Raw genomic sequence first — 56,667 nt, forward strand, 5'->3', positions numbered from 1 at the left:
CACGGGCGCCTACACGCTGGTGCTGGCCTGGCTGCCGCCGTTTTATACGGAACTGGGCTGGAGCGCGGCCGACAGCGGCTTGCTGCTCGGTGGCCTGACCCTGGTGGAAGTGCTGGCGGGACTGGCGATTTCCAGCGTCATTCACCGCTTCCCCGACCGCCGCATTCTGCTGCTGTCCGTCTTGTTGTCCGTGCTGGCCGGCCTGGCTTGCCTGATCGTGGCGCCCGCGCAACTGGCCATTCCCGCCGTGATATTGCTCGGCTGCGGCATCGGCGCCCTGTTTCCCCTGTCGCTGATCGTCAGCATGGACCACGTGCGTGACCCGGCCGGCGCCGGCGCCTTGCTCGGCTTCGTGCAGGGCGGCGGCTACATCATCGCCAGCAGCATGCCCTTCATTGCCGGGCTGATCCGCCAGCATTCGTCCAGCCTGGCCCAGGCGTGGATGGTGATGGCGGGCGGCGTGCTGCTGTTGCTGCTGATCGCCGTGCGCTTCGCGCCGGGCGCGCGGCTGGCCGCTGCGCGCTAGCGTGCGCCTGGCGGGTGCGGCCAGCTGATATATTTCGGCCATGAACATCGTCGACCATTATTTAGCCGGCTTGCGTCAGGCCATGCCGCCGGAGCCGCTGGCGGAGCTGGCGCTGGCCAGCGGTGCCAGCGCGGCGCAACTGGCCAGCCTGCGCCAAACCTATCCGCTGTGCCCGGACAGCCTGCTGTATTTGCTGGGCAAGTACAACGGCACCTATTACCAGGAGTATGCGGGCGGCATGGTGCTGGTGTACATGCTGGGCTCGGACGTGTTCGAGTATCCGTATTACCTGAGTTCCGTCGAACAAATCCTGGAGGACGCGCAAGCGAACCAGCGCAGCATCGCCGACATCTATGGCCATTACCTGGAAGACGACCCCGGCATTGTCGACGCGCGCATCGACGCGGCCATCCGGCAGGGCCGGCGCCTGTGCTTTTCGCATTGCATGAACAATGGCGGCTCGTCGCGGCTGTATGTCGATTTCACGCCCACGGCATCGGGCAAGGTGGGACAGATCGTGCGCTTCCTGCACGACCCCGACAACTACCAGGTCATCGCCGACAGTTTCGACGCCTACCTGCAAATGCTGATCGATGACGATTACGGCTTCCTGATCGAGGACAATTTTGAATAGTCCGGCCGCGCCGCCGTTCCTGCTGCCGGCCAACCGCCGCATCGTGCTGTCCGGCGAGGATGCGCTGCGCATCCTGCGCGAGATCGAATTCCTGATGCAGTCGCTGCACCGCATTGGCCGCCATTACTATCCCGACGGCGACGATGGCGGCGCCGACGTCCAGCGCCGTGCGCGGTATTGCGCGGAAACGACGCGCTTCATCGACGCAGAGCAAGCGACGACGCGCCTGGCGCTGATGCGCCGCATCCTGTCCGCCCCATTCGACACTACCTTGGGCGACGACGACATGGACGATCTCGAGCGCGCCGTCGCCGCGCTGCCGCTGTGGCGCGCCCCCGGCGAGTCATCATGAAAACCAATTGAAATATACAATTCGATAGTTTTTCCTGTTCAGGACGTTTGTGCCGCCGGACGGCCTTACAATGCTAGGTTATGCGTTTTCGTGATATCAGACTGTGGCTAGCGGAAAATACCTAGCTAATTGAAAGAATCGGTCTGATAAAATCCGGAACACCCGATCGACCAAACAGGAAGGCAGCACAGCATGGATTCGTCATCTGATAAAAAAGAAGAATTGCGTCAACAATTGCGCTTGGCCGCACTCGAGTATCACGAGTGCCCGCGCCCCGGCAAAATCAGCGTGACGCCGACCAAACAACTGACCAACCAGCGCGACCTGGCGCTGGCCTACTCGCCAGGCGTGGCCGCTCCCTGTGAAGAAATCGTCATCGATCCGGCCAATGCCTATAAATATACGGCGCGCGGCAATCTGGTGGCCGTCATCACCAACGGCACGGCCGTGCTGGGACTGGGCAATATCGGCCCGCTGGCCGCCAAGCCGGTGATGGAAGGCAAGGGCGTGCTGTTCAAGAAATTCGCCGGCATCGACGTCTTCGACATCGAAATCAACGAATCGGACCCCGATAAACTGGTCGACATCATCGCTTCGCTGGAACCGACCTTCGGCGGCGTGAACCTGGAAGACATCAAGGCGCCCGAGTGCTTCTACATCGAGCGCCAGCTGCGCGACCGCATGAAGATTCCCGTCTTCCATGACGACCAGCACGGCACCGCCATCATCGTCGGCGCGGCTATCCTGAACGGCCTGAAGGCCGTCGGCAAGGAAATCGCGGCCTGCAAGCTGGTCGTCTCGGGCGCGGGTGCGGCGGCGCTGGCCTGCCTGGACCTGATCGTCGACCTGGGCTTCCCCCTCAAAAACATCTACGTCACCGACCTGGCCGGCGTGGTCTACAAGGGCCGCGCGGAACTGATGGACCCGGACAAGGAACGCTTCGCGCAAGACACGCCGCTGCGCACCCTGGGCGAAGTCATCCCGGACGCCGACATCTTCCTCGGCGTTTCCGCCGCCGGCGTGCTGAAACAGGACATGGTGCGCAAGATGGCGCCGAACCCGCTGATCCTGGCGCTGGCCAACCCGAATCCGGAAATCCTGCCGGAAGAAGTCAAGGCCGTGCGCAGCGACGCTATCATCGCCACCGGCCGTTCGGACTATCCGAACCAGGTCAACAACGTGCTGTGCTTCCCCTACATCTTCCGCGGCGCCCTCGATTGCGGCGCCACCACCATCACGCGCGAGATGGAAATCGCCGTGGTGCACGCGATCGCCGACCTGGCGCATGCCGAGCAGTCCGATATCGTCGCCACCACCTACGGCATCAGCAACCTGTCGTTCGGTCCTGAATACCTGATCCCGATGCCGTTCGATCCGCGTTTGCTGATCAAGATCGCGCCAGCGGTCGCCAAGGCGGCCGAGGATTCGGGCGTCGCCACGCGTCCGATCAAGGACTTGCAGGCGTACGCGGACAACCTGCAGCAGTTCGTCTACCGCAGCGGCACCTTCATGAAGCCGCTGTTCCTGATGGCCAAGTCCACGCCGGCCGAACTCAAACGCATCGTCTACGCCGAAGGCGAAGAAGAGCGCGTGCTGCGCGCCGTGCAAGTGGTGGTCGATGAAAAACTGGCGCGTCCCATCCTGGTGGGCCGTCCGCCCGTGCTTGAAGCGCGCATCCAGAAGTTCGGCCTGCGCCTGAAGCAAGGCGTCGATTTCGACGTCATCAACCCGGACTTCGACGAGCGCTATCGCGATTACTGGAATACGTACTACGCGATGACCAGCCGCAAGGGCGTCACCGAGGAATACGCGAAACTGGAAATGCGCCGCCGCCACACCCTGATCGGTTCGATGATGATCCACAAGGGCGACGCCGACGGCATGATCTGCGGCACCTTCGGCACCACCCAGCTGCACCTGAAATACATCGACCAGGTGCTGGGCAAGCGCGCCGGCAGCAATGTGTATGCCGCCATGAACGTCTTGATCATGCCGGAGCGCCAGCTGGTGATGGTCGATACGCACGTCAACGAGAACCCGGACGCCGGGCAGCTGGCCGAGATCACCATCATGGCCGCCGAAGAGATGACCCGTTTCGGCCTGTCGCCGCGCGCGGCCCTGCTGTCGCACTCGAACTTCGGTTCCAGCGACAGCGCCTCGGCGCAAAAGATGCGCGCCGCCCTGGCCATCATCAAGGAACGCGCGCCGGAGCTGGAAATCGACGGCGAAATGCACGGCGATACGGCGCTCGACAGCAAGCTGCGCCACAAGCTGATGCCGAACTCGGACCTGAAGCATGATGCCAACCTGCTCGTCATGCCGAACATCGAATCGGCCAACATCGCCTACAACCTGGTGAAGACGGCGGCCGGCAACGGCATCGCCGTGGGTCCGATCCTGCTCGGCTGCGCCAAGCCCGTGCACATTCTGACGCCATCGGCCACCGTGCGCCGCATCGTCAACATGACGGCCCTGTGCGTGGTCGATGCAGTCGCCCAGCGGAAAGTCTAAGCGTTAGCTGCACATGAAAAGCCGCCCCGTCCGCAAGGAGGGGCGGTTTTTTTACGTCGGCGCCACGGGCAAAGCCGTGGCGGCCGCCTGGCGGCGCAGGTAATAGTGGCGGTACAGCATGATCTCGCCCCACACCAGCAGCAGCGCCGCCAGCACGAACAGGCCCAGCGTGATCTTGAGCGAATTGAAATAGGCGCCCGCCTGGCGCTTGATGGCGTCGATGAAAATCATCGGCACTGATTTGTCGAGTTTGCTGAAGTCGGCCTGGCGCGCCACATCGGTGGTCAGGCGCACGGCCAGATCGGTGCCCAGGCTGGCCAGTTCGCCCGTCGCCTGGCCACGGAAGTTGGCGCCCTTGAGCGCTTCGCCCAGCACCTCGACCCTGGCGATCAGCTGTTCCTGCAGCACTTGCGTCAGCAGCACGCTGCCGCGGCGCAGAATGAATTCATTGATCCAGCGCGCCTTGCTGCGTTCCCAGTAGCTGCTGGACGTGGGCTGGTAATACATGCCTTGCACGAACGGTTCGAGCAGGCTGCGCATGCTGATGGGCTGGCCCGGGGCGATCAGCTTGACCTGCTGTTCCAGGTAGACGCGCAGCGCCGGCATCTGTGCCTCGACCACCGGTTGCAGATCGCGCTCGAGGGCCTGGTTGACCACGCGGTGCGCGCTGTGCACGGCGCCAAACCCGGCACCGAGGAGGGGCAGCGCGAGCAGGATCAGCACATAGCTGAGCTTGGCGGCCACATGCCAGGCGCGTGGACGGCGCACCAGCAGGCATTTTCTGGCCAGCTGGTAGCAGATGCCGAGCGCCAGCACAAAGCCGAGCACGCCATACAGCAGCATCCACGGCAGGACGGTCCACAGCAGCTCGCTGCCGAACGGCGCCAGGGCGCTGCCCCAATTGATCAGTTGTTGTTTCATCTACATTGCCTTGATATGGAAAATCAGGCAAGTATAGCCATTGTGCAACAGAACGTGGCGCGCGGGACCTCAGTGCGCCATCAGCACGGGCAAGGTCATCTGGCGCAGCACGGTTTCCGTGACGCCGCCCAGCAGGATTTCGCGGAAGCGCGCGTGGCCGTAGCCGCCCATCACCAGCAGGTCCGCATGCACTTCGGCGGCCATGGCCAGCAGCGCCGCGCCGATGTCGCCCGTAGTGATGGCCGCACGCACTTCGACGGGCACGCCATGGCGGCTCAGGTAGGCGGCGATGTCGGCGCCCGGGTGGCGTGCCGGCTGCGCATGACCGGCCGGCGGGTGCAGCAGGGCCAGCACCACCAGGCGCGCCGCGCGCAACAGGGGCAGGGCGTGGCCGATGGCGCGCGTCGCTTCCATGCTGCCATCCCAGGCCACCACCACAGTGTTGTCCATGTGCGCGAACTGGCCGCTGTGCGGCACGATCAGCACGGGGCGGGCCGCGTTCAGCATCACGTACGGCACCAGGTCGCTCATGGCGCCGGGCAGCGCTTCGCTGGCGTCGTGCTGGCTCAGCACGGTCAGGTCGCTGTAGCGGGCGCTGACGGCCATGCCGCCATCTTCGTCGTCTTCGATCAGGCGCCGCTCCAGCGAGACGGCGCCGGCCTGGCGCGCCAGCGTTTCAAACTGGTCCAGCGCCTGTTCCGCCTGCCCGTGCAGGGCGTTGATCTGTGCCGCCACGGCGGCGCCGCGCATGCCGCGGTTGTTTTCCAGGGTAAAGCGCGACATGCCGGTCATGGCGGCGCCGATCAGGTGCGCCTGGTGCGCGTGCGCCAGCCGTGCCGCGATGGCGATGCGCTGCGGCGCATGGCGCGACAGGTCGGCGTGGACGAGGATGGATTTATAGGCCATGGTGTCATTCGCTAGTCAGGATGGCAACAAGGCTAGAACGGCAACACGGGCAAGTCCAGCATTGCCGTGCTGGCCTGGGCTTTTCTTTTGCTGAGCTTGATGTGGATCAAGAAAATACGGCCCATGGCCATCTGCAAGCCCGCAATCGGAAAATCGCGGGCTATTTGATGTGCATCAAAATGCCTGCCCCCGCGCCAGCCATAATGGCGGTGAACTCCTTGCCCTTCCAGTGGTCTGCATTGGCGCCGGCGCCATCTGTCCGGCACTTTCTTGTGTGACGCAACAACACTGGCCGTGGCGGGAGTTCACTTCCCCGCCTGCCGCCGGCTTCGCCTGGCTCGGTGTGGCCGTTCTGCCTTGTGCCATGCTACATTCGCATCCTGTTTTTTCTGAAAGGATGACGATGCCCGTAGCCAGCAACTTCTTGCAGCATAATCAGCATGCCTGGGATGCCCAGGCGGCCCGGAACAGCCCGTGGTCGCAGCCCGTCGACAGCGCCACCATCGCCGCAGCGCGCGCCGGGCAGTGGCAAATCCATCTGACGCCCGGTCCCTTGCCGGCCGGCTGGCTGGGTGAGGTACGCGGCAAGCGCATCCTGTGCCTGGCCGGTGCCGGCGGGCAGCAGGCGCCCGTGCTGGCCGCCGCCGGCGCGCACGTCACCGTCTTCGATCTGTCTGAACAGCAACTGGCGCAAGACCGCATGGTGGCCGAACGCGACGGCTTGCAACTGGCCACCGTCCAGGGCGATATGCGCGACCTGGCCTGCTTTGCCGACGCCAGCTTCGATGTCATCATCCACCCCGTGTCGAACCAGTACGTGCCCGAAATCGCCCCCGTGTGGCGCGAATGCGCGCGCGTGCTGGCCGATGGCGGCGTGCTGCTGAGCAGTTTCTTCAACCCGGCCGTGTTCATCGGCGACCGCGATCCGCAATGGGCACAGCAGGGCTTGATACGGCCCCGTTTCGTGCTGCCGTATTCGGATGTGGAGGATATGGAAGCGGACGCGCTGGCGGCGCGCATGGAGAAGGGCGAGGCGCTGATCTTCGGCCACGGCCTGGACAGCCAGATTGGCGGCCAGCTGACGGCGGGCTTCGTGCTGGCGGGTTACCACGAGGAAATGCATCCCCACCCGCGCTTTGAAATTGAAAAATTCCTGCCCAGCTTTATTGCCACGCGGGCCGTCAGGCTGGCGCGCGCGGTATAGCGATCATTAGTTGTACGGCTGCAAGTCCAGCCAGACGGCATACGCCAGGCGCTTGCCGTTCCACAGGCCGCCGCCGCGGATGACGGCGTCGCACGAGGTCAGCTGGCCTACCAGGTCCATGCGGCCCAGGTTGCGGCGCAGGCGCAGGGCGTCGTTGTGCGACAGGTAGCCCACCAGCTGGCCGTCGATGAAGACGGCGATGGCCTTGTCCTGGAACGGGTTGGCATCGTCGCAGACGAGCAGGGCCAGGCATTTTTCTTCCGCATTGCCGGGACCGTGTTCGCCTGCCAGCTTGGCGATGGCGGGTTGGTACATCGCTTCGTTTTCCACTTCCGACGCAAAGCGCCCCTCGTCGCTCCAATGGTGCGCCGGTGCGCCCGCAGGGATCGCCGGCACATACTGGCGCACGGAGACGAGCGGCTTGTGCAGCGGTTTGACGGGCGTGCGGCCGCTGAAGACGTAGTACAGCAGGGCGATGACGATCACGATGGCAAGCAGGTAAAGCATGGTATCTCTCTGATTTCGAAGGTGGGAGCCGGGATCGCGGGCGTGCCGCGCGGCGTTGCCGCTACTATAGCAAGTTCGCTGCCCGGTCCCGGGTAAATCTGGCCATCAGATGGCGTCGCCGGCGCAGTGCGCGCGGGTCGTTCAGCACGATGGGCGAGGCGCCCGTCAGTCCCGAATAATACTGGCCGTGCCGGCGCAGGACGAAGGCATAGTCGCGCAGCGCGTGGCCGTGCGCCAGCATGCGCGCATCGCAATCGACCTCGATGGCAAAGCGCAGCCGGTGCAGCTGCCACCACAGGGGCAGGTTCCACGGCATGATCACGATCAAGGCGTAGGCCAGGGCCAGCAACTGCGGATCGCGCGCGGCCAGCCGGCATTGTGCGTGCGCCAGCAGCAGCGCCTGTTGCGGGGGAGGAATCAGTCGCAGCCAGACGGGCATCACGATGCGCGGCCGCAGCAGCCCCGCCACACAGGGACCGATACCGCCGCTCAGGAAAACGCGCGTGCCCAGCAGCGATGCTTTCTGCCAGCGCCGCTGGTGCGACAGCAGCCAGAGGCTGCGCAGCGCCAACATCAACAGCATGCCGCTCGATAAGACAAACCAGCCCAGTTTCAGCTGCGCCTGCTCCGCCGGCATGGCCGCCAGCACGCCGGGCAGCGACGCCAGGGGCAAGATGACGGACGCGGCGATGACCGCCAGCCACAGCCAGCGTGTCGTGCGCCCGCGCCCTTGCCGCGCGCGCTCGGCGCGCCAGGCGGCAGCGCTCAACAGCAGCGCCAGCGCCATGCTGCACAGTAGCCAGACCGGCATCGGGCGCCTAGCGCTTCAGCGCCATGCCGACGGAAGCGGGCGCCGTGTGCCTGAAACCGAATTGCGCGTACAGATCTTGCGCCTGACCATCGGCGATCAGGCTGACATACGCGCTTTCCGGCACGTCGCTGTCGATGAACTGGCGGATTTCGCGCATGATCAGCTTGCCCAAGCCCTTGCCCTGGTGGGCCGGCAGCACGGCGATATCGACCATCTGGAAGAAGCAGCCGCCATCGCCGATGACCCTGCCCATGCCCACCACGGCGTCGCCATGCAGCACTTGCACGGCAAACAGGGAATGCGGCAAGCCCTTGGCCGCCGCCTCCGCGGTTTTCGCGCTCAACCCGGCGGCGACGCGCAGCTGCTGGTAGGTGGCGATGGAGGGGATGGCCAGACGGGTGGTATAAGGTGATGCGGCGGTCAAGACGGTCTCCTGTGCAATATGGATGGAATGGCCATTATAGGCGGCGAGCGCGGCCGGGGGCGGCACGCTTTATTCACCGCGCCCTATCTCGTGCGCGGCGCTTTTGCGCTATGGTGGCGTCATTCATTTATTTGTTGAAAGCATGCCATGTCCGCAGGATTTACCGCCACCGAGTTGTCCGTTATTCATGAAGACGACGCCCTGATCACCACCCTGGCCGCGCCAGCGGGCAAAGGCGAGCCCGTCTACCTGATGCTGCAGCGCGCCGATGAATACGACGAGCAGGACGTGGCCACGGGCATGGACGAACCGTATATTGAATATGGCGGCCAGGAATTTGCCTGGTATGGCCACATGCACGCCGTGATCCTGCATCCGAACCGCTTGTCCGTGCAGATGGATGCCGAGGCCGCCATGCAGATGGATGACGACGGCCAGATCGACGTGCGTTTCAACCTGACGCCCGAGCGCTACGCCCAGTTGCAGCAGGCGCTGCGCACCACGTTCGAGGGCTGCGACTACTATCGCGAAGAACGTTGATCTGTGCGGACGGCACGGGCCATGGTGTCGCGTATGCTCGATAGCGGGTATTGACTGGGGGAGAAGACGATGACGGTGCTGATACTCGGTTTGCTGCTGTTCCTGGGCTTGCATTCGGTGCGCATCGTCGCCGAAGGCTGGCGCAGCGCCCAGCTGGCGCGCCTCGGCGAAAAACGCTGGAAGGGCCTGTATTCGCTCGTGGCGTTTGCCGGCCTGGGCCTGATCATCTGGGGCTACGCCCTGGCGCGCCAGCAGCCGCAGGCACTGTGGACGCCGCCCATGGGCTTGCGCCATGCCAGCGGCCTGCTGATGCTGTTCTCGCTGATCTTACTGGCGGCGGCGAATGTGCCGCGCAACCGCATCAAGACCCTGGTGCACCATCCCATGCTGCTGGGCACGCAACTCTGGGCCGTCGCGCACCTGCTGGCCAACGGCAACGTGGCCGACGTGCTGCTGTTCGGCGGCTTCCTCGCCTGGTCATCGGTGGATCTGGTTTCCGCCGTGCAGCGCGACCGCGCGGCCGGCGTCGCCTGCCAGGGCGGCACCGTCCAAGGCACCCTGATCGCCATCGTCGCGGGCTGTGCGCTGTGGCTGCTGCTGGCGTTCTGGCTGCACGGCGTGCTGTTTGGCGTGCGGCCGTTTGGATAGCGGGATCGAGCAAGCGAGGCAGATCAGCTTGCGCGTGCCATGGCGTTGACATAAAAAAGCATAAAAAAACCCGCAGCATCTGGCGATGGGCGGGTTTGATCAGGTACGACGAAAGTGTTCTGTGGTGCCGGGAGCCGGAATCGAACCGGCACGCTGTTTCCAGCGCGGGATTTTGAGTCCCGTGCGTCTACCTATTCCGCCATCCCGGCAACGCGAGACGCATTATCACTGATTTGTCACAATCTGGCAAGTTTTATGCTTGGCGTGCGTTTGGCACAAGCCTGGAGAATCGTTGACGGTGCTGATTCCAGCGCAAGAAGCGGAGTGCCGCGCCAGGCTTGCCGGCCTATCTTTTCCCTTTTAACCACTGAAGGGGAAGCAAATGTTGCAACTGGAAAATAAGGTCGCCATCATCACGGGCGCCAGCTCGGGCATCGGCCATGCGGCGGCGCGGCTGTTTGCGCGCCATGGCGCGCGGCTGGTGCTGGTGGCGCGGCGGCGCAAGGAGCTCGATGCGCTGGTGGCGCAACTGTCAGACGGCGGCGCGCAAGCCGTGGCCTGCGTGGGCGACGTGGTCGACTCTGCGTGCGCGCAAGGGGCCGTGGCGCTGGCGTTGCAACGCTTTGGCGGCCTCGATATCGCCTTCAATAATGCGGGCGCCCTGGGTCCCATGGGCCCCACGCCGGAGGTTTCCATGGAAGACTGGCGGGCGGCGGTCGACACTAATCTCACCAGCGCCTTCCTGGCGGCCAAGTACCAGCTGCCTGCCATGGCGGCGCGCGGCGGCGGTTCGCTGATTTTTACCTCGACCTTTGTCGGTCATACGCTGGGCATGTCCGGCATGGCCGCGTATGCGGCCAGCAAGGCGGGCGTGATCGGTTTGACGAAGGCCCTGGCGGCCGAGTATGGCGCGGCGGGCATCCGCGTGAATGCCCTGCTGCCGGGCGGCACCGATACGCCGATGGGGCGCGCAGTGGCGAATACGCCCGAAGCGCTGGCCTTCGTGGCGGGCTTGCATGCGTTAAAACGTCTGGCTACGCCGGACGAGATCGCCCGCTCGGCGCTGTACCTGGCGTCCGATGCATCGAGCTTCACCACCGGCACGGCGTTGCTGGCCGATGGCGGCGTGTCGATCGTGCGCGCATAAAGCATGCGCAGAAACGCCGACGGCCCGGGGATGAGCCGGGCCGTCGGTGCTGTGCTGCTACATCAAGCTCAGTTGTGAACCGAGTTCAGCTGGCGCGCGATGATGTCGTGGTTGAGCCAGACGACGGGCGCTGGCGGTTCCGACATGGTGTGGAACATCAGCGGGCCCGTGCCTTCCAGCACCAGCGAGCTCAGGTGGTCGGTGATCAGTTCCTTGCGGTCCTTGTGCAGCTTGGTGATGTCGTCCGAGGTGCCGATCATGACGTCGGCCAGCTCAGGGGTGTTGTCCATCGGCCAGGCGGCGAAGTTACGGAACTGCACGCTGGTGGCGTCGCCATTGTAGGCGGCGATACGGTCGAGCAAGTCTTGCAGCGACACGCCGTCTTCCAGCAAGCCCTGGCAGATTTTCCATTGCTCTTCGGCCCAGGCAGCGCCGCCTTCTTTTTTCAGCGCGTCGAGCAGGGGGAACAGCGACAGTTCCACGCCGACGAAAATGTCGGACGAATTCGTGCGGATTTCCGGGCAGTTGAAGACGGTCGCCTTGATGCCTTTTTCCCACGCAGCCTTGGCCACGTTTTCCAGGCGCATCTTGGCCAGGCCCTGTGTGTAGTTGCTGTAGGTTTGCCACTGGTATTTGCCGTCGATCAAGATCTCGGTGCCGTGGTAGCCGTAGGCGCTGTAGCGCACCTGGCCGCCCGTTTGCTCGATGCGGGCGCGGATGGCGGCGCTGCCGTCGATCAGGTGCCGCAGGGTGTTGGCCGTGACTTCGTCGAAGTTCATCAGGATCAATTTACCCAGGTCGCTGTCGAGCAGGGCGCGCGAGGACATGAAGCGCTCGCCGCGGCCTTTGTAGATGCGGTTGGCGATGGCCAGGAAGACTTTGACTTTCGGAATGCCGCCCGCCATGGTGTGGGCGAAATACACATTGCTGCCATCAGGAATCAGGCTGTCCAGTTCGGCCATGGCTTTTGCCACGGAAGCGCTGAAGCGGGCGATGCCGGCTTCGCGGCAGCGTTCGATCTGCGCCCAGTCCAGCTTGTCTTCCTGCCAGCTTTTCAGGGTCATGTCGGCCAGCAGGGCCGTCGGCGTCGGTTCGCCGGCTGGCGCGTCGAGGTCGAAACCGGCCATCAGCGGCACATTGATGATGCGGCCGCCCAGATTGGCTTCGGCTTCGGCCAGCTCTTCCGCGTTCAGCGGGCGCAGCGCCATGTTTTCATCGCGGCGGCCGACCGTCATGCCGACGATATGCATGCCCGCCTTGCGCGCTTCGTCCAGCAAGCCATTCACATAGCCGCGGCCGAACAGCTCGCCGAACAGCACAAAGGTGTCGCCCTTGCGGAAGATATTTTTTTGCGGGATGTCTCTCAGGGACGTGATCTCGGTCATGGTGTCAATTCATTCAAAAATTAGCAGGGCAGACGGCTGGTGCTGCCGCCCGCTGGTTCAACATAGTGTGAAATTATGCGCCATTTCAGCGGGGAAAATCGTCTTGCGAACGATTCTCGTCTGGAATGGCATCTTCTTCTGCATGCAGCTCTTATTCTTTCGCCAAGGCGTATTTTACGCTGCCCCGGCGCACAGCGCCCGCGGACTGGCCCGGCAGGCGCCGATATTACCTCAGCTTGGCCGCACAGGTCAGTAAAATTGATCTAAAACAAATCCTGCTGCCCCGAGACCAGGCGCGAAAAATCGTCGCCCAGGAAGGGCAATATGGCGTCCGCCACCGGCTGCAGCTGGCGGGTCAGATAGTGCTGGTAGTCGATGGGCGAGCGCCGCGTTTCCAGCGGTTCCGGTCCCGCCACCGTGATGACATAGCTGATCCAGCCGCCGTTCTGGTATTGCAGCGGCCGTCCCTGCGCCAGGTTGTAGGCGTCGGCCGTGCGCGCCGCGCGCACGTGGGGCGGCACGTTGCGCTGGTAATCGTCGAGCGGGCGGCGCAAGCGCTTGCGGTAGACCAATAAGGCGTCGAATTCGCCGCGCACGGTGCGCGCCACGTAGTCGCGCACATAGTCCTGGTAGGCGGCGCGCTGGAAGATACGTCGGTACAAATCCTGCTGGAATTGCTGCGCCAGCGGCGTCCAGTCGCTGCGCACCGTTTCCAGTCCCTTGTAGACCATCTGTTCGCTGCCGTCGGGCTTGCCCACCAGGCCCGCGTAGCGCTTCTTGCTGCCTTCTTCCGAGCCGCGGATGGTGGGCATCAGGAAACGCCGGTAATGCGTCTCGAATTCCAGTTCCAGCGCGTTCTCCAGGCCGAATTCCTCGCGTAAATGGGTATCCCACCAGGCGTTCACGTGCGCCACCAGGGCGCGGCCGATCTTGCCCGCTTCTTCATCCGTATGCGCCGTTTTCAGCCACACAAACGTGGAGTCCGTGTCGCCATAGATCACTTGGTAACCTTGCTCCGTGATCAGTTCGCGCGTGCGGTGCATGATGTCGTGGCCGCGCAAGGTGATCGACGAGGCCAGGCGCGGATCAAAAAAGCGGCAGCCGCTCGAACCCAGCACACCATAAAACGCGTTCATGATGATTTTCAATGCCTGCGACAGCGGCGCGTTGCGTTCGCGCTTGGCCGTCTCGCGCCCTTGCCACACCTGCTTGACGATGGCGGGCAGGCAATGTTTTACGCGTGAAAACTGCGCGCCCCGGTAGCCGGGCACGGTATCGGCTTCCTCGCCACCCGTGCCCACCACCAGGCCCACGGGGTCGATCAGGAAAGTGCGGATGATGGACGGGTACAGGCTTTTATAGTCGAGCACCAGCACGGAGTCGTACAGGCCCGACTGGGAATCCATGACGAAGCCGCCGGGGCTGTTTTCGCCCGAGACATCGCCCAGGTTCGGCGCCACGTAACCCTGCCGGTGCATCAGCGGCAAATACAAATGTTCGAAAGCGGCCACGGAGCCGCCGCTGCGGTCGGCCGCCAGGCCCGTCACGCTGGCCCGTTCCAGCAGGAAGGTCAGCAACTCGGTCTTGGCGAAGATGCGCGTGACCAGTTCGCAATCCTTGAGGTTGTAGCGCGCCAGCGCGGGCTTGTCTTCGCGGAAACGCCGGTCGATCTCGGCCATGCGCTGGTAGGGATTGTCGATAGACTTGCCTTCGCCCAGCAGGGTCTGCGCCACGTTTTCCAGGCTGAACGAGGAAAAATTCCATGTCGCCGAGCGCAGGGCCTCGATGCCGTCGATGATCAGGCGGCCGGCCGCGGCGGCAAAATAGTGTTCCTGCTTGCCACCATGCTCGCGCCATTCCATCACGGCGCCGCCGCGTCCCAGTTTCAACGGTACCTGGTAGCGCTCGGCATGTTCGCGCAGCACGCGCAAGTCGAACTGCACCAGGTTCCAGCCGATGATGGCGTCCGGATCGTGCCGCTCCATCCAGCTGTTCAGGCGTTCGAGGATCTGTGCGCGGCTGTCGCAGTAGTCGAGGTCGAAATCGAGCGGCTCGCCGTCGCCGTTTGGCGGCCCCAGCATGTAGACCTGGCGCTGGCCGCAGCCTTCCAGGGCCAGCGAATACAATTCGCCGTGCGCCGTCGTCTCGATATCGAGCGAGGCCAGTTTCAGGCTTGGCCGGTAGCCGGGCGCCGGTTTGAAATGCACGTCCTGTCCTGTTTCCCCGCTGACGCTGACCGGCGCCGTGATGAAACGCTCCATCAGGTAACGTTCGGGCGGGCGGATGTCGGCTTCGTACACGTCGATGCCGTGCGTGCGCAGCTGCTTTTCCAGCTTCAGCAAATGCCGGTATTGCTTGCAGTACAGGCCCAGCACGGGACGGTGGTGAAAATCGCACAGCGACAGGGGACGCAGCTCGGCATGGCGCTCGCCGCGCAGCAGCTGTTGCGCTTGCTCCTGCTGCTCCATGGGAAGGAAGGCGACGGCCGTCTGCACGGGCAGGCGCACGTGGCGGGGCCCGGCATCCGTTGCCAGCCAGAAATCGACCTCCGTGCCGGCGGGCGTGTCGCGCCAGTGGCGGGTCAGAATAAAGCCCTGTTCGGGCGGGTGCTCGGTGTTGCCTGTCATGGTACCGTGAGTATCTGGTGTGCTGGCCTGCACATTACAGCAAGCTGACGCAGGGCGGGGGCGGTTGCGGCTATAATTTTCTGCATCGAAGACGATAACAAGAGCGCGCCGCGCCACCCACCCCGGAGACAGCATGCAAGCAATGAGTTATGTACACGGCGCCCACGAGACGCCGTTGATCGGCGAAACAATAGGCGCCTACCTGGACGGCATCGCCGAGCGCTACGGTCAGCACGACGCCCTGATCGTGGCGCACCAGAACGTGCGCTGGACGTATCTTGAGTTCCAGCAGCGCGTGCATCGGCTGGCCGCCGGCCTGTTGAAACTGGGCTTGCAGCCGGGCGACCGGGTCGGCATCTGGTCGCAGAATTGCGCCGAATGGGTGCTGACGCAGTTTGCCACGGCGAAAGCCGGTTTGATCATGGTCAACATCAACCCCGCCTACCGCCGCTCCGAACTCGAATACGTGCTCGACAAGGTGCAATGCAGCGCGCTGATCCTGTCGCCCAGCTTCAAGTCCAGCGACTACCTGGCCATCGTGCAAGACGTGGTGCCGGAAATCGCCCGCAGTCGCGCCGGCGCCCTGCAGTCGCCGCGCCTGCCGCAATTGCGCCACGTCATCCGCCTGGGCGCGGCCGCCACCCCGGGCATGCACAACTTCGACGCGGTGATGGACGGCATCACGGACGCCGACCTGGCGCGCCTGGAAGAAGTGAGCGCGACCTTGCAGTTTGACGACGCCGTCAACATTCAGTTCACGTCCGGCACCACGGGCGCGCCAAAGGGCGCCACCTTGACGCACCACAATATCCTGAACAATGGCTTTTTCATCGGCGAAGCCATGCGCCTGACCGAACGGGACCGTTTATGCATCCCCGTGCCCCTGTACCACTGCTTCGGCATGGTGCTGGGCAACCTGGCCTGCGTCACGCACGGCGCGGCCATGGTGTTTCCCGGCGAAGGCTTCGATCCGAAAGCCGTGCTGGACACCGTGCAGGCCGAGCGCTGCACGGGCTTGCATGGCGTGCCCACCATGTTCATCGCCATCCTCGACCATCCTGATTTTAAACAATACGATCTGTCGAACTTGCGCACCGGCATCATGGCCGGCTCGCCTTGCCCGATGGAAGTCATGACGCGGGTCATCGAATTGATGCACATGGCGGAAATCACGATTGCGTATGGCATGACGGAAACGTCGCCCGTCAGCTTCCAGACGGCGATCGAAGACCCGCGCGAGATGCGCGTGTCGTCGATTGGCAGGGTCCACCCGCACCTGGAAGTGAAAATCATCGATGCGGAAGGGCGCATCGTGCCGCGCGGCGACAAGGGCGAATTGCTCACGCGCGGCTATTCCGTGATGCAGGGCTACTGGGGCGACCCTGAAAAAACAGCCGAGGCCATCGACGCGGCGCGCTGGATGCACACGGGCGACCTGGCCGTCATCGACGCCAACGGCTTTTGCAGCATCGTCGGCCGTTCGAAGGATATGGTGATACGCGGCGGCGAAAACATCTACCCGCGCGAAGTCGAGGAATTCCTGTACCGCCACCCGAGCGTGCTCGACGTGCAATGCGTGGGCGTGCCGGACGCCAAGTATGGCGAGGAACTGTGCGCCTGCATCATCCTGCGGCCGGGCACGCAGGCCACCAGCGAGGACATCCGCGCCTTTTGCGATGGGCAGATCGCCTATTACAAGATTCCCCGCTATGTGCGCTTCGTCGAGGAATTTCCCATGACGGTGACGGGCAAGATCCAGAAATATCTGTTGCGCCAGCAGGTGGCGACGGACCTGGGCTTGAGTACCGAATAAGTTTTTCGCCAGCCCATAAAAAAAACACCGGGACGCTCGCGCGGCCCGGTGTTTTTTATTGATGCAGCGTAAAGCTTAGGCCACCGCGACTTGCGGTGCGCGCGCTGGCGTGCGGCGGCGCAGGAAGGCCAGCAAGCCCAGGCCGGCCAGCAGCATGGCGTAGGTGCCTGGTTCCGGTACGGCCGACACGTTGACCGTGTTGAAGCCGGAACCGTTCATCGCGACGTGGCCATAATTGATCGAGCTGACCGAATTGGCGATCAGGGTGCCGTTCATGTCGCCCGAACCCGAGAACGCGCTGTGCGGCGCCAGGATGCTGCCATTGATGCCGACGTTCTGCAGGCTGGTGGTGGTGGCGTTGGCGAAGTTGAACAGCGTGCGGTTGGCGAAACTGGCGAAATTGTCGAAGCCGCCGCTCATGGTGATGTTGGTGGCCGTGCCGTTGATGATGATGCTGGCCGTGCTTTTCAGCGAGGACAAGTCCAGGGTCAGGTTATGCAGGTTCGACGCATCGATGTTGAAAATATTCACGTCGGCGTTGACATTGCCGACCAGGGTCATGTTGCCGTACTGCGAGATCACGGTGCCGTTCGATTGCAGCTTGGCCACGTCGCCCGACAGGGTCGTCAGTTGCTGCTTGGCGCCCGCGAAGTCCAGGGTGGAGGCGTTGCCTTTGCTGATGTTGTCTTTTGGAAACCACTGTGGCGCCGTCAGGGTGGCGTTAGGGTTGCTGACGCCGTACACGGCCGAACCGCTGAGCGTGCCCCAGCCCGTGTTCAGGTTGCCGCCGGCAACGACCGAATTGACGGCGCTGCCTGGCTTTTTATTCGTGCCGACGTTGTAGTTGTCGAGGTAGATATTGCCGCCAGCGGCAATGCTGCCGCCGACGCTGGTAAAGCCGCTGGCGCCGCTGCTGCCGATGTTGCCGAAGATGAAGGCCGAGTAGCCATTGGCGACGCCGAGGTCGACCACGGTGGCTTGCGCCGAAGCGCTGAAGGAAAAGGCGAACAGAGCGGCGCTGATGAGCGGCAAGGTGCGGGTAGCAAATAATTTCATGGACAATCTCATAGTCAATTAGGGGACGATTCGGGCGGGAAAGCAACACACCGCCATCGCGCAGACGGCTATTATAATATAAAAAACAATGTTAGTTCAATTTAGGTAATTAACTATATTTTAAAGCAACACTTTTCCTATAGTTAGCAATTGTCTGGCGGATATAAAAAAACCGGGGCTGGCCCGGTTTTTTGCTGCTTATCTGACGCGCTGGTACAGGCGGAAGCGTTCCACGTCATCCGTGGGGCGACGTCCTTCCCACAGCTTGATCCAGTCCGCACCGTGGTGTTCCGGCAGCTTTTCCTTGTTATCCGGAACTTTAATGCTGTCTTGCAACAAGAACACATCGCAATGCTGCTGGCCCACATTGGCAAACGGCAGGTGGCCGTAGTAGGCAAACGAGGCGCGCTGGGCGGCGCCGACATTGCTGTTGATGCAAGTCGTGCCCGGCGGCAGGTGGACGGAAATCTGGTGCGCGACGCTGGCGTAGCTCTTGCTGTAGTTCAGCGGCGGCAGGAACAGGGTCATGATCAGCACCCAGATCAGGATCAGGCCGCCGGATGACAGCACCACGGCGCGCCACAGCACGGCTGGCTGGCGCGAAATGCGCCAGTGCACCAGCGCCACCCAGCCCGCGCTGGCGCAGGCGGCGACGAAGAAGGCCAGCAAGTCCAGCTCGGGCTTGAAGCCTGGCATGAGTTTCAGGGCGTTATGCGACAGTTTCGGCGGCCAGCCCGTCAGGATGGCGAACCAGAACAGCCACAGCGCGAGGGCGCAGATGGTCAGCACCATCACGGAGAACCAGTCGATGGCGTTGATGGCGCCCCGTTTCATGGTCAGCAAGCCGAACGCGGCCATCACGGCCAGCGGCGGCAGCAGCGGCAGCAGCTGGCTCGGGTCGGGATCGGGATGGCACAGGCCCAGGATGGCCAGCATGGCGACAAAGGTCAGCGGCACGACGATGTGCAGCACGTGGTGCTGGCGGCGCCAGGCATACACGGCCCAGGCGGCGAAAGGCCAGGCGGGCCAAAAGAACCAGATGCCGACACGCCAGAAGTATTGCAGGCTTTTCAGGCTGGGGGCACTGAACTGGCGGTAATTCCATTCCATCCACGCTTGCAGCGGTGAATGGCCGTATGGCTGCAGCCATTCGCCCGGCAACAGCCAGACCAGGGTCAGCGCGATGCCGATCAGGATGGCCAGCGCCAGGTGGCGCACGCTGCGCAGCAGCGGCAGGCGCAGGAAGACGGTGCACAGCAGCAAGGCGATGCTCAGCGCCGCCGGCGTGATCCAGCCGCGCGCCAGGGTCAGGCCGCCCAGCGCCAGGCCCAGCAGGGCCGCATTGCGCACGGACGGGCCTTCCACGTAGCGCACGGCGCGGTATAGCAAATAGGCCATCAGGGACACGTACAGCGCTTCGGCCGTGATGTCGTGGCTGTGCTGCAGCAGGCCCAGGCAGCCCAGGTAGATGAGCACGGCGGCATCGGCCAGGGTGCGGCCGAAATCGTCCGGCTCGGGCTGGCCGCCGAAGGCCAGGCGCAGCGGCTGGGCGTCGTTGCGCCGGCCCAGGTTGAAGGCGGTGTACCAGACGGACAGGGTGCTGACGACGAAGATGCCGATGGTCGACATGCGCGCGCCGAAGACGTCGCCGTCGATCCAGCCGAACAGCTTGATGAAGATGGCGCCCAGCCAGAAGGCCAGCGGGCCTTCATCGGGCAGCGACAGGCCGGCGATGTTGGGCGACAGCCAGTCGTTCAGGCCGCCATGCGCCATGGTCCACATGATGCCGAAACTGGCGGCATCATCGTTCTTCCACGGTTCGCGGCCGATCAGGCCAGGCAGGATGTACAGCAGGCCGAGCGCAAACAAGGCCCATCGTGGCAGCGCGAGTGTGGCGGCGGCGGGAAGGCGGACTGGCTTCATCGATAATCGGTATCAGAATAGTGGCAAGACGCGACGAATGGCGTCGGGTATGCGCGAGTATAAAGTAAAGCGGCCAAAGACAAAAAAGGCAGCCGTGGCTGCCTTTTCTCTGGCAGCCGAAGCTGCCCTGTTTTGCCGCAAAGCGGCAAAAATCAGCCTGCTGCGACTGCGGTTTTCGAACCAACCGAACCGAACTTCTGACGGAACTTCTCGACGCGACCGGCGGTATCGACGATTTTGTGCTTGCCCGTGAAGAATGGGTGCGATTCAGCCGAAACCTCGATCTTCACCAGTGGGTAGTCTTTACCTTCGTGGTTGATCGTTTCGCGGGTTTGGATGGTCGAGCGGGTAACGAATTTGAAATCGCACGACAGATCGTGGAAAACAACTTCGCGGTATTCTGGATGGGTATCGACTTTCATGGTCTTCTCTCTAGTTTGGTAGCCAAACAGCACTTCGTCGGTCGTCTTGCTTCTTGACCCGATTGCCGATCACTTGCCAGGGTTAAAATAATGCAACCGTCGATTATATAGCGCTTTCGGGCCACAGGCAATAAAAAGCAGCGTGAGGAGCGGCGGCGTCGGATTACGGCCTGCGGCCTAATCCGACCTACACCTGGCGGCAATAAAAAAGCCGCTCAATGAGCGGCTTATGCCTTGGCGCATGCAGATGACTCCACCGGGGGGAGGGAAACCGTCGCGAGCAGGCCCGATATACGGCCGAGTAGCGCAGCTGTACGAAGGTACAGCGAGCAACACAGGCCGTAGAGCGGGCCGCGCAGCAGGTTTACCCCCCCCGGCGCATCATGTCGAAGAATTCGGCGTTGTTTTTGGTCGCCTTCATCTTGTCCAGAATGAACTCCATCGCCTCGATCTCGTCCATCGAGTACAGCAACTTGCGCAGGATCCAGATTTTTTGCAGCTCGTTCGGCTTGATCAGCAGTTCTTCGCGGCGGGTACCCGATTTGTTCAGGTTGATGGCCGGGTAGACGCGTTTTTCGGCCAGACGGCGCTCCAGATGCACTTCCATGTTGCCGGTGCCCTTGAATTCTTCAAAGATCACGTCATCCATGCGCGAACCCGTTTCGATCAGCGCCGTGGCGATGATGGTCAGCGAGCCGCCTTCTTCGATATTGCGCGCGGCGCCGAAGAAGCGTTTCGGGCGTTGCAGCGCGTTCGCGTCGACACCGCCGGTCAGGACCTTGCCCGAGGCCGGGATGACGGTGTTGTAGGCGCGCGCCAGGCGGGTGATCGAGTCGAGCAGGATCACCACGTCTTTTTTCATTTCGACCAGGCGCTTGGCTTTTTCCAGCACCATCTCGGCCACTTGCACGTGGCGCGTGGCCGGCTCGTCGAAGGTCGAGGCGACGACTTCGCCGCGTACCGAACGTTGCATTTCGGTCACTTCTTCCGGACGTTCGTCGATCAGCAGCACGATCAGCGTGATGTCCGGGTGATTTGCCGTGATCGCATGCGCGATGTGCTGCAGGATCACGGATTTGCCGGATTTCGGCGACGCCACCAGCAAGCCGCGCTGGCCTTTGCCGATCGGCGCGATCAGGTCGATGATGCGGCCGGTGATGTTTTCCTGGCCATTCATTTCACGTTCCAGGCGCAGCGGCTCGTTCGGGTGCAGCGGCGTCAGGTTTTCAAACAGGATGCGGTGTTTCGACATCTCCGGCGATTCGCCGTTGACCTTGTCGACTTTGACCAGTGCGAAATAGCGTTCGCCATCTTTCGGGGTCCGTACCTCGCCTTCGATCGAATCGCCGGTGTGCAGGTTGAAGCGGCGGATTTGCGAAGGGGAGATGTAAATATCGTCGGTGGACGCCATGTAGCTGGCGTCAGGCGAGCGCAGGAAGCCGAAGCCGTCAGGCAGCACTTCCAGGGCGCCGTCGCCAAAAATCTGTTCGCCGGACTTGGCGCGTTTTTTCAGGATAGCGAACATCAGCTCCTGTTTGCGCAAGCGGGCTGCGTTGTCAATGTCAAGACCGATCGCCATCTCAAGCAGGGCGGATACGTGTAGGGCCTTTAGTTCGGATAAATGCATATGTGTTGAGTGTCCCGAGACGGGATGTAAAGGTAGGGGAGGGGACTGCGTGGCGTTGATTAATTATTGGGGAAGGCTGTGCACGAATGATGGCAAAGCCCCTTCCCGGTCGTTCCAGTCAGGCGGCGCTGCGGGCGCAGCGCTGCCCATCATACATTAAATGTTGCTGTCGACGAAAGCGGTCAACTGGCCCTTGGCCATGGCGCCCACTTTTTGAGCTGCTGCAACACCATCCTTGAACAGGATCAGGGTCGGGATGCCGCGGATGCCGAACTTGGCAGGCACTGCCTGGTTGGCGTCCACGTCCATCTTGGCGATCACGATGCGGCCGGCGTATTCCTTGGCCACTTCTTCCAGGATCGGGGCGATGGCCTTGCAGGGACCGCACCATTCTGCCCAGAAGTCGACCAGTACTGGCAACTCGGATTTCAGGACGTCTGCTTCAAAAGATGCATCGCTAATGTGTTTGATATTTTCGCTCATATTTTCCTCAAATGAGGGTGGGATCAATAATGCCTGGAATTCACCATACGCTGGTTCGCCATCCATGCTTCCTGGAATGCAGTGAGAAGATGGGGGCAATGGGCACAAATTCAATGTTCTTGGAAGGTGCGACCAGAGGTATGCAGGCGGGGATGGCTGAAATAATAACCCATTTTTTCAAAGCGTGGCGATTATTGCAGAAAAACTTGAGGCATATCGCCAGCATATCGCTCCCGCGCGTGCCGCCAGGGCGGCAAAGCCGCATGCCTGCTGGCTTGCGGCGCCGTGTGCCGCCTCCCGGCCTGGCTCCGCGCTCAGGCTTGCGTGCCGGCCTGACGCGCCGTGTGCTGCAATTGCAAGTTCACCATGAGCTGCAATTCCGCGCTTTCCATCGGCTTGCGGAAGGTGCCTAATATATGCAGGCCGTTGGCCATGGCCAGGCGTTCGGCCGCCAGGCGCACGGCCGAATGCAGGCCCGACAGCAGGACTACGCCGCCGCGAAAGCCGTTTTCAGCCGCCATGCGCAAAAATTCGATGCCGTCGATGTCGGGCATGGACAGGTCGCAGATCAGCAGATCGGGCTGGTGCTGCTTCAGGGTCGACAGCGCCTGTTCGCTATGCGACTCGCAGCGGATGTCGAACGGGCCCATCTGCTCGAGCATGTCGCTGAGCACGTCGAGCATGAACACGTCGTCGTCCAGCAGCAGCACGCGCAATGGCGCCAGGCCTGCTTCGCTGTGTTCCCGGCTTGCTTGGTTTGATACAGTAGTCATCGTCCTGTCTTTCAGTTGATATGCATCGCTGTCGATGCCGATACCTTGCCCGCAACGCACTGGCGGTGGCTAATCGTCATTGGCAAAGCTGGTGTTATTCATGATTTGTTCGGTAATCTGTTCCAGCAGCGGCCACAGGCGCGCGACGATCTGCTGGGCCCGCTCTGCCTCGTCGGCCGCTTCGCCCGGCGCCAGCGTTTCCAGGTTGTGGCACAGTTCGGCCAGCCCCAGGGCGCCCACGGTGCGCGCCGACGACTTGATGCGGTGCCCCAGTTCGCGCACCTGGTGCACGTCGCCGCGCGCCAGGGCCGCATCGATGTCGCCAAAGCCATCCTGCGTCGTCTGCAGGAACTTGAAGGCGAATTTGCGCACCTTTTCCGGGTTGTAACCGAGCAACTTGGCCAGGATCGACAGGTCGATTACCTGCGGGTCGCCCGCCAGCGTCGTCTTGAAGGCGGGCGCGGCGCGCGTGCGCGCCGGTGGCGGCGGCGTGTCGCGCGCCGGCAGCCAGCTGGCGATGGTCTGGTACATCATGGCCGGCTGGATGGGCTTGGAAATGAAATCGTCCATGCCCGCGTCCAGGCAGCGCACGCGGTCTTCGCTGGTGGCCGTGGCCGTCATGGCCAGCACGCGCAGGTGTGCCAACTGCGGGTCGGCGCGGATGTGGCGCGTCGCCTGCAAGCCATCCATCAGCGGCATCTGCACGTCCATCAGCACGCAGTCGAACTGGGTCTGGCGCAGCAGGTCGAGCGCCTCCTCGCCATTGTTGGCCAGGCAGACGGAGGCGCCCGCTTCTTCCAGCAATTCCAGCGCCACTTGCTGATTAAACGTGTTGTCCTCCACCAGCAGGATGCGCGCATGCTTGAGCGTGCGCATCACCAGGGCCGCGTCGGCGCTGGCGCGCATGGCCGCCGCCGTCTGCACCATGCTGTCGAGCATGGCGGGCGCCGCCTGGTCGGAAATGCCCAGGTTGGCCGTGAACCAGAAGGTGCTGCCGGCGCCGGGACGGCTGTCGACGCCCACGTCGCCGCCCATCAGCTGCGCCAGCTGCTTGCAGATGGCCAGGCCCAGGCCCGTGCCGCCATATTCGCGCGTGGTCGAGGTGTCGGCCTGCTGGAAGGACTGGAACAGCTTGCTCATCTCGTCCTGCGACAGGCCGATGCCGTGGTCGCACACTTCAAAGCGCACCAGGCAGTGCTTGGCGTCCGCCACGACCTTGCGCACTTTCACGGTAATGCTGCCCTGTTCGCTGAACTTGATGGCGTTATTGGCGTAGTTGATCAGCACCTGCCCCAGGCGCAACGGGTCGCCCACGAGCACGGCCGGCAATTGCGGGTCGATCTCGAACAGCAGTTCCAGGTTCTTGCCGGCGGCGCGCGGCGCCACCACCGTCATCAAGGTTTGCACCACGTGGTCGAAACTGAAGTTGACGCGCTCGATCTCCAGCTTGCCCGCCTCGATTTTCGAGATGTCGAGGATGTCGTCGATGATGCCCAGCAAGTGTTCGCCGGCAAAGCGGATTTTTTCCAGGTAATCGCGCTGGCGCGGTTCCAGGTCCGTTTTCAAGGCCAGATACGCCATGCCGATCACGCCATTCATCGGCGTGCGGATTTCATGGCTCATGTTGGCCAGGAATTGCCCCTTCGCCAGGCTCGCTTCCTCTGCCACCTGCTTGGCCTGGTCCAGCTGCTCGGTGCGCTGCGCCACGCGCTCTTCCAGATGTTCATTCAGTTCGCGCAAGGCGCTCTCGCTGCGCTTGTGATACGTGATGTCCGTCAGACTGGCCACCACCATGCCCACCTTGCCGTATTCATCGCGGATGGCCTCGGTATTTACGGACAGCCACGACAGGCTGCCGTCGGGCTGCTGCACGCCCATCAGCACGTCGCGCATGGCCTCGCCCGTCGACAGGGTGATGTGCACGGGATGGCTGCGCTGGTCGAAGGCGGAACCGTCTTCGCGGATGGCTTGCCACAGGCTGTTGCCGGCCGGACTGGCCGCCAGCATGCGCTCGGCGGCGGCGTTGCTTTCCAGGATGTGGCCATGGCTGTCCTGCACCACCAGGCCGTTCGTCACGGCGCCGAAGACGGACGCCATGCGCTGGCTCGAGTTCGACAGGGCGATCGACGCCTGGCGCCGTTCCGTGATGTCGGTGATCATCGCCAGGGTGCCGCCCGGTTCGCCATTGTCCGACTGGATGCTGGTGCTCGACAGCAAGCCCCACAGGCTGGACTGATCCTTGCGGAAGAAACGGAAATCGACCTGGTCCGGCTGGCTGGCGGCACTGCCGTGGCTGGCCAGGCGGCGCTGCATCAGCAGCTGGCTGTCGCGGTCCATGAAGTCGAGCAAGGGGCGGCCCAGCATTTCCTGCACCGTGTAGCCCAGCATGTGCGCCATCTTCGGGTTGACGAAGGTGGTCTTGCCGTCCGCATCCGTCATCCAGATGCCTTCGGCGGCCGTCTGCACGATCAGGCGGTAGCGTTCCGAACTGGCGTGCAGGGCTTCCTCGGCGCGTTGCCGCTGCGTCATGTCGCGCAGCGAGACGATGGAAAACACTTGCCCGGCCATGCGCAGCGGCGACAGGCTGACCTTGGCGGGGAAGTGCGTGCCGTCGCGGCGGCGCGCCATCATCACCCGGCCTGGCAGACTGTGCCGCGCTTGCGGGTCGCCGACGGAGTGGCTTGCCGTGCTTTCCGGCACCAGTTGTTCCAGCGACATGCCCGTCAATTCGGCCAGCGGATAGCCGAAGCAGCGCGCGCCGATCTGGTTGGCGTAGTGCACCTTGCCTTCGACGTCGGCCACCAGCATGGCTTCGGGCGCCGCTTCCAGCATCGAGCGCATGCGCGATTGCTCATCCTGTTTGCGCTCGCTGATATCGCAGACGATGCCGCTGGCCTGCGTGGCGGCGCCATCCGAGGCGCGTGTCAGCACGGCGCCGCGCGCCAGCAGCCAGCGCCAGTGGCCGTCGCTGTGGCGCAAGCGGAATTCGCAATTGAAGGTGCCGGGCGCCTGGCCATCCAGATGCTGGCGAAAGGCCAGGCTCAGGCGCGCGCGGTCGTCGCGGTGCACTTCGGCCAGCCACTCGTCCAGTGCATGGTCGAGCCTGGCGCTTTTGTCGCCCAGCACGTCCTGGTACTGGGGCGCGAACTGTAGCCGGTCGGCCTGTCGCCGCCAGGTCCAGCCAGCCATGGCCGCACCGCGCAAGGCTTGCCCGGCGTCCTGTTCGGCCAGGGCATGCGCGGGCAGTAGCAGGCGGCGCAACTGTTGCCGCAGCCGCCAGGCTTGCCAGCAAGCCACTCCCGCCAGGGCGGTGGCGCTGGCGGCAGCGTAAGGCCACAGCAGTGTTGGCGCCATGCCGTGTACCGCCGCCTGCGCCGGCAACGAAAGCGTCATGCCTGCCGCCAGCATCGTATGCGCGAGCCGAAGCAGCGCAGGGCGCCGTCGGCGTGATGCGCTGAAACTCGTGTGGCTGCAATACGACAAATGCATCCCTTTCTGGGGCATGATGGAACTGGGCTGACAGTGCATGATGCGCGCTTAAATAAACGCCTGCGGCGCTTTCTGGCGGCAACTATAGCATCGAATATTTGCTCGGGGTATTTAAGTTCTGAAACAGCCAAAATGGGGTTTTTTTCGTCCCGGAATGGCCATTTTTTTCGCGGTTTGGTGAGAATTTGTGAGAAAGTTTGCGTGAAATCGTGCTACGGAATCAGCGATCTGTAGAGCACCTGATCAAACCGTCGCGAGCCGGTGAGCATCACAGGCCGCAAAGCGCGACGCGCGGCAGGTTCTTCCAGGTGTTCTTAGGCGAAACTTCCGGCGAATTGATAGCGGTGCCCGGGATGCCACATGGTGGCGATCGAGGCGATCTTGCCGCCCGAGCGCGTCTGGCGGCGCAGCACCAGGCAGGCCTGTTTCGTGTCGATGGCCAGCATTTCGGCGATGTCGCGCGGCGCCGACAGCGCTTCGATGCTGTAGGTGGCCCCTTGCAGGGGCGCGGCCGCCATCAGGTATTCGTTCGGCGTGATGCTGGAAAAGTCCTGCGTCATATAGTCGGGCGCGCACTCGGGATTGACCCAGCGGTCTTCCACCTGGATCGGCACGCCGTTTTCAAAATGCACGATCAGCGAGTGGAACAGCGGGTGTTCCGGCGGCAGGCCGAATTGCTTGGCCAGCAAATCCGAGGCTTTCGTACGTTCCAGCAATTGCAGGCTGCTGCGGTGGATATGTCCGCGCGCCCGCACTTCATCGGCGATACTCTTGATTTCCAACAAGGTCGCCTGGTATTTTTGCTGCGCCACATACGTGCCGGAACCCTGGCGCCGCGTCAGCACCTGTTCGCTGGTCAGTTCGCGCACGGCGCGGTTGACCGTCATGCGCGAGACGCCGAATTGCTTCACCAGCGCTTGCTCGGATGGAATCACGTCGCCTTCCTTCCAGCGTCCGGCGGCGATGCCGGCCAGCAGAAAATCCTTGATGCGCTGGAAAATGGGCGTATTTTCTTGTGTATTGTGATCGTCCAATGCGGTTTCTCCGGGGCGCGGGCAGGGCGCGCCGCCGGCTGGAGGCGCGATGGCCGATTTTAGCACCGAGCACGCCGCCTGCCGCCAGCCTTTTTTCGAATTCAAAAGCAAGCGCCGGAGTGTGGCGTGCACCGGTGCCGGCTATGCTGGCTACTTGTTATTGACCTGCACGGAGTTCGCCATGGAACACGCTTACCTGACTGACGATGAACGCTGGGACGCCCTGCAGCGGCGCGCGCCCGACGCCGACGGCGCCTTTTATTACTCGGTGCGCACGACGGGCGTATATTGCCGTCCGTCCTGCGCCGCGCGTCCCGCCTTGCGCCGCAACGTGGCCTTCCACGCCACGTGCGAGCAGGCGGAGGCGGCCGGTTTCCGCCCTTGCCTGCGCTGCAAACCGAACTTGCCGCCCCTGGCCCAGCGCCAGGCGGCCATCGTGGCCGACATCTGCCGTTTGATCGACGCCAGCGACGAGCTGCCCGACCTGGATGCGCTGGCGCAGGCGGCCGGCATGAGCCGCTTTCACTTCCATCGCGTCTTCAAGGCGCACACGGGCATCACGCCGAAAGCCTATGCGGCGGCGCGGCGCGGCGAGCGCCTGAAGGCCGGCTTGCAGGGCGCGGCGAACGTCACGCAAACCTTGTATGCGGCCGGCTTCAATTCCAGCGGCCGCCTGTACGCCGCCACGCCTGGCTTGCTGGGCATGACGCCGGGCGCATTCCGTGCCGGCGGCAGTGGCGCCGTGATCCGCTTCGCCATCGCGCAGTGTTCGCTGGGCGCCCTCCTCGTAGCCAGTACGGAGAAGGGCATCTGCGCGATCTTGATCGACGACGACCCGGAAGTGCTGCTGCGCGACTTGCAGGACCGCTTTCCGCAAGCCGAGCTGCGCGGTGCCGAGCCCGACTATGAACAGACGGTGGCGCAGGTGGTGGGACTGGTCGAGGCGCCGGGCCTGGGCCTGGACTTGCCGCTCGACGTGCGCGGCACGGTGTTCCAGCAGCGCGTATGGCAAGCCTTGCGCGAGATTCCCGCCGGCAGCACCGTCAGCTATGCCGAGCTGGCCCGCCGCATCGGCGCGCCGAAAGGCGCGCGCGCCGTGGCGGGCGCCTGCGCCGCCAATGCGCTGGCCGTCGCCATCCCCTGCCACCGGGTCGTGCGCAACGATGGCGCGCTGTCCGGCTACCGCTGGGGCGTGGAACGCAAGCAGGCGCTGCTGGAACGCGAGGGCGAGCGGTGAGGGCGCTCGACTGGCGGCAGCTCGAGGAGGAGCTGAACCGGTACGGCTGCGCCGTCGTGCCGCGCTTGCTCAATCCCGCGCAGTGCGCGGCGCTGACGGCGCAGTATGGCGATGCGTCGCGTTTTCGCAGCAGGGTGGTGATGCAGCGCCATGGCTTCGGCCAGGGCGAGTACCAGTACTGGGCGCATCCGCTGCCGGACCTGGTGGCCGCCTTGCGCGAACAGTTCTATGGGCCGCTGGCGACGATTGCCAACCGCTGGCACGCCAGCATGGGCCTGGACGCGCGCTTTCCGTCCAGCCACGCCGATTTTCTCGCGCGCTGCCATGCGGCGGGGCAGACGCGGCCCACGCCCTTGCTCTTGCGCTATCGCGAGGGCGATTACAACTGCCTGCACCAGGACCTGTATGGCGAGCACGTGTTTCCGCTGCAGCTGGCCGTTCTGCTGTCGCGCCCGCAAGACGATTTCACGGGCGGCGAGTTCGTGCTGACGGAGCAGCGCCCGCGCATGCAGTCGCGCGCCGAAGTCGTGCCCCTGGCGCAGGGTGACGCCGTGATCTTTCCCGTGGCGCTGCGCCCCGTCAACGGCACGCGGGGCAGTTACCGCGTCAACATGCGCTATGGCGTGTCGCGCCTGCGCTCGGGCACGCGCCACACCCTGGGCATCATTTTTCATGATGCGAGCTGAACGGTAGGTGCGGCGCTTGAGTTTCCGCAATTACATGGCATGATGGCTCACCTTGTCACTCTTTCATTTCTGCCATGTCCGCGTTGCTCCGCCTGTTGTGCCTGTTGACGATCTTTCTGCTGCCCGCAGCCCACGCGGACGAGGGCGCATCCTCGCTCGTTGCGGAAGCCGCGACCGCCATCGCGCCGTCGCAGGCTGCCATCGTCAAGACGGCGCCGCTGATGTTTGCCAACCGCAAGGTCTTCGTCTTCCGCGCCGCGCTGGCCGGCTATCCGCCCGATGAACGGGCCATCGGCGCGCAGCGCCGCCTGGAAAGCGTGCTGGCGAAAAACGGTCCCTTGCAGGCGAGCACGCGGATCATTCCCGAAGGCACGCAAGTGCTGCTCGATGGCGTGCAACTGTTCGTCGTCGTGCCTGGCGACGTCAACTTGCTGGCCGGCGACACGACGGAAAGCGTGGCGAAAACGGCGGCCGGCGAGTTGAGCAAGGCCGTGGCTGACTATCGCGAACAGGGCAGCTGGCGCTACCTGGCGATCGCCGCCGCCGTGTGCGCGGCCGCCACCCTCGTGTTCTGGCTGGTGTGGATGGGTCTGACGCGCTTTTACCGCTGGGCCAAGCGCCGCAGCGGCATCCTGCTGGCCTCGCGCCTGCGCGACGTGCGCCTGAAGAATGTGCGCGTGCTCGACGCCGAACACTACATCGCCTTCGCGTATCAACTGCTGAGCGCCGTGCTGTGGGGCTTGCGCCTGATGGCCACCTATCTGTGGGCCGCCTTCGTGCTGGGCCGCCTGCCCTACACGCGCTCCTGGGGCGAAAGCCTGAGCGGCTATCTGTTCGACGTGGCTGCCGATGTTTTCCACGCCATCATCGGCGCCTTGCCGGGGCTGGTGCTGGTATGCGTGATCTTCGCCATCGCGCGCCTGATCGCCGCCACGGCCGCCTCGCTGTTCAAGCGCGTGGAAAGCGGCGAATTGCAGATCGGCTGGCTAGACAAGGATACGGCCCTGCCCACGCGCCGCATCGCCAGCGTGGTGATCTGGCTGTTCGCGCTGGCCATGGCGTATCCGTACCTGCCCGGTTCGCACACGGCCGCCTTCCAGGGACTTTCCGTGCTGGTCGGCCTGATGGTGTCAATCGGCGCATCGAGCATCGTGGGCCAGGGCGCCAGCGGCCTGATCCTGATGTACACGCGCGCCCTGCGCAAGGGGGAATATGTGCGCGTGGGCGACAGCGAAGGCACGGTGGTCGAGCTCGGTATGTTCGAGACGCGTTTGCGCACGGGACTCGGCGAGGAAGTCGCCTTGCCGAACGCCTGGGTGATGTCGCAAACGACAAAGAATTATTCGCGCGCCCAGCCCGGCGGCGGCTTCGTGCTCGACTCCACCGTCACCATCGGCTACGCCACGCCCTGGCGGCAAGTGCACGCCATGCTGGAACTGGCCGCCTCGCGCACGCCGGAACTGTCGACCACGCCGAAACCGTACGTGATGCAGCTGGCCTTGCAGGATTACTACGTGCAATATCGTCTCGTCGCCTATGCCAGCGCCGAAGTCCCCCGCCAGCGTGCCGAAGTGCTGAACCGCTTGCACCAGAACATCATCGACGTCTTCAACGAATTCGACGTGCAGATCACCTCGCCGCACTATATCGACGACCCGAAAGAGTCGCACGTGGTGCCGCCCGGTGAATGGTTCCGGGCGCCGGCGAGGCGGGGGGAGGAAACGATTGAGGTGGTTCCGTCCAAGTCTTCTTGAGCGCGAGGAGTGGTCTGTGCGTGACGGATGTCATGGCACGCGCTATCTTGGTTTTTCCTCGGGCGCACAAATATTTTTGCTATTTTTCAGCTGAATCACCTGGAAGCCTCCGGCGGGTGCCGTGAGCAGGCAGAAATCTGCCGAGTAGCGCGAAGTGGGATCGGACGCGGATGGCGGCCGTCCCAGGAAGGATACGCCATACACTTTACCCGCAAGCAGCGGCGCGGCATCGCTGCTCTCGGCCCCCTCGGGAGCCTTGCCGTAGCGCACGCATCCCTTGTTTGGCAGACGATAGCTGGGGTCGCCAAATGAGGCATTGGGAAACATGACCGTCCATACATCTTTCCAGCCATTCGGCCCAGGTGTGCTGATCGTCAGCATCTTCAGGCTGACAGGCCCCCTTGAACGTTCCTCTTCAGTGGCAATCTTGAAGCAGGGCAGGCCCGCTTCCGTGATGACGGCGGCGCGGCCCATGCGCGACCATGCCGAGGCATCGATGGCCGTCAGGGTGGCAAGCAGGAATAACAGTGTGTGACGATATGGCATGGTGATCCTCGCACTATCTGATGAGCAAATGTTCCGGGCAACTATCCTGTTTCCACGCTGGCGTGTCGCTGCCAATGGCGATGATTTTTCGTTCACCAGTGGCCGTGGCTACTATGCAAAACTTTCCCATGTAGCCATAGGTGGGGTCGGAAGGATCATTTGGTCTTCCATTGAGGAAAATGCTGTAGACCCGTCCTGTTTGCAGTTGAGGGGCGGGCATGCCGTTCGCTCCCTGGGGAAGGTCACCATACCGAAGGCAGCTTTTTGACGAGAGCGGTACTTTTTTTCCACCAGTCATATAAAAACTCCACATACCAACGACGGGCTTTTCTGACAGGTCTGAAATGCTGAGTGCTCCCAGGAGTGGCTGGCCGTTACGTTTCTCTTCCGTTTGTGAGATTGTGAAGCAGGGCGTGCCATTCACTGAATTGATTTCAGCATCGGCGATGCGTGATGTTGCACAGGCATGCAGGCTGAGGAACATGAGGAGTCTGAACAGGGCATTCTGCTGCAAGGAGATCATGTTTTTCCTATTTCTGAACGGGGCAGATTTCATCTATCCAGGCTTGGCTATCGCTGTCGATAAGAAGAATCTTGCGCTCACCGGAGATACCTGTCATCAAGCAAAATTTCCCGACGTAACCGCGAGTAGGATCTGAAGGATCGGCTGGCCCACCGTTCAGGAAGACGTCATACATGCGCCCCGTTTTCAGCGGCGGAGCTTTGGGTGGCTTGACCTCTGCCGTTGCTGGAGCAAGCCCATACAAAAGGCAGGACTTGGCATGCACAGGGATAGTTGCTGTGCCCGGTAAAAGAAAAGACCATACTTTGACTGCAGGCTTGACGGATACATCTGTCAGTACGACCGCACTAATCTGCGGAACCCCGTTGCGTGCTCCTTCCTTTTCAGAAATAGAGAAACAGGGAATGCCGTTTTTTAGCTGTACTTCCGCGTATGCCATGCGGGACATGCCGAAAGCGTCATGGTATGTCAAACAAAGGCTCGTGCTCAGCATTACGGCCGGGCAGATTTGCCTTGCTTTTCCTATCTTTGAAAAAATCATGTAATACCTCTTCATAAAGTTGTAGGGAGTGTTGATATTTCGGTTGGCGCATTGCGTCTGGATCTTTTAAATACTTCAGTGTGTGATAGTCTGCGAGCAGGTCACCTTGTGCTTCCATGTTGTAATCCGATAATTTTTTCTTCGGTAGTAGTACATACTTGTAATCCAAACCTAGCCTGACAAGTCCCCGTATCGCCACTGGATAATTCAATTGATGCTGCCAAACATGCACCATTTCATGCATGAACCAGTTTTTTGGCCTTGGCTTTTCCTTTGAAAAATCTTCTCGAAATTCCGACTCATGAAAGTAAATCTCCCCATCCGGCGTCATGGCCACGTTCTTCGGCTGTAAACCGAACCACAAATACGGTTCGCCATGCACCTTGACCTTGCCGTAGTCGATCGCGTCCTGGAACAGCATCCACGCCATGTCGATCTCGCCACTGGTCAGCGGGCGAACCTTGTCCTTGACTTTGACCAGTTTGACGGACGAACCGACGTCCTTGTCGGTCGTCTTGACGCCATCGAGCTGGACGACCTTGACGGCTGGCGCCGCGTGTTTCGGGGCGTTGGCGCAGCACGGCGATTTGTCCGCGTGGGGCAGGAATTCGGTCTGGGTAATCACTGCTTCCTGCTTGCTGGCCACGCGCCCCGTGCGTCCCTTCGCATCCGTCGTCCCCGTCCACGTTTCGCCATTGCTCAAGGTGAGCCGGTAGTCGGCGTGCGCAAGCGGCACCTTGTTTTGCGAGACGAATTCCAGCTGTTCGTCGTAGCCGCAGCATCAGCATTCGTCGGGCTGGCCGGCCAGGCGGTGCAGTTCGCAGCCGCTTGTCGCGTTGCGCAGGGTGGCGCCCAGCACGGGCTGGCCATCGGCGCTGAAGGTGACGATCATGCTGTCGAAGCGCGCGCCGAAGCTGTTCTTGTAGTGCGTGACGAGCTTGAAGAACACGTCGCAGCCGGTGGTGCTGATGACATGGTGCCTGGCCATGGAGGGCTCCGCGATAAAACGCCAGCGTAGGCCAGCGGCGGCGGGGAGGTATTGACTGGGCGCAAGGCTTGGGTGCTTGCGTTAAGATGCCGGGCGTCGCAATAAAAAGATACAACGAACAGAAAGAGAACCCATGTCCAGCGCCCCCCATACTGAAGCATCGCAAGCCGCCCGCAGTCTGGCCGCCGCCCTGATCGGCGACCCGTTTTACCGCGCCGTCACGGTGGCGTGCGGCGAGGACGAGGTGGCGCGGCTGGAAATGCTGGTGACTTATTTTGCGCTGGCGCTGGCCGAAGGCCGGCAGGCGGGCCGCGTCGACCTGACTGATGACGGGGGCAGTGGCGCCGCCATCTGGACAACGGATACGCCGGTAGCCGAGCGCCAGGCCGCGTACGCGCAGCGCGAAGACGCCTTGCGCATGCTACTGGGGGAGCGCGGCTTTGCACACTTTTCGGCCATCGTCGAAAACATGGAGCACGCGCTGGCATCGCACGACTTGGGCGCGGCCTGGTATTTGTCGATCGCCGGCATCGCCCCGGACGCGCAGGGGCGGGGACTGGGCGTGTCCGTGCTGGCGCCGGGGCTGGCGGCCGTCGATGCGGCGGGCGCCGCGTGCTTCCTGGAGACCTACAACGAACGCAGCCTGCCGTTTTATGCCCGGATGGGCTTCGCGGTGGCGGGGCGTTACGCGGAAGCCGTCACGGGTTGCGATTACTGGCTGATGCTGCGGCAACCCACTGCTGCCTGATTGACCATTTTGCCAATTTCTATACACTCGTCTTTTCGCTCATTGACTGAATAAAAGACCTGGAGATGGAAATGCCGATACTGCCACTGCGCCGCACCCTGCTCACGCTCGCCTGCCTGGGCGCCCTCGCGCTGCCCCATGCCCACGCCGATACCATCATCCACAATGCCAACGGCTACACGCTCGACGCAGCCGGCAAGGTGCTGCGCTTCACGGCGCTGGCGTTTGACGATACGGGCAAGCTGCTGGCCGTCGGCAGCGCCGCGCAGGTGAAGCGCAAGGCGGCCAAGGGCGCCACCCACGTCGACGTGCAGGGCAAGACCGTGCTGCCTGGGCTGATCGACGCGCACGGCCACGTGTTCGGCCTGGGGACGATCGCCAGCGGCGTGATGCTGTACGGTTCGTCGTCGCTGCAGGCCGCCGTGCAGGCCGTGGGCGACTTCGCCCGCGCGCATCCCGAGCGCAGCTGGGTCGTCGGCAATGGCTGGAACCAGGAAATCTGGAAGCTGGGGCGCTTTCCCACGGCCGCGGAACTCGATGCGGCGGAAAGCGCGCGGCCCGTATGGCTGCGCCGGGTCGATGGCCACGCGGGCTGGGCCAACAGCCGTGCGCTGGCGCTGGCCGGTATCACGCGCGCCACGCCGGATCCGGCCGGCGGCAAGATCGAACGCGATGCGGATGGCAATGCCACCGGCGTGCTGGTCGATAATGCCATGGACTTGATGGATGCCGTGCTGCCCAAGCCGGGCGACGTGGAAAACCGCGCCGCCCTCGATGGCGCGCTGGCGCAGCTGTCGCAGGCGGGCCTGACCAGCGTGCACGATGCGGGCATCGGCCAGATGCAGGACCGGCTGTTCCGCGATTACGCGGATCACGGCAAGCTGACGGTGCGCGTGTACGGCATGATTGCCGACACGACGGAAGACTTCGACGCATTGTCGAAAAGCGGCCCATTAAAAAGCTATGCGCGCGACATGTACGCCTTGCGCGCCGTGAAACTGCTGTCCGACGGCGCCCTGGGCAGCCGCGGCGCCGCCCTGCTGGCGCCCTACAGCGACGATCCGACCACCAGCGGCCTGCTGTTCTACAAGGACGCCGCCATGCGCGCGAAGATGGAAAAAGCCATGCGCGCCGGCTACCAGGTGAACGTGCACGCCATCGGCGACGCGGGCAACCATCAGATTCTCGACGGCTACCAGACCTTGATGGCGCAATACCATAGCGCGGGCCTGCGCCACCGCATGGAGCACGCGCAAGTAGTGCAGTTGTCCGATATCCCCCGTTTCAAGACTCTGGGGATCGTGCCGTCGATGCAGCCCACGCACGCCACGTCCGACCAGAACATGGCGGAGCAGCGCGTGGGCCACGAGCGCATCCAGGGCGCGTATGCGTGGCGCACCTTCCTTGCGCAAGGCTCGCGCATCGCCTGCGGATCGGACTTTCCCATCGAGTCGCCGAACCCGTTCGAGGGCATCCACGCGGCCGTCACGCGGCAAAACAGCGAGGGGTTCCCGGCCGGCGGCTGGTATCCGCGGCAAGCCATGACGGTGACCGAAGCGCTGCGCTGCTTCACGCTGGACGCGGCCTGGGCGGCGCACCAGGACAAGGTCATCGGCACCCTGCAAGCGGGCAAATGGGCCGACTTCGTCGTCGTCGACCAAGACCTGTTCAAGGTGGCGCCGGCCGCGATTGGCAAGACGCAGGTGCTGCAGACGTGGGTGGCGGGCAAGCGCGTGTTCGAGAAAAAATAGGCGCTGGCCGCTGGCAAAAATCTGTTGACTTGGTTGTATAGACAACCTATGCTGGGAGTACCAGGGCGGACCACGCATGTCCGCTCGCACCCTACGAGGAGACAGCATGAACAGCACAATGGACACCGATCCACGCTTTGATGCCAGCCGTACCATCCGCGCGCCGCGCGGCACGGTCAAGGCTTGCAAGAGTTGGCAGGCCGAGGCGGCCTATCGCATGTTGCAGAACAACCTGGACGCGGAAGTGGCGGAAAATCCGCAGCACTTGGTCGTCTACGGCGGCATCGGCCGCGCAGCGCGCAACTGGGCCTGCTTCGACCAGATCCTCGCTTCCTTGCGCGCACTGGAAGACGACCAGACCCTGCTGATCCAGTCCGGCAAGCCGGTGGGCGTGTTCCAGACCCACGCGGACGCGCCGCGCGTGCTGATCGCGAACTCCAACCTGGTGCCGAAATGGGCGAATTGGGAACACTTCAACGAACTCGATCGCCAGGGCCTGTTCATGTACGGCCAGATGACGGCCGGCAGCTGGATCTATATCGGCACGCAGGGCATCGTGCAGGGCACCTATGAAACCTTCGCCGAGGCGGGCCGCCAGCATTTCGGCGGCGACTGGGGCGGGCGCTGGATCTTGACGGCGGGCCTGGGCGGCATGGGCGGCGCGCAGCCGCTGGCCGCCACCATGGCGGGCGCCGTCTCGCTCAATATCGAATGCCAGCAAAGCAGCATCGATTTCCGTTTGCGCACGCGCTACCTCGATAAACAGGCGGCCAGCCTGGATGAAGCCCTGGAACTGGTGAAATACCATACCGGGCGCAAGGAAGCCATTTCCATTGGCTTGCTGGGCAACGCGGCAGAAGTGCTGCCGGAACTGGTGCGCCGCGCCAAGGCGGGCGGTCTGGTGCCGGACCTGGTGACGGACCAGACCTCCGCGCACGACCTGGTCAACGGCTACCTGCCGCGCGGCTGGAGCGTGTCGGACTGGAAGGCGGCGCAGCAGGACCCGCAGCGCCACGCGCGCCTGACGGTGGCCGCCGCCGATTCCTGCGCCGCCCACGTGCAGGCCATGCTCGATTTCCACGCCATGGGCGTGCATACGGTCGATTACGGCAACAATATCCGCCAGGTGGCGTTCGATCAGGGCGTGCAGAACGCCTTCGATTTCCCCGGCTTCGTGCCCGCCTACATTCGCCCGCAGTTCTGCGAAGGACGTGGCCCGTTCCGCTGGGTGGCCCTGTCGGGCGACCCGGAAGACATCTATAAAACGGATGCGAAGATCAAGGAGCTGTTCCCGCACCACAAGCAGGTGCACCACTGGCTGGATATGGCGCGCGAGCGCATCGCCTTCCAGGGCCTGCCGGCGCGCATCTGCTGGCTCGGGCTGGGCGAGCGCCACATCGCTGGCCTGGCCTTCAACGAGATGGTGCGCACGGGCGAACTGAAGGCCCCCATCGTCATCGGCCGCGACCACCTGGACACGGGTTCCGTCGCCAGCCCGAACCGCGAGACGGAAAGCATGAAGGACGGCACGGACGCCGTCTCCGACTGGCCGCTGCTGAACGCCATGCTGAACACGGCCGGCGGCGCCACCTGGGTCTCGCTGCACCATGGCGGCGGCGTGGGAATGGGGTATTCTCAGCATGCGGGCATGGTCATCGTGGCCGACGGCACGGAAGGCGCGGCGAAACGCCTGGCGAGAGTGCTGGTCAACGACAGCGGCTCGGGCGTCATGCGCCATGCCGATGCCGGCTATGAAACCGCGGCCGCCTGCGCCAAGCGCAACGGCCTGATTCTTCCCATGATTCCTTGAGATTGATACGCGAATGACTATGACACAGCATGCCAAAAGTTGGACCCTGAAACCGGGCGCGATGACCCTGGGCGACCTGCGCACCGTCTGGGCCGCGCCTGCGAAACTGATCCTCGCCGCCGAGGCCTATCCCGTCATCGAGGCGTCGGCCGCCGCCGTGCAAGCCATTGTCGCCAAGGGCGACGCGGCCTACGGCATCAACACGGGCTTCGGCCTGCTGGCCAAGACGCGCATCCCCGACGAGAAGCTTGAGCAATTGCAGCGCAACCTGATCCTGTCGCATTCCGTCGGCACGGGCGAACTGCTGTCGGACGCCGTCGTGCGTCTGATCATGCTGATGAAGATCGGCAGCCTGGCGCGCGGCTTTTCCGGCGTGCGCCCGCTGATCGTCGACACCCTGATCGCCCTGTACAACGCGGGTATCATGCCGGCCATTCCCGCCAAGGGTTCCGTCGGCGCCTCGGGCGACCTGGCGCCGCTGTCGCACATGACCCTGGCCATGCTGGGCGTGGGCGAGGTGCGCGTCAACGGCGAATTGATGGCGGCGCCCGAGGCGCTGGCGCAGGCGGGCATCGCGCCCGTGGTGCTGGCGGCGAAGGAGGGCCTGGCCCTGATCAACGGCACGCAGGTGTCGAACGCGCTGGCGCTGCATGGCCTGTTCATGGCCGAGCGCCTGCTGGAAGCGGCCATGGTCACGGGCGCGCTGTCGCTGGACGCGGCCAAGGGCAGCGATGCGCCATTCGACGCGCGCGTGCACGCCGTGCGGGGACAGCCGGGGCAGATCCTGGCCGCGCAGATGTACCGCCAGCTGGTGGCGCACAGCGCGATCCGTGCCTCGCACCTGGAAGGCGACGAGCGCGTGCAGGACCCGTACAGCCTGCGCTGCCAGCCGCAAGTCATGGGCGCCTGCCTGGATCTGATCGGCAATGCGGGCCGCACCCTGCTGATCGAAGCCAATGCCGTCACGGACAATCCGCTGATTTTCCAGGATGGTCCCAACGGGCACGCGGAGATCGTCTCGGGCGGCAATTTCCATGCCGAACCGGTGGCCTTTGCCGCCGACACGCTGGCGCTGGCGATTTCTGAGATCGGCGCGCTGGCCGAGCGCCGCATCGCCCTGCTGATCGACGCCACGCTCTCCGGCCTGCCGCCCTTCCTCGTGCGCGATCCGGGCGTCAATTCCGGCTTCATGATCGCCCATGTGACGGCGGCCGCGCTGGCGTCCGAAAACAAGTCGCTGGCGCACCCGGCCAGCGTTGACAGCCTGCCGACTTCCGCCAACCAGGAAGACCACGTGAGCATGGCCACGTTCGCCGGGCGTCGCCTGGACGACATGGCGCACAACACGGCCGTCATCGTCGGCATCGAGCTGCTGGCCGCCGCGCAGGGCATCGATTTCCACCGTCCGCTGAAAACCTCGCCGCACCTGGAGCACGTGCACCATCAGCTGCGCCAGAAAGTGCCGTTCTTCGACGCCGACCGCTTCTTCGCGCCCGACATCGAAGCGGCCAAGCAGATGGTGCTGCACGGTGAATTGAGCGGCACCTGCAAGAATTTGTTCGCCCCGCTTTACGCTTAAGCGGGCGCAAGGAGACAAGCATGGATTTCCGCTTCAACGAAGGCAGCATCCCGCTGCTCGTGTCGATGCCCCACGTGGGCACCGACTTACCGGACGATATCGCCGCGCGCATGACGCCGCAGGCCCTCGTCAAGGCCGACACGGACTGGCATTTGCGCGAGCTGTATGGCTTCCTGCAGGAGATGGATGCGTCGGTGCTGTCGGCGCGCTGGTCGCGCTACGCCATCGACTTGAACCGCCCGCAGGAAGACACGAATCTGTACCCGGGCCAGGATACGACGGGCTTGCTGCCCAACGATACCTTCCATCGCGAACCGCTGTACCTGGCCGGCAAGGAACCCGATGCGGCCGACGTGCAGCGCCGATTGCAGCGCTACTGGGCGCCGTATCATGCGCAGCTGCGCGCGGAACTGGACCGCCTGCTGCGCGTGCATGGCGCCGTGGTGCTGTGGGATGCCCATTCCATCGCCTCGCATGTGCCGCGCTTCTTCGACGGCAAGCTGCCCGACCTGAACTTCGGCACGGCCGATGGCGCCAGCTGCGATGCGGGCCTGACGTCCGCCGTGGTCGATATCGCGCGCGCGCAGGATACATTTACCGTGGCCTTGAACGGCCGCTTCAAGGGCGGCCATATCACGCGCCATTACGGCCAGCCGGACAAGCGCGTGCAGGCGATCCAGCTCGAGATGTGCCAGTGCCTGTACATGAATGAACCTGGCATGGACGAGGCGGAGCCGTTCGGCTACCGGCCCGACCTGGCCGCGCAAGTGCAGCCGCTGCTGCGCCGGATGATGGAAGCGGCCGTGGCATTGGTGGCGCGTTGAACGGCTGTTTGTTCGCGCGCCATGCGCTGCTGCCGCAAGGCTGGCGCCGCGATGTGCTGCTGGAATGGGATGCGGCCGGCGACTTGACGGCGGTGACGGAGGGCGCCACCGTGTCGTCAGGCGTGGAAGTGGCCGAATATGTCTTGCCCGGCATGGTCAACCTGCATTCGCATGCGTTCCAGCGGGCGCTGGGCGGCATGACGGAAGTCGCCGGAGACGGCCCCGATAGCTTCTGGACCTGGCGCGAGCTGATGTACCGCTTTGCGCGCCACATCACGCCGGAGCAGGTGGAGGCCATCGCCGCGCAGCTGTTTGCCGAATGCCTGCGCCATGGCTACACGTCCGTGTGCGAATTTCACTACCTGCAGCGCGATGCGGCCGGCGCGCTGTATGCGCGTCCCGCCGAAACGGCCGAACGGGTGCTGGCGGCGGCGCGCCTCAGCGGCATCGGCATGACCATGCTGCCTGTGCTGTACAGCCATGCGGGCTTTGGCGCACAGCCCCTCAAGCCCGAGCAGGCGCGCTTCCGCACGGACGCGGATGACGTGCTGCGCATCATCGAGGCGCTGGCGCCGCAGCGCGGCGGGCAGGTGGAAGTGGGTTTCGCGCCGCATTCGCTGCGCGCGGCCGGCGTGGCGCAGATCCGCGAAGTGGCGCAAGCGCTGCCCGCGGATCGCCCGATCCACATCCACATCGCCGAGCAGCAGGGTGAGGTGCGCCAGTGCCTCGACTACAGCGGCCGGCGCCCGGTGCAGTATTTGTACGAGCAGCTCGACGTCGATGCGCGCTGGTGCCTCGTGCATGCCACGCATGTGCAGCCCGACGAGGTGGCGTTGATTGCCGCCAGCGGCGCTGTCGCGGGCCTGTGCCCGACGACGGAAGCGAACCTGGGCGACGGCCTGTTCCCGCTGGCCGAATTCATCGCCGCTGGCGGATCGTTTGGCGTCGGCAGCGACAGCCACGTGTCGCAGTCGCCGGTGGAGGAATTGCGCTGGCTCGAATACGGCCAACGCCTGCAGCGCCAGCAGCGCAATGTCGCCGCCACGCCCGAGCGGCGGCATGTGGGCGACTATCTGTGGCAGGCAGCCCTGCGGGGGGGCGCGCAGGCGTCCGGGCGCAGGCTAGGTGCCCTGGCGCCGGGCTGCCGCGCCGATGTGCTGGTGCTCGACGACGCGCATGTGAACCTGTGCGGCGTGGCCATCGCCGACGTACTGGGCAGTTTTATCTTCTGCGGCAACGACAAGCTGGTGCGCGACGTGCTGTGCGGCGGCCAGTGGCAGGTGCGCGATGGGCGCCACGTGGCGCAGGACGCGATCGCCACCGCCTACAAGCGCGCCCTGGTGCAGCTGAGGGCACTCTGATGGCGACCTTCATCCCACAGGAATACCTGTGCGCCGCGCCGTGGAAAAATGGCGGCGGAAGTACGACGGAAATTGCCATTTCTCCCCCGGACGCCGGCTTCGACGATTTTGACTGGCGTATCAGCCTGGCGACGATCACGGCCAGCGGGCCGTTTTCCAGCTTTCCCGGCATCGACCGCAGCCTGATGCTGGTCGATGGCGACAGCGTGCAGCTGACGCTCGACGGCACGCGCAAGGTGACCTTGAACGCGGCGCAGCCGATGCTGTGGTTTCCCGGCGAAGCGGCCGTGGTTGCGCAGGTCAAGGGGCCGACGACGGATTTCAATGTAATGACGCGGCGCGACCGCTGCCGCCATCAGCTGGAAAAAATCACGGCGCCGGTCAAGCTGGCGCGGCGCAGCGGGGCGACCCTGCTGTTCGTCGCCGGCGAAGGCCACGTGCTGGCGCGCGGTGGCGAGCAGCAGTTCGCGCTGGCCCGTCATGACGCGCTGCTGCTGGACGCCGACGACGCGCCGGACTGGCGGCTCGAGGCCTTGCAGCGCACGGCCGTGTTCCGCGTCGACCTGTTCATCTAGGAGAGAAAAGCCATGCAAGACTGGGATATGGTCATCCACAACGTCCACCTGGCCACCATGGAGCATGGCTACGGCGAGCTGCTCGACGCGGCCATCGCCGTGAAGGATGGCCGCATCGCCTGGTACGGACCCGGCGACGAGCTGCCGGCCAGCGGCGCGGTGCTGCATGACGGCCAGGGCTGCTGGCTGACGCCCGGCCTGATCGACTGCCATACGCATGTCGTCCACGCGGGCAACCGCAGCGACGAATTCGAGGCGCGCCTGAACGGCGCCAGCTATGAAGACATCAGCCGCGCCGGCGGCGGCATCATGTCCACCATGCGCGCGACGCGCGCGGCCAGCGACGATGAATTGCTGCGGCAAAGCCTGCCCCGCGTGCTGGCGCTGTTGGCCGAGGGCGTGACGACCCTGGAAATCAAGTCCGGCTACGGTCTCGATGCGGACAGCGAGGCGAAGATGCTGCGCGTGGCGCGCAGGATAGGCCAACAGCTACCGGTGTCCGTGCGCACCACCTTCCTCGGCGCGCATGCGCTGCCGCCCGAATACGCGGGACAGCCCGACGCTTATGTCGAGCTGCTGTGCGCGCAGATGCTGCCCCGGCTGGCCGGCGATGGCCTGGTCGATGCCGTCGACGCCTTTTGCGAGCGCATCGGCTTTACGCCAGCGCAAACCGAAAGGGTGTTCGAGGCGGCGCAGGCGTTGGGCCTGCCCGTCAAACTGCATGCGGAGCAGCTGTCGGACCTGGGCGGCGCGGCGCTGGTGGCCCGCTACGGCGGCCTGTCGGCCGACCACCTGGAATTCCTGTCGGACGAAGGCATCGCCGCCATGGCGCAGCATGGCACGGTGGCCGTGCTGCTGCCGGGCGCCTATTATTTTTTGCGCGAGACGCAGCCGCCGCCTGTTGCGGCATTGCGCGCGGCCGGCGTGCCGATGGCCGTGTCCACCGATTGCAATCCGGGCACGTCGCCGATGACGTCATTGCTGCTGGCGATGAACATGGCGTGCACGCTGTGGCGCTTGACGCCGCAGGAAGCGCTGGCCGGTGTTACGTGCCATGCGGCGCGCGCGCTGGGCTTGCAGCAGGAAACGGGCAGCCTGGCAGTGGGCAAGCGCGCCGATTTCGCCCTGTGGCGCATCGCGCGCCCGGCCGACCTGGCGTATGCGCTGGGCTTGAACCCGTGCGCGGGCGTGGTGCACGGCGGTGTCTGGCGCGCGCCGGTGGTAAGCTTGCCGGATTGATCATCCGTCCTGGAGCGCCGCGTGCGTCTTGCTTACTTGCTGTTGTTACTTGTCTTCGCCGCCGCGCCCATGTCCTCCCTTGCCATGGATGGCGGCACCCTGAAGGTGGGTTCGAAGCGCTTTACGGAATCGTACATCCTCGGCGAAATCGTCAAGCAGAGCGCCGCGCCGCACGTCAGGGCGGAACACCGCCAGGGTCTGGGTAACACGGCCATCGTGCTCGCCGCGCTGCAGGCGGGCAGCATCGACTTATATGCCGAATACATGGGCACCATCGCCAGCGAAATCCTCAAGCACGACAAAGCCATCGACCTGGCACAGATGCGGCGTGAGCTGGCGGCGCTGGGACTGGGCGTGGCCGTGCCGCTGGGCTTTAACAATACGTATGCGCTGGCCATGCGCGGCGATGAAACCTCCATCGCCAGCCTGGCGCAGCTGGCGCAGCACCCGGCCTTGAAGTTTGGCCTGTCGCATGAATTCATCGGCCGCGTCGATGGCTGGCCTGGCCTGGCCGCGCGCTATGGCTTGCCGCAGCGCCCGCGCGGACTCGATCACGGCATTGCGTATGAAGCGCTGGCGCAGCGCCAGGTGGATGTGATCGACATCTATTCGACGGACGCGAAGATCCGCCAGTACGGCTTGCGCGTGCTGGCTGACACGCAGCAGTATTTTCCCCGCTACGACGCCATGCTCCTGTATCGGCTCGACCTGCCGCAGCGCTTTCCTGCCGCCTGGCAATCCTTGCAAGGATTGCAGGGGCGCATCAGCGAGGGCGACATGATCGCCATGAATGCGGCCGTGGAAATCGACGGCAAGAGCTTTGCCGGCGTGGCGCGGCAGTGGCTGGCATCGGGCACGCGGGCCAACAAACCGGCCGCCGCGCGCGGCAAGCTGCTCGATAAAATCATCGGCGACGATCTGTGGACCCTGACGCGCCAGCACCTGACGCTGGTGCTGCTGTCGGTGGCCCTGGCGTGCCTGATCGGCATTCCGCTGGGCGTGCTGGCGGCGTTTTCGGCGCCGCTGCGGCAAACCGTGCTGGCTTTCGTCGGCGTGCTGCAGACGGTGCCGTCGCTGGCCCTGCTGGCGATATTGATTCCCGTGCTGGGCATGATCGGATTGGTGCCGGCGCTGGTGGCGCTATTCGTGTACGCCTTGCTGCCCATCGTGCGCAACACGTGCACGGGCATCTTGCAGGTGCCGCAAGGCTTGCGCATGGCGGCGCTGGCGCTGGGCTTGAGCCGGCGCGACCGCCTGCTGCACGTGGACTTGCCGCTGGCCTTGCCCGTGATGCTGGCGGGCGTGAAAACGGCCGCCGTGATGAGCGTGGGCACAGCCACCATCGCCGCCTTCATCGGCGCGGGCGGCTATGGCGAACGCATCACCATCGGCCTGGCGCTGAATGACAACGACATGCTGCTGGCCGGCGCGATCCCCGCAGCCGTGCTGGCCCTGCTGACGCAAGGCCTGTTCGAACTGGTGGAGCGTTGGGCCGTGGCCGGCCGGCAGCGCTGACGGCATCACGGTTACAGCGAGTGCAGTTTGGAGCGCACCGAGACGACGGCCTGGTGCAGGATGCGTTCGGCCTGGAAGTCGTTTTCGCGCTGTTCGGCGATGGCTTGCAAGTCGCGCGTGTAGCGTTCCAGGCGGGAACGCAGGTAGGCGCGGTAGATCTTCATGACGAGCGGTTTGGCAGAGACATTCATGATGTGGCTCCCGGATGCGAAATGATGCGTTCATTTTGTGTGAGCGGAATGCCGCCACTTTGCGTCATATCAAACGCCATGACCCCGTCGAATTGGCGCGTTTGACATTGCGCAATGCCCCCAACGTCGCAGATGCCACACTGAATCTTCCCTGCTCGCCTGGACATCATCAGCCGCGAGCCCTGATCCCATCAAGCATACTCAAGGAGCGTCGCATGGTCATTTTTGCCGTGGTTGCTGGCTGCATCGCCTGCCTGACAGTGTACCAAATCTATAAAAATGCGCAGGGGGGCAGTGGGGTTGCGCAACAACATATCGGCTTGCACGGCACATTGATTGAACCACGGAAATAATCAGTGTCATCCGAGCGACACTTGGTGACACTTGGTTAGCAGATTTAAGTCAAATGTAAGGCCCGGTAAGCAAATGTAAAGGTCTGCGCCATCGCAAGCGGCTGCGTTTATATTGATAACCGTTGATTGCATTCTCCCCCTCCCACTTGACAATGGGTTCACCCCGCGGTGCCGCTAGCCCGCGGGGATTTTTTTGGGAACTTACTGCGCGGCGCGCCTTGCGGCCTGCGATGCTCACTGCCTCGGCGGCCCCGTACCTGCGTACAGTTCCGCTTCTCGGCCACAAATCGCATCCGCTCGCTACAGTTCCCCCATCAGGCCGATGTCGGCGTTCCTGTCGACAATTGCGTCAAGGCATCGCCGGCGACCCGGCAGATACGCCAGTCCGGCATTACGTCCGCGCCCATGCCCTTGTAGAAGTTGATCGCGTTTTCATTCCAGTCCAGCACCGACCATTCGAAGCGGCCGCAATCGCGTTCGACTGCCAGTTGCGCCAGCGCCACGAGCATCTGCTTGCCATAGCCCTTGCCGCGCACCGATTGCTTCACATACAGGTCTTCCAAGTACAGCCCCTTGCGGCACAGGAAGGTGGAAAAGTTGTGGAAGAACAGGGCGAACGTCACTACTTCACCATGTTCCTCGCCCACCAGCGCTTCGCACGCGGGGTGCTTGCCGAACAGGCTGTCGTGCAGCATGGATTCCTTGGCGATCATCATGTGCTCGAGTTTTTCAAACACGGCCAGTTCATGGATCATGCCGAAGATGGCGGTCACGTCGGATGCGGTCGCGGGACGGATGGCGAGGGAGGAGGAGGTGCTCATGTTGCCTTTGTTGATGGAGTGGTGGAAAGGGAAGCGATGCTGCTCGTCTTGCGCGCGCCCGACGTCAGGGCCCAGGCTACGCTGGACAAGCACAGCACCATGCCCGCCCATTCGATGGGGGCGGGCCGGTAGTGTTCGAACTGCACCGACAGCAGCACGGAAATGACGGGCGTGACGACGCCGATATACACGGTCTTTTGAGTGCCGATGCGCGCGATCAGGGTGAAATACGCGCTGAAGGCGATCACCGAGCCGAAGATGGCCAGGTACAGCAATCCCATCCAGTAACTGGGGCGCGTGGGCAATTGCCAGGACTGGCCCGTGGCGATGGCCCAGCAGGCCACCATCAAGGTGCCCCACAGCATGGTCCAGGCCATGGTCAGCATCACATTGCCGGACTGTTCGCGCACTTTCATGACGAGGGCATTGCCCACCGTGCTAGACACGGTGGCCACCAGCGCCAGGATAAAGCCGAGCAGAAAATGGCCGTTGCCGCCGCCCAGGATATCTTTGAGCGCCGCGCCGATGGACTGGTAAAACAGCAGCACGATGCCGCAGATGGCGACAAACGCCGCGCAGCAGGTGCTCCAGGTGATCGGCGTGCCGAAGGCAATGCGGTTGAGCAAGGGCGTCCAGAACACCATCAACGCGAACAGCACGCTGACGAGGGCCGACACCAGGTATTGCTCCGAGCTGTAAGTGCACACATAGCTGAGGGCAAACGAGGCCAGGCCCTGCAGCAGCATCCATTTTTGCGCGCGCCAGGGCAGGCGCAGGCGGTTGCCGCGCACGGCGCACCAAGCAAACAGGGTGGCGGAGGCGAGGCCGAAGCGGTAGACCACGGAAACGGCGGGAGCGACATCGCCCAGCTGCAAGGTGATGGCCCAGAAGGTGGAGCCCCAGATCAGGCAGGCAATGATGAACAGGAGAGGAGAGGACATCGCGCAAGTATACGGGCATCGCGCAGCGATGGCGAGTGCGGTCGAGCTTGCTCGATGTGTTGCCAAGAAACACCAGGCATTGAGCCAGCGCAGTGCTTCTGGAAAATATTGAATTTATGAAAATATTTACATTAATATCAAGTAGCTATTTTCCGAATTGCATCTTTGAAGGGGACCGCCATGCCAGCCTCACTGCACATCAAAGTATGGAGCGTGCTTGTGTATGTCGTCGTGACTGCTGTGATTGCCATTTGGCTGCACCCTTCTGCCTTGCTCGCTGCCGGCGCATTCGGCTGAGCGCATGCGCCGGCAAGCAGATCAGTGGGTGACGCGGGTCTTGCGGCCGTCCGACAGCAGGCGCACGCGCTCGCCCGGACGGAACAGTTCGTCCGCGTCTTGCACGATGGCGCGCATGTCGCCATTGTCCAGGCGCACGGTGATTTCCAGGCCGGGTTTGTTGGACGCGTTCGCTTCGATGCTCTTGCCGGCCATGCCGCCGGCAACGGCGCCGAGGATGCTGGCCGCAATGGCGCCCTTGCCGCCCCCGACTGTCGAGCCGGCCACGCCGCCCAGCGCCGCGCCAGCCAGCACGCCCGTGCCCGTTTCGCCCTTGTCGATGGTTACCTGGCGCACGGATTCAACCGTGCCCATGCGAACCGATTGTTCATTCTGCGCCTGGCGCGCGTTGTAGACATTTGCCGAGTTCGGTTGTACGGCGCAGCCGGCTAGGGTGGCGAGCAATGCCACGGCAATAATTGGTGCTTTCATGTAGGACTCCCTTGGACAAAAGTTGGTTGCCGATTGCGTCGACCGGCAGAGGATGACTTATCATAAGGACACTTGTCGCAGATAACTAGTTGCGAATAGTAAAAATCTGTTACCGGCCCCGCGTGACCGAGTAGCCCCGTGACCGTCTGCCGCTCAATACGCCAGCCGCAGGCGCCGGTATAAAAATCCCAGCACGAACAGCGGACCCACCAGCAAAAAGCGCAAGTCGTCGAGAAATGACGGTTTCTTGCCTTCGATTTGGTGGCCGATGAACTGGCCTATCCAGGCCAGCACGAACAGCGCCAGTGACGCGGGCAAAATGGTCAGCGGCGGCATGAGCAGCAGCAGGCCCAGCATGGCGGCCAGCATCGCCAACATGCCCGCCGCAAACGGGCGCGACAGCTTATAGTAATAGTATAAGGCCAGGATACTGCCGAGCAGCGCCACGCTGGGATGCACGCTCCACAGCAGCCCCAGCAGGCTGAAAACGATCAGCGGCACGCACACGATGTGCACCCATTCATTGACGTGGTTGCGGTGGCTTTCGCCATACTGGGCCAGCAGGGTGTCGATGGTGCGCATGGGTGTCTCTTGTCGAGGGGAGGGTGGTGCGGGAATTCTACACCGTCGCGTGGCCGGGTAAAATGCGCGTTCGTCTTCCCTTCCGGATATCCGATTTGAATCGCCCTGCCTTCCCGCCAGTCCACGCTGCCGACCCTGCCCACACCCGCAAGCGCTGTTTCGCCCCCGTCGTCGATGCCGGCACGCGCTTGCTGATACTGGGCAGCCTGCCCGGCGAAAAATCGCTGGCGCACAGCCAGTACTATGCGCACCCGCAAAACAAGTTCTGGATGCTGCTGGGCGAAGTGCTGGGCGTGGATTTGAAAAGCCTGCCCTATGAAGAGCGTCTGGCATGCTTGCTGGCGCATGGCGTGGGCCTGTGGGACGTGGTGGCGCAGGCGCAGCGCACGGGCAGCCTGGACAGCAATATCCGCGCCCGCGACGACAACGACCTGGTGGCCCTGGCCGCCAGCCTGCCGCAATTGCACACGATCGCTTTCAATGGCGGCACGGCCGCCAAGCTGGGCCTCAAGGTGCTGGGTGAGCACGCGCAGCGCTACCGCATCGTCAGCTTGCCGTCGAGCAGCCCGGCGTACACTTTGGCATATGCACAAAAACTAGTGGCATGGAAATCATTATCAGAATAAATTATCTGCAGTATCTGACTGGTGTTTTTTTTTGCGAATTAAGAGATTATAATAAATTTACATTAAATTATTTTCATGCGAGGAATATTTCATGTCGGAAAACGAATCGGCTACTAGTCGACGAGCCGAACAGGCTATAACATTGTTAGACCGGGTGGTGCAATATAGATGGGCTTTGCTTATTGTCTCTGTTGTGTTGGCAATTGATGATGCCTTGGTGATTTTTTTTAATAACGGAATTGCTAATTTTGATTTGCATCTGTCCAATGTTGCTGAGGGGGGCAAATTAATCCCTACTGGTGCTTATATAGTTTTTTTGGGCTGTTATGTATTTTTTATGGGTGCCATTTCACCAGTATTCCAAAATATTCTGGAATGGTTCATGAATCTGATTCGCTACTCAGATGTTTGGTATAAAATATTTGGTCATTCTGGTTCATATAGAGATTACCGTGAAAAGCTAAATTCTGGTTATGTTACTTTGTATGATGCGAAAAAGGAAGCTCTGAAGGAAAAAGATAGCTTTTGGATTGGAAGAGTTGAGGCAAGGAAGGATGAGAAAAGAAAGAGCGATAGTGAAGGGAAGATGCTGTCACAATTGTCGTTCTCATGCACATTTCTATTGTTGGTGAACTTACTGGCAGGGGATAATTCTTTTTCGAGCTTATTGTTAGAGTGGAATGTAATACAATCAATTATCTGGCATTGGATTGTTGATATTGTTTTTCTGCTGTCTGTTGGTGTTTTGATTTCGCCATGGCTTATATATTTCATGAGAAACGATGAATATTTTGATTGGATAGAGCATCCAGAAATGGCGGAAAAAAAATTGCGGGAAATGAAAAAGAAGGACTAGCAGGCATATTTAGAGTGCCTGCGAATACTGTTTTTTGTGATAAGTGAAGCTCAGAAGTGAGGTCGAAGTTTACATGCTTGCTGATCAACCTGCAGCCTTATGTCGCAGGTTGATCACTACGAAATCTCTAAATCGTAGCTTACTTTGTATGAGGGAAAATCTGTTCTAGCTGTGCGCGTAAATTTGTGTTTCCACCGGCTGCCCCTTGGCATCGAATTTCAGCGCCACGGACAGTTGCGTCACGCCGATGGTGGCCAGCGCGTCGCAGATGTCGTCGACTTCGTCCTGCAGGTCGGCGGCCAGGTCCAGCGGCTTGTCGGCGTTGTGCAGCAGCTGGCCGCCCGCCGTGCTGACGTTCACGCGCAGCAGCATTTCACCGTGTTCATCGGCCGGGCCGACGACCACCGAGACGTCACCGGCGTCCACCTTGTTTTCCGCCAGTGCATGGTTGATGCCGGACATCATCTGCAGCATCGCATATTCGCTCATGCCTTGTTCCTTGCCGCCGTGGAACAGGTCCTGGTAGAGGAAGCTCACTTCCAGCGCGCTGCCGGCTGGCGCCAGGCAGCGTTTCACCAGGTCGCCCACTTCCGTCGTCCACTGCTGGTAGCGGGCCATGCGCGCGTCGAACCAGGCGTCGAGCGCCGCTTCGTCCTGCGGTTCCGCATAGAAGGGGTCGTCCACGCGCTTCAAGGCAAAGCCCAGCAGGAAGCGCAGTTCGACGGCCGTGTCCTGCGGGCCGAAAGCCGTCGCGTTCCAGCCGACGATGCTGCTTTCCAGGCCTGGCGTGGCGACGATCTTCTTGTCCGTCATCGAAGCGTACGCGTCGCGCACCATGTCATGCAAATGGCTATACGTGATGCGGTCAATTTCATCGAGGTCGTAGGCATGGCTGATCAGGACCACCTTGGCCTTGGCGCTTTCCAGTTCTGCTTGCTGGAAACTTTTCACCAGCGCTTCGAACGCGTCCTGGTCCTGGAAGCTGTCCGCTTCCTTCAGGCCGCCCGTGCTTTGCACCAGCAGGGGCACGACGAAGGCGTTGATTTCCATGGCCGGGGCATTCTCGCGGCGGATCACGGAAATGGACGCCGCTTCCTCGATATGGCTGCGCAAATACTGGTAGGCGCCCACGTCTTCGTACTTGGCGCGCTCGATGGCGTCGTACAGGATTTCATCCTTTTTCTGGTTCAAGGCCTTGCGGATCAGGCGGCCGAATTCGACGGCTTGCTCGGCCAGCACCGTGCCCTGCGATTCGCTGTCTTCCTGCTCCGCCAGGTTCAGGGCCATCGTGCACAGCATGCGTGTGACGGCTTCATCCTTGTCTTCAGGCGTGTTGGCGGATTTACGGGGGACAGGGCGCTTATTTTTGGGCATGGCGATCAACAGGTTAAGAAATACGGTTCAGGCAAACGGAAACGGGCGCCAGGGCTTTGCCGGGCGCCGGGACGGATCATACAGGCGGACGCTACCGCCTGATACCTCAATGGTCGGTATCGAACATCTCGTGCAGTTCGTCGAGCAGGTCGGCGGCTTCTTCCTGCGACAGGCCAAGATGCTGGCAGGCAAGTTCGCCGCCCTTGTCCCACTCGAGCGAGGTACTGTTGCCATGGTAGCGCTGAATGCCCTTTTCGGCCAGCAGCGACAGGGCGACGAGCGAGCGGATGGCGTCGTCCGTGGACGGGTCCGCCAGCACCGTGTAGTCGTGGTGGTGCAAAATCGCCCACGAGACATCGGAGGACAGGCCCCAGTTGCGTGCCAGCAAGCAGCCGATGGCCGCGTGGTTGGTCTGGTGGCGCGCGTCTTCCAGTGCTGTAAAGCAATTATGTGCATCGTTGGCCGCCGCCGCGTACGTGTTGACATAGTCGGGGAAGCGGTTCATCAAGAGGGGCACGCCGATATCGCAGAACAGGCCGAAGGTGTGGGCGATGTCGGGCGGGGCGATGCGCAGCTTGCGCGAGGTAAATACCAGCGCGCGCGCGCGCTTGGCCGACACGTCCCAGAAGTGGGTCAGTTCCACGCCTTCCGCTTCCAGCGCCTGGCGCGCCAGCAAGCCCGTCATCATGGCGCTGCACTGGTTGATGCCGAGAAAGTTGATGCCTTGCTCGACGGACTTGGCCTTGCGCGCGGCGCCATAGAACGGCGAATTCGCCAGTTTCAGCAGGGCGCCCGACATGCCGACGTCGTCGGCGATGATGCGCGCGATGCGGCGCGGCGACGGGTCTTGTTCGGCCAGTTCGCGCTGCAAGTCGACCAGCAGGCTGGGACGCGGCGGGATACGGATGGAACGCATCAGGGCGTCAACCGGATCTTCCTGCACTACCTGCTTTTGCGCTGCCGCTCTCATCATCACGCTTTCATCATCATTTTTGTGCCCGGTGCTTATTCTGTGCGCGCTGCCGCTGCCCGCTTCATGAGCGTCTGGCGCAGTGCCCGACGATTATCGCTGTTTATGGGCAGCAATAGTTCACATCTGCAATATATTGTCGCAAAAATCCCTGTTTTGGCCTGCTCCCGTTGCCATTTCCGTCATGTCATGACACTGTTCACTCAGGAATCCATGATGAAAAAATTAAGTTTTATTTGTTTTTAAGGCGGGAGTGAGGCGTGCGGCGAACAGTGCGGCGATACAATTGCTGGATGAAAAAAATCCTCGCGGGTATCGATTTTGCGGACGATTCCAGCAGCGTGGCGCGCCAGCTGATCGGCGTGACCGTGCTGGTGGACGGCGTGGGCGGGCGCATCGTGGAAACGGAAGCATATGACCGGCTGGACCCGGCCTCGCACACGTATGGCGGCATGACGCCGCGCAATGCGGCCATGTTCGGCCCGCCCGCGCACGCCTATGTCTACCGCTCGTACGGCATTCACTGGTGCTTGAACTTTGTGTGCCGCGAAGCGGGCCATGGCGCGGGCGTGCTGATCCGCGCCATCGAACCGCTGGCGGGACTCGATACCATGCGCGAACGGCGCGGCGTCGAGGATGTCCGGCTGCTGTGTTCGGGGCCGGGCAAGGTGTGCCAGGCGCTCGGTGTGAGCCATCTGCAGAACCGGCTGGCGCTCGATGCGCCGCCGTTCATGCTGCTTGCCCGCGAGGACGAGCTTGCCGTACAGGCGGGGCCGCGTATCGGCATTTCCAGGGCGATGGAGACGCCGTGGCGTTTCGTGCTGGCAGGCTCGCGTTACCTGAGCAAGCCGATGCGCGCACCTGTCATTGCGTCAGCTCGCTAGCCGCGCCGGCGCCGGGGCGCATCCTTGGCCTTACGCATGCCGGCCATGCCGCGCAGCGGACTATGCAGTGCGCGCCGGTCCTGGGCCGGCGTCCTGGCGGGGTCTTGAAAGGCGTCGTCGTCCAGGCCGGCGGGCGTGGCCGGCGCGGCTGGATCCAGGGTAAAGACGCTGACCGCCGCCGACAGTTTGACGGCCTGGTCCTGCAAACTGGCCGCCGCTGCCGCTGCCTGCTCCACCAGGGCCGCATTTTGCTGCGTGACGTCATCCATTTGCGCGACGGCCTGGTTCACTTCCGTGATGCCCGACGCCTGCTCGGCGCTGGCCTCTTTCACGCGCTGGATGATCTCGTTGACTTGCTGCACCGAGGCCACGATGGCGCCCATGCTGTCGCCCGCCTGCTGCACGGCCACGCTGCCGCCATCGATGGTGGTGACGGAGGTGGCGATCAGGGTCTTGATTTCCTTGGCCGCCTGCGCCGAGCGCTGCGCCAGGGTGCGCACTTCCGACGCCACGACGGCAAAGCCCCGGCCTTGTTCGCCCGCGCGCGCCGCCTCCACCGCCGCATTCAGCGCGAGGATATTGGTCTGGAAGGAAATACCATCGATCACGCCGATAATATCCACGATCTGGCGCGAATTGGCGCGTATCGTCGCCATCGTCGCCACCGCTTGCTGCATCGATGCTCCCCCTTGCACGGCCAGGGTCGACGCTTGTCCCGCCAGCTCGCAAGCCAGCTGGGCATTGTCCGCATTGTGGTTGACGGCTGCCGTCAAGGTTTCCATGGCGCTCGATGTTTCTTCCAGCGAACTGGCCTGCATTTCCGTGCGCGCCGACAGGTCCAGGTTGCCGGTGGCAATTTCGCGCGAGGCCGTGTCGATCGATTGCACGGCGCCCATGATGGTGCGCAAGGTCTGGTTCAGGTGGGCGATGGTCTGGTCCAGCACGCGCGACGTGGCGGCGATTTCATCATTGCCCGGCTTGGAGGCGCCGGCCATCAGCTTGCCCGCCGCCAGGTCTTGCACGGCGTCGGCAATGCCGCGGATTTCCACCAGCATGGCACGGCGCACCAGCATGGTCACCACGATGGAGACGAGGATGGACAGCAGGACCGTCAGCAGCAAGCTCCAGCCCAGGCTGCGGAACTCGGCGCTGGCCGTCGCGTGGGCCTGGCTGCTGAGCGTTGTTTCCAGGGCAGACAGTTGCGCCAGCTGCGTATTGAACTGGACGAATTGGGTTTCCGCCTTGAGCATGGAGTTGGTGGCGATCGACTGGTCCATCTGCGCCATTTCCATGGTTTCCAGCACCGCCTTGCGATAGCCGGCCAGGGCCGTGATGGCCGCATCGACCAGTGTGCGCTCGGCGCCCGTGGCCGTGGAACGCAGCGTGCCCAGCTGGGCGCCGATGGCCGCGTGGCGCGCCTTGATCTGTTGCTCCAGCGCGTCGAGGCGGGCCTTGGCGAAGCTCCCATTCGTCCACGACAGCAACTGGTACATATTGCCATGTACGTGCTTGGCCTCGCCTAGTACGTCCGCGGCCGCCTTCAAATGCGTAATGCGCACCCGCACCATGTTTTCCAGCGAGGCATTTTGCCGCACCATGCCATACCAGGCACCGGTCGAGCTGAGTATCAGCAACAGCAAGACCAGGGTGGGTGCCAGCAATAATTTTGGTCCGATGCGTAATTGATTGAGCATGCTTGACTCCCGGCGATGGCTGTTCAAACCGCAGGCGGCGCGCGGCGTGCATGCGCGCCGCCCCTGCCTTATTTTTTGTAGATGCCCGCTTCCAGCACCACATCGTTGACGCGCAGGATGTACGTGGTCTTCGGCTCGATCTTGCCGCTGGTGGGATTCTTGTACTGGTAATCGACCCAGCCCTTGCCCTGTTTCTGCGCCAGCTCGATGATTTCACGCCGATATTTCTTGCCATTTGCATCCGGCACATCCGTCAAATCCTTGCCCACGATGGAAGGATTGATCGGGTGGGCCAGCACGATGCCCGTCTTGATGTCGCGCATGTCCACATACAGCGATCCCTGCACGAAGTCCGGGTCTTTCGCCGTGATTTTCTTCATCATTTCTTCCTTGCCATGCGCCTTCATGAAGGCGGCGCCCCGTTCGGCCATGGCGATGGCGTCTTTTTCCGTTGGTTCGACCGCGGCACTGACGCTGCCGCCGGCAAATGCCAGGAACAGCAGGCTACCCGTGAATAAGCGTTTCATGAAAGCTCCTTGTGATATCGGGGGATGTGTTGCCAAGCCGTAATTTACGTCGCCGACAGTCCCATCAAATTGCGGTGGAACAAACTTAGGTGTTGCTTGTAGGCAGCATGCAACGTATCGACCGCTTGTTGATATGTAGCAATTTGGTTCCTATAGGCAAGAATTATGATGACTTTCGCAGCATGCCGAGCTGGACTGGCATGGAGCGGGGAAAACTGGAATTGGCCGATATACGGCCGATTTCCATGAAAGTTATCGCCATTTACAGGCAAGGAGCTGATCGTGTCCGCACTCATTACCGAGCCGTTTACACCCAAGTTCAAGCCGTACACGCGGCAAACCATTCAACAGGCGCGGCAGTGGAAATGGCTGCCGGAAGAGCAGCGCGAAGCCGTGCAAGTGGTCTCGCATGTCTTGCCATTTCGCACCAATGCATATGTGCTTGATCACTTGATCGACTGGAACAACATCCCTGACGACCCCATCTACCGCCTCGTCTTCCCCCACCGCGACATGCTGCCGCCCGAGCAGTACGCGCATCTGCGCGACCTGGTGCTGGTGCCGCGGGATAAGGACAAGGCCGCCATCGATGCCTATGTGCACAGCTTGCGCCTGGGCATGAATCCCCATCCGGCCGGCC

General features: G+C 63.0%; 55 protein-coding genes and 1 tRNA gene (1 of these 56 only partly in view). 26 read left to right on the top strand and 30 right to left on the bottom strand.

Translation table 11 applies throughout. The features are described 5' to 3' along the window. From CBW66_RS20140 to CBW66_RS20155, 4 genes are all read left to right on the top strand, one after another. A partial coding sequence (locus tag CBW66_RS20140; protein ID WP_139843062.1) for an MFS transporter occupies positions 1-526 on the top strand: 526 nt, incomplete at its 5' end. A gap of 40 nt (positions 527-566) precedes the next feature. Next, entirely contained in the window at positions 567-1,160 is a 594-nt protein-coding gene (locus CBW66_RS20145; protein WP_086137219.1) for an SMI1/KNR4 family protein, read from the top strand. After that, complete coding sequence (locus CBW66_RS20150; protein WP_205701107.1) at positions 1,153-1,512, top strand: hypothetical protein; 360 nt, start codon at positions 1,153-1,155, stop codon at positions 1,510-1,512. Before CBW66_RS20145 ends, CBW66_RS20150 begins: the two co-directional genes overlap by 8 nt. A 192-nt stretch (positions 1,513-1,704) precedes the next feature. Then, the gene (locus tag CBW66_RS20155; RefSeq protein ID WP_086137218.1) at positions 1,705-4,023 is read left to right on the top strand and encodes an NADP-dependent malic enzyme; all 2,319 of its coding nucleotides are present in this window, start codon (positions 1,705-1,707) and stop codon (positions 4,021-4,023) included. Positions 4,024-4,074: 51 nt separating this feature from the next. On the opposite strand, the gene CBW66_RS20160 is transcribed toward CBW66_RS20155, so the two are convergent. Together CBW66_RS20160 and CBW66_RS20165 are read right to left on the bottom strand one after the other, a co-directional pair. Continuing rightward, complete coding sequence (locus CBW66_RS20160) at positions 4,075-4,944, bottom strand: hypothetical protein (RefSeq protein WP_086137217.1); 870 nt, start codon at positions 4,942-4,944, stop codon at positions 4,075-4,077. A gap of 69 nt (positions 4,945-5,013) precedes the next feature. Next, complete coding sequence (locus CBW66_RS20165; RefSeq protein WP_086137216.1) at positions 5,014-5,850, bottom strand: universal stress protein; 837 nt, start codon at positions 5,848-5,850, stop codon at positions 5,014-5,016. 397 nt (positions 5,851-6,247) lie between these two features. Between CBW66_RS20165 and CBW66_RS20170 the strand changes: the two genes are divergently transcribed. Further along, positions 6,248-7,054, top strand: a complete 807-nt coding sequence (locus tag CBW66_RS20170) for a class I SAM-dependent methyltransferase (protein WP_086137215.1) — start codon at positions 6,248-6,250, stop codon at positions 7,052-7,054. Between the two features lie 6 nt (positions 7,055-7,060). Here the strand turns inward: CBW66_RS20170 and CBW66_RS20175 are convergent, their stop codons facing one another. The 3 genes from CBW66_RS20175 to CBW66_RS20185 all read right to left on the bottom strand — a co-directional run bounded on the left by CBW66_RS20175 (position 7,061) and on the right by CBW66_RS20185 (position 8,796). Beyond that, on the bottom strand, positions 7,061-7,561 hold the full coding sequence (locus CBW66_RS20175; RefSeq protein ID WP_086137214.1) for a hypothetical protein: 501 nt from the start codon (positions 7,559-7,561) through the stop codon (positions 7,061-7,063). 64 nt (positions 7,562-7,625) lie between these two features. Beyond that, positions 7,626-8,372: a M56 family metallopeptidase gene (locus tag CBW66_RS20180; RefSeq protein ID WP_086137213.1), complete on the bottom strand. Its 747-nt coding sequence runs from the start codon at positions 8,370-8,372 to the stop codon at positions 7,626-7,628. 7 nt (positions 8,373-8,379) lie between these two features. Beyond that, positions 8,380-8,796, bottom strand: coding sequence for a GNAT family N-acetyltransferase (locus tag CBW66_RS20185; RefSeq protein ID WP_086137212.1), 417 nt, complete (start codon positions 8,794-8,796; stop codon positions 8,380-8,382). A gap of 147 nt (positions 8,797-8,943) precedes the next feature. On the opposite strand from CBW66_RS20185, the gene CBW66_RS20190 reads away from it, so the two are divergent. After that, entirely contained in the window at positions 8,944-9,336 is a 393-nt protein-coding gene (locus tag CBW66_RS20190) for an Imm10 family immunity protein (RefSeq protein WP_070290944.1), read from the top strand. 69 nt (positions 9,337-9,405) lie between these two features. Beyond that, positions 9,406-9,984, top strand: coding sequence for an NnrU family protein (locus tag CBW66_RS20195; protein WP_086137211.1), 579 nt, complete (start codon positions 9,406-9,408; stop codon positions 9,982-9,984). 122 nt (positions 9,985-10,106) lie between these two features. Here CBW66_RS20195 and CBW66_RS20200 read toward each other — a convergent pair. Beyond that, positions 10,107-10,193 (bottom strand) — tRNA-Leu (locus tag CBW66_RS20200). Positions 10,194-10,366: 173 nt separating this feature from the next. On the opposite strand from CBW66_RS20200, the gene CBW66_RS20205 reads away from it, so the two are divergent. Then, entirely contained in the window at positions 10,367-11,131 is a 765-nt protein-coding gene (locus tag CBW66_RS20205) for an SDR family oxidoreductase (protein WP_086137210.1), read from the top strand. Between the two features lie 68 nt (positions 11,132-11,199). On the opposite strand, the gene CBW66_RS20210 is transcribed toward CBW66_RS20205, so the two are convergent. Beyond that, a complete protein-coding gene (locus CBW66_RS20210; protein WP_086137209.1) occupies positions 11,200-12,516 on the bottom strand; it encodes a hypothetical protein in 1,317 nt (438 codons plus the stop codon). A 263-nt stretch (positions 12,517-12,779) separates the two neighbouring features. Continuing rightward, positions 12,780-15,143: a DNA polymerase II gene (locus tag CBW66_RS20215; RefSeq protein ID WP_086137208.1), complete on the bottom strand. Its 2,364-nt coding sequence runs from the start codon at positions 15,141-15,143 to the stop codon at positions 12,780-12,782. A gap of 133 nt (positions 15,144-15,276) precedes the next feature. Here CBW66_RS20215 and CBW66_RS20220 point away from each other — a divergent pair, with 133 nt between their 5' ends. Further along, positions 15,277-16,956, top strand: a complete 1,680-nt coding sequence (locus CBW66_RS20220; RefSeq protein ID WP_086137207.1) for an AMP-binding protein — start codon at positions 15,277-15,279, stop codon at positions 16,954-16,956. Positions 16,957-17,031: 75 nt separating this feature from the next. On the opposite strand, the gene CBW66_RS20225 is transcribed toward CBW66_RS20220, so the two are convergent. From CBW66_RS20225 to hutC, 8 genes are all read right to left on the bottom strand, one after another. Beyond that, positions 17,032-18,012, bottom strand: a complete 981-nt coding sequence (locus CBW66_RS20225) for a choice-of-anchor A family protein (RefSeq protein ID WP_086137206.1) — start codon at positions 18,010-18,012, stop codon at positions 17,032-17,034. Between the two features lie 198 nt (positions 18,013-18,210). Continuing rightward, positions 18,211-19,935, bottom strand: coding sequence for a glycosyltransferase family 39 protein (locus CBW66_RS20230; protein WP_086137205.1), 1,725 nt, complete (start codon positions 19,933-19,935; stop codon positions 18,211-18,213). 152 nt (positions 19,936-20,087) lie between these two features. Next, positions 20,088-20,357, bottom strand: a complete 270-nt coding sequence (locus tag CBW66_RS20235; RefSeq protein ID WP_086137204.1) for a type B 50S ribosomal protein L31 — start codon at positions 20,355-20,357, stop codon at positions 20,088-20,090. A 364-nt stretch (positions 20,358-20,721) separates the two neighbouring features. Continuing rightward, entirely contained in the window at positions 20,722-21,984 is a 1,263-nt protein-coding gene (rho, locus tag CBW66_RS20240; RefSeq protein WP_034746249.1) for a transcription termination factor Rho, read from the bottom strand. 156 nt (positions 21,985-22,140) lie between these two features. Next, positions 22,141-22,467, bottom strand: a complete 327-nt coding sequence (gene trxA, locus CBW66_RS20245) for a thioredoxin TrxA (RefSeq protein ID WP_086137203.1) — start codon at positions 22,465-22,467, stop codon at positions 22,141-22,143. Between the two features lie 314 nt (positions 22,468-22,781). Beyond that, positions 22,782-23,240 carry a response regulator gene (locus CBW66_RS20250; RefSeq protein WP_086137202.1) on the bottom strand — a complete coding sequence of 153 codons (459 nt, stop codon included), beginning with the start codon at positions 23,238-23,240 and terminating at the stop codon, positions 22,782-22,784. Positions 23,241-23,309: 69 nt separating this feature from the next. Beyond that, the gene (locus CBW66_RS20255) at positions 23,310-26,633 is read right to left on the bottom strand and encodes a PAS domain-containing hybrid sensor histidine kinase/response regulator (protein WP_086137236.1); all 3,324 of its coding nucleotides are present in this window, start codon (positions 26,631-26,633) and stop codon (positions 23,310-23,312) included. Positions 26,634-27,043: 410 nt separating this feature from the next. Further along, the gene (gene hutC, locus CBW66_RS20260; RefSeq protein WP_086137201.1) at positions 27,044-27,763 is read right to left on the bottom strand and encodes a histidine utilization repressor; all 720 of its coding nucleotides are present in this window, start codon (positions 27,761-27,763) and stop codon (positions 27,044-27,046) included. Between the two features lie 181 nt (positions 27,764-27,944). Here hutC and ada point away from each other — a divergent pair, with 181 nt between their 5' ends. The 3 genes from ada (at position 27,945) to CBW66_RS20275 (ending at position 31,440) form a co-directional block, all read left to right on the top strand. Beyond that, positions 27,945-29,000 carry a bifunctional DNA-binding transcriptional regulator/O6-methylguanine-DNA methyltransferase Ada gene (gene ada / locus CBW66_RS20265; RefSeq protein WP_086137235.1) on the top strand — a complete coding sequence of 352 codons (1,056 nt, stop codon included), beginning with the start codon at positions 27,945-27,947 and terminating at the stop codon, positions 28,998-29,000. After that, on the top strand, positions 28,997-29,686 hold the full coding sequence (locus tag CBW66_RS20270) for a 2OG-Fe(II) oxygenase (protein WP_086137200.1): 690 nt from the start codon (positions 28,997-28,999) through the stop codon (positions 29,684-29,686). Before ada ends, CBW66_RS20270 begins: the two co-directional genes overlap by 4 nt. A 74-nt stretch (positions 29,687-29,760) precedes the next feature. Next, complete coding sequence (locus CBW66_RS20275) at positions 29,761-31,440, top strand: mechanosensitive ion channel family protein (RefSeq protein ID WP_086137199.1); 1,680 nt, start codon at positions 29,761-29,763, stop codon at positions 31,438-31,440. A gap of 42 nt (positions 31,441-31,482) precedes the next feature. Here the strand turns inward: CBW66_RS20275 and CBW66_RS20280 are convergent, their stop codons facing one another. From CBW66_RS20280 to CBW66_RS20295, 5 genes are read right to left on the bottom strand one after another with little or no spacing between them, the layout of a single operon-like run. Further along, a complete protein-coding gene (locus CBW66_RS20280; RefSeq protein ID WP_086137198.1) occupies positions 31,483-31,986 on the bottom strand; it encodes a hypothetical protein in 504 nt (167 codons plus the stop codon). A 13-nt stretch (positions 31,987-31,999) separates the two neighbouring features. Continuing rightward, the gene (locus CBW66_RS28645; RefSeq protein ID WP_139841578.1) at positions 32,000-32,509 is read right to left on the bottom strand and encodes a hypothetical protein; all 510 of its coding nucleotides are present in this window, start codon (positions 32,507-32,509) and stop codon (positions 32,000-32,002) included. 7 nt (positions 32,510-32,516) lie between these two features. After that, positions 32,517-32,957, bottom strand: coding sequence for a hypothetical protein (locus CBW66_RS28650; RefSeq protein WP_139841577.1), 441 nt, complete (start codon positions 32,955-32,957; stop codon positions 32,517-32,519). Between the two features lie 10 nt (positions 32,958-32,967). Next, complete coding sequence (locus CBW66_RS29490) at positions 32,968-33,786, bottom strand: hypothetical protein (protein WP_086137197.1); 819 nt, start codon at positions 33,784-33,786, stop codon at positions 32,968-32,970. A 45-nt stretch (positions 33,787-33,831) separates the two neighbouring features. Further along, positions 33,832-34,038, bottom strand: a complete 207-nt coding sequence (locus tag CBW66_RS20295; protein ID WP_086137196.1) for a hypothetical protein — start codon at positions 34,036-34,038, stop codon at positions 33,832-33,834. 133 nt (positions 34,039-34,171) lie between these two features. Between CBW66_RS20295 and CBW66_RS20300 the strand changes: the two genes are divergently transcribed. From CBW66_RS20300 to CBW66_RS20340, 9 genes are all read left to right on the top strand, one after another. Next, positions 34,172-34,786, top strand: a complete 615-nt coding sequence (locus CBW66_RS20300) for a GNAT family N-acetyltransferase (RefSeq protein WP_086137195.1) — start codon at positions 34,172-34,174, stop codon at positions 34,784-34,786. Between the two features lie 71 nt (positions 34,787-34,857). Beyond that, complete coding sequence (locus tag CBW66_RS20305) at positions 34,858-36,537, top strand: amidohydrolase (RefSeq protein WP_086137194.1); 1,680 nt, start codon at positions 34,858-34,860, stop codon at positions 36,535-36,537. Positions 36,538-36,643: 106 nt separating this feature from the next. Next, the gene (gene hutU / locus CBW66_RS20310) at positions 36,644-38,347 is read left to right on the top strand and encodes a urocanate hydratase (protein WP_086137193.1); all 1,704 of its coding nucleotides are present in this window, start codon (positions 36,644-36,646) and stop codon (positions 38,345-38,347) included. A gap of 19 nt (positions 38,348-38,366) precedes the next feature. After that, positions 38,367-39,926, top strand: a complete 1,560-nt coding sequence (hutH, locus tag CBW66_RS20315; protein WP_086137192.1) for a histidine ammonia-lyase — start codon at positions 38,367-38,369, stop codon at positions 39,924-39,926. Positions 39,927-39,946: 20 nt separating this feature from the next. Next, positions 39,947-40,750 carry an N-formylglutamate deformylase gene (gene hutG / locus CBW66_RS20320; RefSeq protein ID WP_086137191.1) on the top strand — a complete coding sequence of 268 codons (804 nt, stop codon included), beginning with the start codon at positions 39,947-39,949 and terminating at the stop codon, positions 40,748-40,750. Further along, a complete protein-coding gene (locus CBW66_RS20325; protein ID WP_230492091.1) occupies positions 40,747-42,111 on the top strand; it encodes a formimidoylglutamate deiminase in 1,365 nt (454 codons plus the stop codon). Before hutG ends, CBW66_RS20325 begins: the two co-directional genes overlap by 4 nt. Continuing rightward, complete coding sequence (locus CBW66_RS20330; protein ID WP_086137189.1) at positions 42,111-42,686, top strand: HutD family protein; 576 nt, start codon at positions 42,111-42,113, stop codon at positions 42,684-42,686. The genes CBW66_RS20325 and CBW66_RS20330 overlap by 1 nt, the downstream gene beginning before the upstream one ends. Before the next feature lie 12 nt (positions 42,687-42,698). Beyond that, the gene (gene hutI, locus CBW66_RS20335) at positions 42,699-43,925 is read left to right on the top strand and encodes an imidazolonepropionase (RefSeq protein ID WP_086137188.1); all 1,227 of its coding nucleotides are present in this window, start codon (positions 42,699-42,701) and stop codon (positions 43,923-43,925) included. A 69-nt stretch (positions 43,926-43,994) separates the two neighbouring features. Continuing rightward, positions 43,995-45,440, top strand: a complete 1,446-nt coding sequence (locus CBW66_RS20340; protein ID WP_086137234.1) for a glycine betaine ABC transporter substrate-binding protein — start codon at positions 43,995-43,997, stop codon at positions 45,438-45,440. Between the two features lie 11 nt (positions 45,441-45,451). On the opposite strand, the gene CBW66_RS20345 is transcribed toward CBW66_RS20340, so the two are convergent. Beyond that, positions 45,452-45,631, bottom strand: a complete 180-nt coding sequence (locus CBW66_RS20345) for a hypothetical protein (protein ID WP_034746290.1) — start codon at positions 45,629-45,631, stop codon at positions 45,452-45,454. Between the two features lie 14 nt (positions 45,632-45,645). Here CBW66_RS20345 and CBW66_RS28655 point away from each other — a divergent pair, with 14 nt between their 5' ends. Continuing rightward, positions 45,646-45,984 (top strand): hypothetical protein, encoded by a 339-nt coding sequence (locus CBW66_RS28655; protein ID WP_139841576.1) that lies wholly within the window; start codon positions 45,646-45,648, stop codon positions 45,982-45,984. Positions 45,985-46,298: 314 nt separating this feature from the next. On the opposite strand, the gene CBW66_RS20350 is transcribed toward CBW66_RS28655, so the two are convergent. The 4 genes from CBW66_RS20350 to CBW66_RS20365 form a co-directional block, all read right to left on the bottom strand. Continuing rightward, positions 46,299-46,805, bottom strand: coding sequence for a GNAT family N-acetyltransferase (locus tag CBW66_RS20350; RefSeq protein ID WP_086137187.1), 507 nt, complete (start codon positions 46,803-46,805; stop codon positions 46,299-46,301). After that, complete coding sequence (locus tag CBW66_RS20355) at positions 46,802-47,746, bottom strand: DMT family transporter (protein WP_086137186.1); 945 nt, start codon at positions 47,744-47,746, stop codon at positions 46,802-46,804. Before CBW66_RS20355 ends, CBW66_RS20350 begins: the two co-directional genes overlap by 4 nt. Positions 47,747-48,064: 318 nt before the next feature. Beyond that, positions 48,065-48,514, bottom strand: coding sequence for a glycine zipper 2TM domain-containing protein (locus tag CBW66_RS20360; protein ID WP_034780449.1), 450 nt, complete (start codon positions 48,512-48,514; stop codon positions 48,065-48,067). A 153-nt stretch (positions 48,515-48,667) separates the two neighbouring features. Continuing rightward, positions 48,668-49,096 carry a DUF962 domain-containing protein gene (locus CBW66_RS20365; protein ID WP_070224221.1) on the bottom strand — a complete coding sequence of 143 codons (429 nt, stop codon included), beginning with the start codon at positions 49,094-49,096 and terminating at the stop codon, positions 48,668-48,670. Between the two features lie 95 nt (positions 49,097-49,191). Here CBW66_RS20365 and CBW66_RS20370 point away from each other — a divergent pair, with 95 nt between their 5' ends. Both CBW66_RS20370 and CBW66_RS28660 read left to right on the top strand, forming a co-directional pair. Then, positions 49,192-49,722, top strand: coding sequence for a DNA-deoxyinosine glycosylase (locus CBW66_RS20370; protein ID WP_086137185.1), 531 nt, complete (start codon positions 49,192-49,194; stop codon positions 49,720-49,722). A 91-nt stretch (positions 49,723-49,813) separates the two neighbouring features. Beyond that, a complete protein-coding gene (locus tag CBW66_RS28660; protein ID WP_139841575.1) occupies positions 49,814-50,578 on the top strand; it encodes a hypothetical protein in 765 nt (254 codons plus the stop codon). 165 nt (positions 50,579-50,743) lie between these two features. Here the strand turns inward: CBW66_RS28660 and CBW66_RS20375 are convergent, their stop codons facing one another. Together CBW66_RS20375 and CBW66_RS20380 are read right to left on the bottom strand one after the other, a co-directional pair. Further along, entirely contained in the window at positions 50,744-51,952 is a 1,209-nt protein-coding gene (locus CBW66_RS20375; RefSeq protein ID WP_086137233.1) for a hypothetical protein, read from the bottom strand. 106 nt (positions 51,953-52,058) lie between these two features. After that, complete coding sequence (locus tag CBW66_RS20380) at positions 52,059-52,925, bottom strand: HDOD domain-containing protein (RefSeq protein WP_070224224.1); 867 nt, start codon at positions 52,923-52,925, stop codon at positions 52,059-52,061. Positions 52,926-53,215: 290 nt separating this feature from the next. Here CBW66_RS20380 and CBW66_RS20385 point away from each other — a divergent pair, with 290 nt between their 5' ends. After that, on the top strand, positions 53,216-53,806 hold the full coding sequence (locus CBW66_RS20385; protein WP_086137183.1) for a DNA-3-methyladenine glycosylase: 591 nt from the start codon (positions 53,216-53,218) through the stop codon (positions 53,804-53,806). Here CBW66_RS20385 and CBW66_RS20390 read toward each other — a convergent pair. Beyond that, positions 53,803-55,500 (bottom strand): methyl-accepting chemotaxis protein, encoded by a 1,698-nt coding sequence (locus CBW66_RS20390; protein WP_086137182.1) that lies wholly within the window; start codon positions 55,498-55,500, stop codon positions 53,803-53,805. The genes CBW66_RS20385 and CBW66_RS20390 overlap by 4 nt on opposite strands. A 68-nt stretch (positions 55,501-55,568) precedes the next feature. After that, positions 55,569-56,027: a cache domain-containing protein gene (locus CBW66_RS20395; protein ID WP_086137181.1), complete on the bottom strand. Its 459-nt coding sequence runs from the start codon at positions 56,025-56,027 to the stop codon at positions 55,569-55,571. A gap of 282 nt (positions 56,028-56,309) precedes the next feature. On the opposite strand from CBW66_RS20395, the gene CBW66_RS20400 reads away from it, so the two are divergent. After that, a protein-coding gene (locus CBW66_RS20400) for a KamA family radical SAM protein (protein ID WP_170932837.1) crosses the window boundary here: on the top strand, positions 56,310-56,667 show its beginning. Its footprint extends 1,013 nt past the window's final position; 358 of the gene's 1,371 nt are visible here — the first part of the coding sequence; the start codon lies at positions 56,310-56,312; the stop codon falls past the right edge of the window.

It is taken from the genome of Janthinobacterium sp. GW456P (genome assembly GCF_002127655.1).
GTDB lineage: Bacteria > Pseudomonadota > Gammaproteobacteria > Burkholderiales > Burkholderiaceae_D > Janthinobacterium.

Excerpts from the sequence above, each read along its gene's own strand:
- CBW66_RS20145 (WP_086137219.1), top strand. The coding sequence starts at position 567 with ATGAACATCGTCGACCATTATTTAGCCGGCTTGCGTCAGGCCATGCCG.
- CBW66_RS20155 (WP_086137218.1), top strand. The coding sequence starts at position 1,705 with ATGGATTCGTCATCTGATAAAAAAGAAGAATTGCGTCAACAATTGCGC.
- CBW66_RS20160 (WP_086137217.1), bottom strand. The coding sequence starts at position 4,944 with ATGAAACAACAACTGATCAATTGGGGCAGCGCCCTGGCGCCGTTCGGC.
- CBW66_RS20165 (WP_086137216.1), bottom strand. The coding sequence starts at position 5,850 with ATGGCCTATAAATCCATCCTCGTCCACGCCGACCTGTCGCGCCATGCG.
- CBW66_RS20170 (WP_086137215.1), top strand. The coding sequence starts at position 6,248 with ATGACGATGCCCGTAGCCAGCAACTTCTTGCAGCATAATCAGCATGCC.
- CBW66_RS20175 (WP_086137214.1), bottom strand. The coding sequence starts at position 7,561 with ATGCTTTACCTGCTTGCCATCGTGATCGTCATCGCCCTGCTGTACTAC.
- CBW66_RS20180 (WP_086137213.1), bottom strand. The coding sequence starts at position 8,372 with ATGCCGGTCTGGCTACTGTGCAGCATGGCGCTGGCGCTGCTGTTGAGC.
- CBW66_RS20190 (WP_070290944.1), top strand. The coding sequence starts at position 8,944 with ATGTCCGCAGGATTTACCGCCACCGAGTTGTCCGTTATTCATGAAGAC.
- CBW66_RS20195 (WP_086137211.1), top strand. The coding sequence starts at position 9,406 with ATGACGGTGCTGATACTCGGTTTGCTGCTGTTCCTGGGCTTGCATTCG.
- CBW66_RS20205 (WP_086137210.1), top strand. The coding sequence starts at position 10,367 with ATGTTGCAACTGGAAAATAAGGTCGCCATCATCACGGGCGCCAGCTCG.
- CBW66_RS20210 (WP_086137209.1), bottom strand. The coding sequence starts at position 12,516 with ATGACCGAGATCACGTCCCTGAGAGACATCCCGCAAAAAAATATCTTC.
- CBW66_RS20215 (WP_086137208.1), bottom strand. The coding sequence starts at position 15,143 with ATGACAGGCAACACCGAGCACCCGCCCGAACAGGGCTTTATTCTGACC.
- CBW66_RS20220 (WP_086137207.1), top strand. The coding sequence starts at position 15,277 with ATGCAAGCAATGAGTTATGTACACGGCGCCCACGAGACGCCGTTGATC.
- CBW66_RS20225 (WP_086137206.1), bottom strand. The coding sequence starts at position 18,012 with ATGAAATTATTTGCTACCCGCACCTTGCCGCTCATCAGCGCCGCTCTG.
- CBW66_RS20230 (WP_086137205.1), bottom strand. The coding sequence starts at position 19,935 with ATGAAGCCAGTCCGCCTTCCCGCCGCCGCCACACTCGCGCTGCCACGA.
- CBW66_RS20235 (WP_086137204.1), bottom strand. The coding sequence starts at position 20,357 with ATGAAAGTCGATACCCATCCAGAATACCGCGAAGTTGTTTTCCACGAT.
- rho (WP_034746249.1), bottom strand. The coding sequence starts at position 21,984 with ATGCATTTATCCGAACTAAAGGCCCTACACGTATCCGCCCTGCTTGAG.
- trxA (WP_086137203.1), bottom strand. The coding sequence starts at position 22,467 with ATGAGCGAAAATATCAAACACATTAGCGATGCATCTTTTGAAGCAGAC.
- CBW66_RS20250 (WP_086137202.1), bottom strand. The coding sequence starts at position 23,240 with ATGACTACTGTATCAAACCAAGCAAGCCGGGAACACAGCGAAGCAGGC.
- CBW66_RS20255 (WP_086137236.1), bottom strand. The coding sequence starts at position 26,633 with ATGACGCTTTCGTTGCCGGCGCAGGCGGCGGTACACGGCATGGCGCCA.
- ada (WP_086137235.1), top strand. The coding sequence starts at position 27,945 with ATGGAACACGCTTACCTGACTGACGATGAACGCTGGGACGCCCTGCAG.
- CBW66_RS20275 (WP_086137199.1), top strand. The coding sequence starts at position 29,761 with ATGTCCGCGTTGCTCCGCCTGTTGTGCCTGTTGACGATCTTTCTGCTG.
- CBW66_RS20280 (WP_086137198.1), bottom strand. The coding sequence starts at position 31,986 with ATGCCATATCGTCACACACTGTTATTCCTGCTTGCCACCCTGACGGCC.
- CBW66_RS28645 (WP_139841578.1), bottom strand. The coding sequence starts at position 32,509 with ATGATCTCCTTGCAGCAGAATGCCCTGTTCAGACTCCTCATGTTCCTC.
- CBW66_RS28650 (WP_139841577.1), bottom strand. The coding sequence starts at position 32,957 with ATGTCCCGCATGGCATACGCGGAAGTACAGCTAAAAAACGGCATTCCC.
- CBW66_RS20295 (WP_086137196.1), bottom strand. The coding sequence starts at position 34,038 with ATGGCCAGGCACCATGTCATCAGCACCACCGGCTGCGACGTGTTCTTC.
- CBW66_RS20300 (WP_086137195.1), top strand. The coding sequence starts at position 34,172 with ATGTCCAGCGCCCCCCATACTGAAGCATCGCAAGCCGCCCGCAGTCTG.
- CBW66_RS20305 (WP_086137194.1), top strand. The coding sequence starts at position 34,858 with ATGCCGATACTGCCACTGCGCCGCACCCTGCTCACGCTCGCCTGCCTG.
- hutU (WP_086137193.1), top strand. The coding sequence starts at position 36,644 with ATGAACAGCACAATGGACACCGATCCACGCTTTGATGCCAGCCGTACC.
- hutH (WP_086137192.1), top strand. The coding sequence starts at position 38,367 with ATGACACAGCATGCCAAAAGTTGGACCCTGAAACCGGGCGCGATGACC.
- hutG (WP_086137191.1), top strand. The coding sequence starts at position 39,947 with ATGGATTTCCGCTTCAACGAAGGCAGCATCCCGCTGCTCGTGTCGATG.
- CBW66_RS20330 (WP_086137189.1), top strand. The coding sequence starts at position 42,111 with ATGGCGACCTTCATCCCACAGGAATACCTGTGCGCCGCGCCGTGGAAA.
- hutI (WP_086137188.1), top strand. The coding sequence starts at position 42,699 with ATGCAAGACTGGGATATGGTCATCCACAACGTCCACCTGGCCACCATG.
- CBW66_RS20340 (WP_086137234.1), top strand. The coding sequence starts at position 43,995 with ATGTCCTCCCTTGCCATGGATGGCGGCACCCTGAAGGTGGGTTCGAAG.
- CBW66_RS20345 (WP_034746290.1), bottom strand. The coding sequence starts at position 45,631 with ATGAATGTCTCTGCCAAACCGCTCGTCATGAAGATCTACCGCGCCTAC.
- CBW66_RS28655 (WP_139841576.1), top strand. The coding sequence starts at position 45,646 with ATGCGAAATGATGCGTTCATTTTGTGTGAGCGGAATGCCGCCACTTTG.
- CBW66_RS20350 (WP_086137187.1), bottom strand. The coding sequence starts at position 46,805 with ATGAGCACCTCCTCCTCCCTCGCCATCCGTCCCGCGACCGCATCCGAC.
- CBW66_RS20355 (WP_086137186.1), bottom strand. The coding sequence starts at position 47,746 with ATGTCCTCTCCTCTCCTGTTCATCATTGCCTGCCTGATCTGGGGCTCC.
- CBW66_RS20360 (WP_034780449.1), bottom strand. The coding sequence starts at position 48,514 with ATGAAAGCACCAATTATTGCCGTGGCATTGCTCGCCACCCTAGCCGGC.
- CBW66_RS20365 (WP_070224221.1), bottom strand. The coding sequence starts at position 49,096 with ATGCGCACCATCGACACCCTGCTGGCCCAGTATGGCGAAAGCCACCGC.
- CBW66_RS28660 (WP_139841575.1), top strand. The coding sequence starts at position 49,814 with ATGTCGGAAAACGAATCGGCTACTAGTCGACGAGCCGAACAGGCTATA.
- CBW66_RS20375 (WP_086137233.1), bottom strand. The coding sequence starts at position 51,952 with ATGCCCAAAAATAAGCGCCCTGTCCCCCGTAAATCCGCCAACACGCCT.
- CBW66_RS20380 (WP_070224224.1), bottom strand. The coding sequence starts at position 52,925 with ATGATGAGAGCGGCAGCGCAAAAGCAGGTAGTGCAGGAAGATCCGGTT.
- CBW66_RS20385 (WP_086137183.1), top strand. The coding sequence starts at position 53,216 with ATGAAAAAAATCCTCGCGGGTATCGATTTTGCGGACGATTCCAGCAGC.
- CBW66_RS20390 (WP_086137182.1), bottom strand. The coding sequence starts at position 55,500 with ATGCTCAATCAATTACGCATCGGACCAAAATTATTGCTGGCACCCACC.
- CBW66_RS20395 (WP_086137181.1), bottom strand. The coding sequence starts at position 56,027 with ATGAAACGCTTATTCACGGGTAGCCTGCTGTTCCTGGCATTTGCCGGC.